The organism is Ensifer sp. Root278 (assembly GCF_001429285.1).
In the GTDB taxonomy this organism is placed as follows: Bacteria; Pseudomonadota; Alphaproteobacteria; order Rhizobiales; family Rhizobiaceae; genus Ensifer.
Window position 1 is genome coordinate 171,105 of the sequence record NZ_LMJJ01000002.1, and the last position, 54,621, is coordinate 225,725.

A 54,621-nucleotide genomic window follows, 5' to 3' on the forward strand; every position below is an offset into this window, starting at 1 on the left:
GCAACTCGTCCGACACTGCCTCCACTGCGCGCCTCAGCGCCTGGTGTATCCGCGCGACGCAGATACCCAGTGCGTGGCACTTGCCGGTGGTGATCTCACTTGGCCGCGCCCCGGGCACAAAACCAACAACCGCGACGAGCTTGCCCGACACGGTGATCGTTGCCGCACCCGCATCCGTGCGGAAGGTCGCGGGACAGGGAACGCCAGCGGCAGCAAGCGTCTCCATCGTACGGAACGCGCGCTCAAGATCAAACGGGTCGGCGAAGCTCTCGAACAGGGTAATGATGAACTCACCGCGCTCGGAACGGAAAAGGAAGGTGGTCTCCGCGTCGCCATCGGCAATACCGATCACCGAGGTCAGGCGCCCAAGGCGATAGGCCATCGCGATCTGATTGCATTCGGCCTCCGATAGATCTGTAAAAACAGCCATTGTCCGTCCCTTCAGCTTTTGACGACACCAGCGCCGAAAATCGCGTCGATCTGGGCAGCACTCAGCCCGCTGTCGCGTTCGACCGCCTCGCGCAGCGGGATGCCTTCTGCGAGCGCCCGGCCGGCAAAGGCAGTGGCCTTTGCGTATCCGACGAAGGGATTGAGAGCGGCAGCAAGGACGAGGGACCCGTCGTAAAGCGCCTGACAACGTTTGGCATCCGCCTCTATCCCGTCGATGCACCGGGTACGAAGCGCGTCAAGGCCTCTCACCAAAAGCCGCAGCGACTGCAGGATGTTGAGCACGATGACCGGTTCCATTGCGTTAAGCTGAAGCTGGCCGGCGCTGGCAGCAAGTGTGACCGTCAGGTCGTTGCCGATCACCTGAAAACCAATCTGGTTTACCATTTCGGGGATCACCGGATTGACCTTGCCCGGCATGATTGAGGAGCCGGCCTGGAGGGCCGGGAGCCGAATCTCACCGAAACCGGCGCGCGGACCGCTCGACAGCAGGCGAAGGTCATTGCAGATCTTGGAGAGCTTCACCGCTGTGCGCTTCAGCGCCCCCGAAAGCGTCACGAACGCGCCCGTGTCGGATGTCGCCTCGACCAGATTTCGCGCTGGCCTCACCGCAATCCCGGACATCATGGAAAGGTGCGCGCAGATCGCCGCCGAGAACCCAGGCGGCGCGTTGACGCCGGTGCCAATCGCCGTGCCACCGAGATTGACCTCGCGCATCAATTCAGCCGTGCCCAGAAAATGCGCGACGTCCTCCTCCAGCGTCTCGGCAAAAGCTTCGAACTCCTGGCCGAGGAGCATCGGGACAGCATCCTGAAGCTGCGTCCTGCCCACCTTGACGATGCCTGCGAAGGTGTCGCCCTTCGACCGCAAGGCAGTGACCAAGGCCTGCAACGCCGCGACCAGCACTTCGCCTTCCCGCAACACGGTCAGCCGGATGGCGGTCGGGTAGACGTCGTTGGTCGATTGGCTCAGGTTCACGTGATCGTTCGGATTGACCACCTCGTAGCTGCCGACCGGCCGCCCCAGCGCCTCAAGCGCCAGATTGGCGATGACCTCGTTGACGTTCATGTTAGTCGAGGTCCCCGCCCCGCCCTGGATCATGTCGATGGGAAAATGCGGCGCAAGGATTTCCCCGGTGATCAGCCTGTCGCACGCCCGATCGATGGCCTGCGCGATCGCAGGATCGATAAGACCCAGCTCCCGATTGGTCGCCGCAGCGGCCTTCTTGACCATCGCCAGCGAGCGGATGAACTCGGGGAAATCCTGGAGCCGGATGCCGGAAACGTCGAAGTTCTCCGTTGCTCGGCGCGTATGGATGCCGATCATGGCATCAGCCGGCAGTTCCCGTCGGCCAAGATGATCGGTTTCGATGCGCATTTTTGTCATGGTCAGCCCTGCCTCACTCGGAAATGGCCTGATCAAGGTCATCGATTAGGTCGTCTGTCGCTTCGAGACCGACCGACAGGCGGAACACGCCGTCGCCAGCAAAGCGGCAATAGTCCTCGAGCTGTTCACCGGTAAGCTGGTAGGTGGACTTCATCATTTCATCCGTTTCGAGCAGCACGACGATCGAGCGCTGGTGGCCGAGCGAAAAGGCATAGTGGGCAATCTTGAGGCGCCCGGCGAGTTGCTGGGCCATCCTCCCCGGATCCTTCACTTGAAAGGTCACGATGCCGCCGAACACGTCCATCTGGCGCTTCGCCAGCTCATGTTGCGGATGGGAGGCAAGCCCCGGATAAGTCACGGCCACGACCGAAGGATGGTCTTGGAGAAAGGCCGCGATCTTTGAAGCGGACTCGGAGATCGTCCGAATGCGGGGAAACAGTGTGTCGATGCCGCGCAAAATGAGCCAGGCGTTCATCGCAGGCATCGATGCGCCAAGGTAAACGCCGGCGCGCGAGCGAATTTTCTCCACCAGTTCCTTACGGCCGCAGACAACGCCCCCCAGGGCATCGCCATGGCCGTTGATGAATTTCGTGAGAGAATGGATGACCAGGTCAACCCCCAGCAGCAGCGGCTGCGTGGCGACGGGGGTCGCAAGCGTTGAATCGACCGACATCAGTGCGCCATGCTTTCTGGCGAGTGCGGCAATAGCCCCGAGATCGGTCAGGCGCAGGATCGGATTGCACGGACTTTCGCAATGGACGAGCTTCGTGTTGGGGCGGAAGGCGGCCGCCACATCTTGAGGACGTGCCATGTTCACCGGCGTGACCTCGATGCCGTAATCCGGCAGGATGCGCCGTGCAAGTTCGTTGGCGCCTGCATAGCAGACGTCGCTGAGGATCAAGTGGTCACCCTTTTTCAGGAAACTGAGAAACGTGGCGCCGATGGCTGCCACGCCCGTTGCCGTCGCAACCGCGTCGTCGGCCCCTTCCAAAGCGGCGAGCCGGTTTTCAAGCTGGCGAACCGTCGGGTTGGTCCAGCGCGCGTAAAGAAATGGCAGAGCCGTCAGATCATCGACGCCATCTGCGGAAAAGGCTCCGTTGCCCGGTTCAAGCAGGTTGTTGACAGACATGGAGATGTTTGGGGCGATCGCCTTGGTCGACGGATCGATGACAAGCCCGGCGCTCAGCGCCAGCGTGTCGCGGCTGAGATCTGCCCTTGCGCCAGGCGCCCTCATGCTGGGCCCGTGCGTTGGCAGGTCTGAAAGTTTCGAGATAGTCATCGCGTCCTCCTGCGATTTGGGTCCCGGAGGTTTCCAGGAAATGGCCTTACGGGCGGCGCCATCGATCCTTTGAACATCGGATTTGGAGTGCGCTCCGAGCTTCAACGCCGTATCGGCACCTGCATCTCGACGACCCGAAAGGCGCGCGTGATGAGGATGGTGAGGCAGACGTAGAAGAGCGTGACGACGACAAGCGGCTCGTAGACCAGGAGCGTGTCCTGCCTGATCTTGTAGGCGACGGCGTAGAGATCCATCACCGTGACGGTGAAGGCGAGCGGCGTCGCCTTGAGTTGCAGAACCACCTCACCAGTGATTGTTGGGAGCGCGATACGGATCGCCCTCGGCAGCCATATGCGTCGCAACAATGTCCATCGGCCCATGCCAAAGGCCTGTCCGGCTTCCAGCTCGCCCTTCGGGACTGCGAGCAGCGCACCACGCAGCACCTCAGCCTCGTAAGCTGCATAGTTCAGCGTGAAGCTCACCGCCGCGAAGAAGAACCCCTCGCGCACGATCGGCCAAAGGAAGCTCGAGCGCAGCCCCGGGATCATCGGGAGCAGCGACCCGATACCGTAGTAGAGCAGCCACAATTGAATGAGCAGTGGCGTGCCTCGTAAACACGTGCAGTAGCTTTTGGCTACCCAGCGCAGCCAGTGCGGACCGCTCACCTGCGCGAGCGCAAGGCCGATAGCCAAGACGAAGCCGAAGCCGACGGAGATCACGAGCAGCAACACGGTCTGTGTGGCGCCGGCTACGATCAGCGGCCAGTAGTTGGAAACCCATGAGAAATCCATAGTCCGTCCCTTCAGGCTGCTTTTGGCTGACCGCGCCGGAAATAGCTTTCCAGACTGCTGAACATGACGTTGGAGACGAGCGTGATTGTCAGGTAGATCAAGGCTGCGGCGAAGAAGAACAGGAAGTAATGTTTGGTGTTGCCTGCGGCCAGGCGCGTGGCAAGCGCCAGCTCCTGATAACCGACCACGGCGATCAGGGCGCTATCTTTGGTGACCGACATCCATAGATTGGCCAGTCCCGGTAGAGCGTTCGGCATCAACGCCGGCAGAACTATCCTGCGGAACCGCAGCCAAGGTCGCATGCCGAAGGCATTGGCAGCTTCGATCTGGCCGGTCGGCACAGCGAGGATCGCGCCGCGCAATACCTCGGTCATATACGCGCCCTGAACGATCCCGAGCACGACAACGGCGGCGAAGAAGCCGTTGATCTCGATCGGCGGCAAAGCGAATGAGGATAGCAGTCTGTTGATGCCGTCGGTTCCGGCGTAGTAGAGGCCAATGATGAGGATCAGTTCCGGAATGGCACGAACGGCCGTCGTATAGAAATCAAGCACGGCGGACACCGGGCGGCTGCCCTTGAGTTTTCCTGCCGCACCCACAAACCCGATCACGATGCCGAGCAGGTACGCGCCAAGCGAAATCAGGATAGTCGAGGCCGCGCCTTGAAGCAGCACCCCGCCCCATCCTGGCGGATAGGGAGAAAGCAGTTCCAGAATGGATGGACTTGTCGGCATAGGAAATGGTTCCTCGGCGTCCGAGTCGCTGCGGCTCGCACACTGTTCTTTTTGAGGGAGTATTGTCCGGAGTGAGCTGAAGGGGCGCCACGTCGACGCCCCTCCGCTTCAATCATTCGCCGTAGGGATCGAAGTCGAAATACTTCTTGGAGATTGCGGCATATGTACCGTTGGCTCGAACGGCGGCGATTGCAGCGTTCAGCTTCGCGAGCAGCTCGGCATCGTCCTTTCGCAAGCCACCACCAATACCCTGCCCAAGGACCTGCGGATCGTCCTTCACGTTGCCCTTGTCCTCGCAGCAATCCTTGCCGAAGTCCGACTGCAGGAAGGTCATCAGCGGAATGGAATCGCCGAAGACGTAGTCCACACGACCGACAGCGAGATCCTGGAACGCCTCGTCGAGCGTGGCATAGGTCTTCTCGGACGCCACGCTCGCATAGTGCTTCTTGTAGTATTCCGTCTGGATCGTGGACACCTGGATGCCGACGGTCTTGCCGGCGATGTCGTCGACGCTGGTGCCGCCCCTGCCGTCCTGCGCGCCGATCAATTTGCTCGGTGTATTATAATACTTGTTGGTGAAGGCGATCGTCTTGCTGCGTTCATCGGTAATCGACATGGACGACCAGATGACGTCGAACTTTCGCGACTGAAGACCGGGGATCAGTCCGTCCCACGACATGTCCACGACCGAGCACGTTTCCTTCATTTCGGCGCAGACGGCATCCATCAGTTCGATTTCCCAGCCCACCCATTTGCCGGTCGCGTCCTTTGTAAAGAACGGCGGGTAAGCTTCGTTCATGATGCCAAATCGCACGTCGGCGGCTGCGCTGCCGGCAGAGGCGATAAGGATCGTGCCGGCGACAAGGAAGGATGCGGTCTTCATGTAGGTTCCCTTTCTCTCTTATGATTGGCGGTCGCGCACGTTCAGTGGCGGGACGAGCTTGTGAACTCGCGGCATCGGGCGCTGGCCGGAGCGCCGAAAATCTGTTCCGGTCGGCCCTCTTCCTCGACGCGGCCCTGGTGCAGAAACATCACGTGGCTGGAGACGTCTCGGGCAAACTTCATCTCGTGGGTTACGAGCAGCATCGTCCGGCCTTCTTCGGCGAGGCCGCGAATGACCTTCAGCACTTCGCCGACGAGTTCCGGATCGAGCGCGGATGTCGGCTCGTCAAACAGCATCACCGACGGATCGACACACAGCGCCCTTGCAATCGAGGCGCGTTGCTGCTGGCCACCCGACATGAAAGCCGGATAGACATTGCGCTTCTCGTAGAGGCCGACCTTCTGCAGGAGTGCTTCAGCCTTCTCGACTGCCTCCTTGCGCCCCATGCCGAGGACATGAACGGGCGCTTCGATGACATTTTCCAGCACTGTCATGTGCGCCCAGAGATTGAAGCTCTGGAAAACCATGCCGAGGCCGGTGCGTAGACGCTCCACCTGACGCCGGTTGGCGGGATGGGCGCGACCGTCCGATCCCGTCTTCATGAGAACCTCTTCGCCGTTGATAACGAAGCGGCCCCGATCGGGGATCTCAAGAAAGTTTATGCAGCGCAGGAACGTGCTCTTGCCGGATCCAGACGAGCCGATCAGGGAAATAACATCGCCCTTCCTTGCAGCAAGCGAGATGCCCTTGAGCACCTCGTGCGTGCCATAGCTCTTGTATACGTCGTCGACGCGCAGCGCGCAGGAGATGTCCGTTTTCATGCGTTCCCCCACTTTTCGTGGCTTGTTGCGGTGCAGTTTAGCGATCGCGCGCGCGGCTTTGCCGCGCAGTTAGCTGTGTATGAAGCGCATTTCCGCAGATTTTGGCGATGGCTAGCGTTTTCTCCGCATCAATTCCGATTGATGCAGATCACCTTCGGCTGAGTCATGTCTTCGTATGCGAAGCGCACGCCTTCGCGCCCCATGCTGCCATGCTTGAAGCCGCCAAACGGCATGGCGTCGAAGCGATAGTCCGAGGAATCGTTGATCATGACGCCGCCGGCCTCGATGCCGGCGGCGGCCTCTAGTGCATCTGCCAGGCTGCTGGTAAAGATGCCGGCGTGCAGGCTATAGTCTGGTTCATTCGCCATGCTGATTGCCTCCGCCAGCGTATCAAAGCGCTCGAGTATCACCACCGGTGCGAATGCCTCTTCCCGCCAAAGGGGGTTGTCGTGCGCCACGGCTTCAAGCACCGTCGGATGGTAAAGCGCACCCTCGCGCCGGTGGCCGCACAGGAGCGTCGCGCCAGCATCGAGCGCATGCTGGACCGCCGCTTCCGCCCGTTCGGCCGCAGCCGCCGAAATCATTGGGCCGACATCCGTCTCCTCACGGTCCGGGTCCCCGCAGCGAAGCCCGGCCACACCCACTACGAAGGCCTCGCGGAAACGATCATAACAGGCGGTCTGTACGAGGATGCGTTGCGTGCCGATACAGTTCTGGCCGGCCGCCCAGAAAGCGCCCGAGATGCAGCCCTCCACCGCCTTGTCGAGCGTGCTGTCTGCCATGACGATGACCGGAGCGTTGCCACCGAGATCCATTGCGAGCTTCTTCAGTCCGGCGGAGCGAGTGATCGCCTCGCCGGTCGCAAAACCGCCGGTAAAGGAAACCATCCGCACCTCCCTTGCCGACACGATGGCGCGCCCGAGATCCGCACCGCCAATGGCAACAGTGACGATCCCGGCCGGCAAGCCTGCTTCAGCCAGCGCATCGACCAGCTTGAGCGCCGAAAACGGTGTCAGCTCCGAGGGCTTCAACACGACGGCATTGCCACCGGCGATAGCCGGACCAAGCTTGTGGGCGACCAAGTTCAGCGGATCATTGTAGGGTGTGATGGCTGCGATGACACCGAGCGGTTCGCGCGTGAACCATCCCTGGCGCGCCTCAGAACCGGCATAGGCGTCGAAAGGAACGATCTCGCCGGCGTTTCGCCTCGCCTCTTCTGCAGAGAGCTTCAACGTGTTCACGCAGCGCAACGTCTCCTTGCGCGCCTGAACGATGGTTTTGCCGGCTTCGCAAACGATAGTGCGTGCGAAATCCTCACGCCGCCCCTCAATGAGCCGTGCCGCCTTTTCCAGAATGGCGGCGCGGTGGTGCCGGGGCAGCGCCCGCGCTTGCGCGGCCCCGCGTCTCGCGCGGGCCAGGAGCGAACCGACATCGTCCGGGCTGCTGGCCACAACGGTTCCGACAATCGCGCCGTCAAAAGGATTGAGAACGGTGATCTCCTCCGCACTCGATGCGATCTGAAGCTTCGGGCTGACCATCAAGCGGCCTCCTTCGCCAGGCTGCCGCGTGACCCGCGGTGGATGGCAATGATGTCGGAGAGGAGGGCATAGGCGGTTTCGACGCGGCCAGCGCCCGGTCCGGTAACCGTCACGGCGCCGAGGAGGTCCGTAGTGAAGGAAACGGCGTTGGTGGCGCCGTTCACCGCGCAGAGCGGATGGTCGAGGTCCAGTCGGCGCGGTGCCACGGACGCCTCGATTTCCCCATCCTTTCGGCGAGCCGCCGAGCCGATCAGTTTCCAGCGGCATCCGTCCTTGGCTGCAGCCTGGATGTCGGCCGCGGTGAGCGATGAAATCCCCCGGCACGAGACGTCGGAAGGCTTGAGCGCGGCGCCCAGCAGTTCATTTGCCAAGATGACCACCTTTAGTCGGACGTCGTATCCTTCGACATCTGCGGTCGGGTCTGCCTCGGCGTATCCGAGCGCCTGCGCCTCTTGCACTGCCTGCGCGAAGCCGAGCCCGGCCTCCATGCGACCGAGGACGAAGTTCGACGTACCGTTCAGAACGCCTTGAAAAGCGCTCAGTCCGGCGCCGGAAAGCGTATTCTTGGCTAGGCGGATGACGGGCGTGCCGCTCATCACCGCCCCTTCGTATTCAAAGTGAACGTTGTTGCGGCGGGCAAGGGCCACAAGCTCGCGAGCGGCGAGCGCGACCGGGCCTTTATTAGTGGTCACGACATGTTTGCCGCTCTCGAGCGCCCAGCGGCAGTGGGAAACGGCCGGTTCGCCATTTTGAGGATTGGTGAAGGTGGCTTCAGCGACGATTCCGGCGGGGGCCTGCCGGATGACCTTCTCATTGTCAGCCTCGGCCGATCCGCCGGAAAGGCGGGCAAAGCCCCCCTTTTCGAATTTTGTTTCGACGAGCATGCGCGGATCGATGCCGTTTTGCGAAATGACCGAACCGAGGTTGAGGTCTGTAACCGCAACGATGTTCAGTCGAAAACCGAGCTCCGACTGCCAGAGGTCGTTTCGCTCGGCCACAAGCTGGGCAAGGGCGCGATTGACCCCGCCGAATCCAATAAGAACTATGTTGTACTGTACCATGTCGGTTCCTCATCATGGGCGATGGGGGAGAGCATGACGACCGGGACCGGCAGAAGGAAGATTGCGAAACGGCCAAACAATAGGCCGCAATGCAACGCAGCAGTGACAAATGCGCAGAATCCACGCAAACCGAGCGACAAAGGAGAAGGCCTCAAAGCCGGCAGAAATCGGCACCTTCGTCGCACGCCCCCGTGCATAATGTCCGCCAGGCACTTGAGCAGAGATGACACCATGGATTTGATCGACGACTTTGACCGCAAGATCTTGAGCATCATTCAAGTCGATTGTCAGATGAAAGCCGAAGCAATCGGCGACATCGTCGGCCTTTCGGCCTCCGCCGTGCAGCGTCGCCTGAAGCGGATGCGCGACACCGGCATCATTACCGCAGAGATTGCGATCGTCGATCGCAAGGTGGTCGGGAACCCAATGACGTTCATTGCCGGAATGGAAATCGAACGCGAAAACTACGACGCCCTATCAAAATTTCGAGTGTGGTTGGCGAAGCAAGAGCACATTCAGCAGGTCTATTATGTGACCGGCGCAGTCGACCTTATCGCCATAATCACTGCGCGCGACGTAGGCCAGTACGACGAGATTACGGCCAACCTGATGTCCGAAAACCCTCAGATCAAGCGCATTCACACCAATGTCGTCTTGAAGGATATCAAGACCGGCATGTACGTCCCGATTGCGGATTAACTCGGGGCGCGAGCATGGCCTGAAGCGTTCTCACATTGGGCCGCTTTCAGCACGCTGGGTATTTGCCTGTCGCCTCTTTTCTACCAGGAAAGCGACGAACGCACGGACCTTAGCAGCGTAACGGGTGCGCAGGTAGAGGTCGAACCCATCGAACTGCGGACACGAAGGCCCCAACACGCGGACCAATGCGCCGCGGGGTCAGGTCGCATCAGCATCGGAAATAACGCTTGCAGAAATAGCAAGCACCACTATATTTGCTAGCATGAACAGCAAGCAGAAAAAGACCCTCGCGGCGGTATTCAGAGATCCGGTCTCGGGAACCATTGAGTGGGCCGCTATAGAAAACCTGCTTGTGGCTGCCGGCGCGAACGTCATCGAAGGAAACGGCTCTCGCGTTAAGTTCGAAAAGGACGGCATAATCGCGAGCTTCCATCGTCCTCATCCCGACAAGGAGGCAAAGCGTTATCAGGTTCGCGATGCTCGCGAGTTCCTGACGCAAATTGGAGTAGAACCATGAACACTATGACTTACAATGGTTATCACGCTCGCATAGAATTCGACGCGGAGGACGAACTGTTCTTCGGTAAGATTGCAGGCATTTCTGACGTAGTCGGGTTTCACGGGGACAGCGTTGGTGAACTGAAGAAGGCGTTCCATGAGGCTGTCGATGATTACCTCGAGGCCTGCAAGAGCATCGGCAAAGAGCCTCAGAGGCCCTATTCAGGCAAGATGATGTTTCGTGTTGCTCCTGAAGTGCACCGCCGAGCTGCCCTGGCTGCAGAACTTTCGGGAAAGAGTCTCAATCAGTGGGCCGAGGAGGCATTGGAAGAAGCCGCGGCGCACTTCGCTGAGGCTCGTCTTTCGGCGTAGCGCCCCATTGGACGCAGATGGCCACAGACTCATTTCCGGCCATTCGCTTCCTCGCAGGGCTGGCATTCCAGTCGATACATTATGCGATCCTGGACGCACAACCGGAAACAAACTCGGCACATGAACCCGATGACGTTGCGCAGCTTGTTTCTTGACAGCGTTGGCGCGGCAAGCGGCCGTTCAAGGTCACGTGGCTTCGTCAGTATTCCTTCCAGATTTGCTCGACTTTATGTTGTGGCGGCCGTCACCGTAACTCGGCATGGTTGCGCCTTCGTTCTGGTCTCTGACTATCTTTGTCCCCATAATTTTAGGGTTCCTCATTGACTGACGTTGAAAAGCAACCAGCGTCCATGGAATTCGCGGCCCATTTGCGTGGACAAGCGACCAATGCTTTTCGCGGAGTGATTGAACCTGCACTACATCTGTTCGCCTTTAACGACTTCTTAGCTCGGACAATATTATCTATCCCTAATGTAGAAATGAAGGGATCGGGGAAGATGCTGAGCAATCTGAAGACCGGGTTTGTTCGCTTCCTGAAGGACGAAAACGGCAATTTCGCCGTCATGACAGCTCTGGCGCTTATACCGCTGCTTACCGGCGCTTCCATCGCCATCAATCTCGCCCGGATCAATCTCGAGGCCGCCAAGATGCAGGACGGACTCGATGCGGCCGCCATTTCCGCGCTGAAGGTCCATGGCGACGACGGTGATGAAGCCACGGCGAAGGACCTGGCGAACAAGACCTTCTTCGCCAATTTCGGCACGCCTGAAATCGTCGACGAGCTCGGTTCGGAGAGTTCGGCGCCTGTGGCCTCCAACGCAGTCAACCTTGCGTTCGGCTCCCTCGGTGTAGAGACGACGGCGACAGCGACCTATCAGCACAAATACCCGCCGCTTTTCTTCGGTCTTCGACCCTATACGATTGATCGCGTCAGCGTCGCCGCCCGCATGCCGGGGCGCGAAGCCTGCATGCTGGCACTGAGTTCGACCGCAACCCGAGCTTTCGAGGTTAGCGGCAGCGCCACGGTCGATACGTCCGGCTGTACCATCACCTCGAATTCGACCGATCCGCAGTCGATTTATCTCAGCGGTTCGGCCACGCTCAAGACCGAGTGTCTTTATACGGCCGGCAAGGTCTCGGCGACGCTTGCCCATCTCACGCTTGCCTGTCCCAAGGCGGTGGAAGAGGTAGCCCCGATCCGAGACCCGTTCCTGTCGAAGAAAATGCCGACGACAGGGAGCTGGGTGAGCCTCGCGGGATGCGGCCAGAACTTCGTCGGCGGCGGTAGCGGCAATGGCGACTGCAACGGTACGAGCAAGACGCCGAACAACCCGCCCGCCGGCTATACCGTCGAACTGAAGCCCGGTACCTATGGTGGCCTGGAAATCAAGGGCAAGGTTCTTTTGCGGCCGGGTTCCTACATCATCGATGGCAACCCGCTCAAGTTCGCCAGCCAGTCGGTGATCACCGCTGAGGGCGTCACCTTCTTCTTGATGAATGGCGCCCAACTCGACATTCACGGCGGTTCGACCTTCAAGGTGACACCTTCGCTTACGGGCGACTGGGCGGGTTTCTCGATCGTGGCCGCCAGGAACAATACGGCGACGGCGACGATCAACGGCAACAGCGCCTCATCGCTTGCGGGCATCATCTACATGCCGGCATCGAAAGAGATCCAGTATGCCGGCAGCGGCTCTGCGAGCGGCGAATGCGTGCGCATCGTCGCGCAGGAGATCACCATGATCGGCAACAGCAGCTTCAAGCTGGATTGCAAGGCGACGCTTGCCGACAACACCATCAACAATCCGGGGGCAATCCGTCTGCTCAGATAACAAGAACCTGATAGATGGGCGATACGGGAGACACTCTCCGAAATTTATGTCGCGCCTGGTCCCGACTTTCGTGATGCCGGAAGTTCGCAAAGATTGTGCTGTTTCCGGGCCGCACCTTCTTACTGGAATGCGCTCCTGCGTAACAGCACGCACGCTCGGGGGCGGGTTGGAAAGACGTGGCTGCCCCCGTCGCCCGGATATCTTGTAGTGCGGTGCCGGCGGCAATGTTGACGACAACAACGGTCGGCCATTGTCTTACCGGGTCGACGGATGCCCGTCATGGAAGCCCCAGGGTCAGTCAAAAGGTTCAGCTCACATCCTGCTCATGGTGATAGTTCCTGAGCAGCCGCTGCCCGCCCCGGTTCCCTTAAACCTGCCCTTGCCTTTGTCCCCCTTTATCATCCCGGTGAGAATGTTGCCGCCTTTCCTGCCCTTATGAACGAATGTGTGGCTAATACTGACAGATCCGTTGCTGGCGATTTTTCCCGAGAAACCAGAGGCGGACGAAACTGCACCGTTTCTTACGAGAACGGACGTCGAGAGTTCGCGCCAATCGCCGCAGTCCGTCGTTGCATGCCTTGTTATCTTCCACATGCCATCGAACACACTTAAGCCCGCTGCCACGCAACGGTTGTCGCGGACCTCCATTCCGCTGCCACAGACAAGCGGGCAGACACGACCACCCGCCGCTTTCAGACCGTTCAAAAGCTCCTCGGTCGGTGTGAGCGATGCAAGCTTGAGCCCGCTCCGTTCTGCATAGGCTTGCAGCGCCTTCCGACTGCCGTTACCCCATTTGCCGTCGACCTGCTCCAGGCATCCAACACGCACCAGTTCCCGTTGGGTGGCCAGCCTGAGTTCGCCGGCATCCATTTGGCCGGTCGCAGCACCTGCTTCCGGTGAGCCTGATGTGGTTTGCTCGATTGTCGCAAGTTCAGGTGGTATGCCCGTGACTTGAGGTAGGGCGGCACGGTTGCGGTCAGTCTGTCCCAATCCGGCTGTCTGCCCTTCCGTTTCGCGCGCTTCGATCGCTGCGATCTTCAACTTCGCAAGCGTGACGAAGGCGCCGCTTGGGTATTGCTGAAGGTACGCTTCGAAAAAGTTCTTTTGGGTCGCATCCTTGATGGAATTCCAATACGCGAGCTCCACGCTTCTGTCCGTGTCCGATGTGACCGCCGGGCTTGTTGCCACCTCGGGAACTTTCGACGGATTGAGAACAACCGGGCCTGTCAGCGAGGAGCTGTCCCAGGGAATCTGCTTGCCCTCGGTGACCTGCAACACGGCGCGACGCACCGCAATCAGGTCATCCGTGATGCTCTGCCCGGGAGTGCCGAGGTGTTCCAGTAAAGCCGTCGTGAACGGGGAGTTCCGCCCAACGCCGTCAAGGGCAACATTTCCAGGCTGTGTAGCGAACGCAATGAGGGATCCCACCCCAGTGTCGAGTTTCGCCAAACCTCTCCCGACCACCATAGATCGCGTTCCGAGAGACCGGGCCAACGTGGCGGCGAGCGGATTGTCGCGGCAAGCGTCGAGGAACACCAGATTGACCCTGGCATTGCGCTCCATCGCGGAAAGCACGAGCTCGATCGGCAGCGCCTCAAAATCCAGATCATTGTTTGATTTAAGCTGCGCGTCGATCGGGATGATGTAGTTGCCGCCGTTTACCTGAAGCCCGTGACCGGCATAGAAAAAAAGCGCTACGTCTGCGCCTTCGACCTTGCCCACGAAATCTCGGATCGCCCGCCGCATGCCCGTCAGCTCGAGGTCCCGGCCGGTCACCACCACGAAGCCCAGTCCTGTCAATTTCGACGCCATGTCGCTGGCATCATTCTGCGGGTTTGCGAGTTGTGGCGCGTGTTGATAGGCCGAGTTCCCAATGACCAGCGCGACACGCTTTTCGGCCCACGCGTGAGAGCTTAGAAAAAGGAGCAAGAGCACGACAGCGGCACGAATGTAATGCATGAAAGCCAGCCCCACCAACTATGCTTCCAGGCCGAACCGAGCGTTTGACAGGCACACAACGGAACTGTCGCTGTCACTTCATCGAAGCAGCCCCAAGGACCGTGACGAAAAGATCAAGAATGATCCTGCCCGTGCATGTAGTCAATCGGGGTCGAAGAGCATCTGAAGCATTGGGAACGACAGTATTGCTGGCGCTTAAGTGAGCCAATTCTTGTCGGACTGGTGGGGCCTGCAGCTCAATGGTTAGAGCCGTCTGCTTATAACCGACTGGTTGCAGGTTCGAGTCCTGCCGGGCCCACCACACCATACTGGTCGTTAAATGGCACGAGGCAAACCAGCAGGAGCGGTCGACGGCTTGGCCATGTGGCCGCGTGTGCCTGCCCTTTGTTGCCGCGCTTCGATTACACTTCATCCGCACCACGACTGCTTAAAGCCTACCCAACGGTGCGCCAGCCCTTCGTCGACCAGCTGGGCGCCAAGCGACTGCCCGCCGCGGTAGACTTCGCGCAGTTTTCGGCCGTACTTGTCCTCGTCGCGCAGACCCGCTTTCAGGCAGAAGGCACCGGCATTCAAAAGAGATTGCAGGCGGTTCTTCGCTTGCTCGCCGAGCTCCTTCTCCCCCGCGCAACGCGGCTCGCCGATCTCGGGCGTGTCGATGTCTGCGATGCGGTACTTGATGCCGTCAAGCCAGAATGTATCACCATCCACGACGCACGTTGTCCGAGCGCCCGATCCGCATATGGGGAAGGATGCGGAAATGATGTCTTCTGGCGGCACGGTTGCCCATCCGTAGGCGACACCTATCACGATGCCAGCGAGAGGCATGACCGGCGGCATGTCTTTTGGGAGGGAGCTCCTTGCTTAACCGCTGCGCTGAACGGCGGTTCAAGTCGCATCAAGAGCGAGTTAGTGTCGGCTGGCCTAAGGCCGCATTCGCGCGCGGATGGTGGTTTCTGAAGGCTTGATGTTTCTTATGGAAGTTCGATCTCGCCAGTCACCTCGTGGCTGAGGTCGGTACCTTCCGCCGTCAGCGTCATGCGGACCTTCAGCTTTTGGCCGCCGGCCTGCCCTTCGCGCACCGTCTCCTCGATCTTGCGCTGCGAGGTGATGCCGACTTCCTTCAGGAACTTGCGGATTGACATGTTGAAGGCGTCTTCGCTCATGGCAGAACTCCAATGTGTCCAGAAGGGATTGTAAGGGAAGGCGGGTGGTCAAGGAAGCAGGACGGTGAGGCGTAAGCGTTGGGGATGGCCGTTCATCGGCGCGGCGCCGCTTCCCGCTCCGCCCAGCAGAGTTGCGCCGGGAGGACCGTTGCGGCTGGGTGCCACTTTGACGAAATAGGCCCGGAATTGCTTCCTGCGGACGGCGATCAGATCAGAGCCGACCAATGTCAGCAAATGTTCGCGACGTCCGCGTCATTGTCGCCGAGCAGCAGGTTGCGCTGATCGATCCCGTCCGACGGCCGGTCGTCCGGCACGTTGCCGCCCGCGAGCTTCGCGAATGTCGGGAAGACGTCCATGATCGAGAACATCGCGTGGGAGAGTTGTGGCTTAATCCGTTGCGGCCGGCGGATCACGGCGGCCCATTGACGTAGAGAAAATACGTGTCTTTGGGCGCGCCCGGTGGACGCGGTAGCGAACGGGTCCCCGCAAGTTCGAGCGGCAAATCGGACAGGATGATGGCATGTGGCGAAAGGACCGCCGGGAGGCATCGGCTCAGCTTGGCGCTTGTCGCAATATTGTTCGCTTCGACATACGAACCCATATCCGCATGTGCCAGGATGACCTGTCCGCCAAAGCGGGTGGCTCCGGAAGCAAGCGTGTCCTCANTTTGGCGCTTGTCGCAATATTGTTCGCTTCGACATACGAACCCATATCCGCATGTGCCAGGATGACCTGTCCGCCAAAGCGGGTGGCTCCGGAAGCAAGCGTGTCCTCGATGTCGCCGAGCAGCAAATAATTCTGTGGCGGCGTGCAGTCGGCGAAACAGTCGATCTCGCGATCCAGCACATAGATCTCGCGCTCCGGGAGGTGGATGCGCAGGTGGTCGTAGGTGCGACCGTGACCCAGGCCCATCTCGAACACAATGCCCGGCCGGCCGGCTATTTCTCGGAAGGCCCATTCGAGGCAGATGCGCTGGGCCTCGAGGCGGAAGAGCAATTTTTCGAGCCGGGAGTCTTTACGTCTCCGTTCAGCACGCGGTTCGTTCAATCTGGTGTCCGTCGGCATAATTTTCGTCCTTGGCGCGGTTGCTATTATTCGTCAGGTGGCAGGTCGGTTGGCATCGGCTACGACAGATCAAACCCGGTACTCCGACGGCCAGTTCTTCCGCGCCAGCGACCGGGCCGCTAGATCTAGGCGGAGCGACATCAACCCGCATTATGGCAGGGAGCAGGGATCGAAATTCTACTTCGCGAACATTGGGAAAGACTGATACGACCCTTGGCATCGCAGGCACCTATTTCAATTCCGCAGCCTCTCCGGCCCTTGCTCTGATCAATTCCGCCCAACCATCTCGCCGCCGCGAGAAACAGGTCTGGATCGGGCTTGGCATATTTCACCATGTCCCGCGTGATGACAGGGAATGAGGAGGCATCTACTGGAGCGTCGCAATGCTCATCGACGCCGTCCATATTTTTCGCGGCGTGGTCGTCGCGCTGTTCCCCTTTCAGTTTGAACCGTGGACATTCCACGAGATGAATGCCATTTCCAACATGTGACCGCAGGCGGAATTTCGAGGGCGTCGGCCTCATGACTCCGCCTTGTCCTCGTCTGTACGCTCCTGCCTTGCCTGCAGTCGGTCGAACCTCCCGAAGTCGGTCATGATGCTGACCAGCACGCTCCCCGTCCAACCAAAGGTGAACAGGCCGGACATTGCTATAATCGGGCCGAGCAGCCGCCATCTGTCTGGAAGAGTGACGCTGCCCTCGCCGAGCGTGGTGTAGCTCTCCAGGACGTAGTAGTAGCTGTCCCGCATCGAAGGGATGATCTCCTTCACATAGAGGGGAACCGCCCATATCAGTGTCTCTGCAAAATGCAGGAGCGCTAGAGCGGCGATTGTCGCCGCCAGCATGATGTTGAGCCGCCAATGCGGCGTGGCGCTGGTTACGTGCACCCAAGATTCGTTGAACTGCCGACTGATAGACCGGATCCCGGCGCCGTGCACGAAGATGACGACGATCAAAAACAAGGTGCCGACGAATATTTCCAGAACGGGCTTTGGCGTAGAGATGACTTCCACTCGTTGCATCCTTGATGTTTGCCATCCGTAGGCGCGGCAGTCTGCAGGGGTGTCGCTGATCAGGGTAGTGGCGACCATCACAGAACTCGATCGTTCGAAGACAACTACGTCTGGACGAGCAACAGTCCCAACACCGCGTGTAATACGACCGCGCGCAGCAGCAGTTCGCCGACCAGGCCGCCTTTGACGAAGAGGATCGCCAGAAGGCTGGGCCAGCACATTGTACGTCACCATCGCAGTGAGCGCCGGGTGTGGAGCGAGGGCTAAACTGCTTCCCGAATGCTGTTACTCTGAACAGCAACGTCAACGGCATGGCTGGGTCTCCATCGGCTGTCAGGATCTGCGGCCAGCGCCCGCCGATGTTTGCCTAGTTTTGCGTCCCTCCCCCTGAGAGTTCAGTAGCAGGGCGGATAGGGGTAGTACCCGCATGTCGGCGGGCGATAGTACGGGTGATATTCGGACGCCACAGCAGCCGCTCCCAGCACGGCCCCCGCTGCGACGGCTCCCCCATAGGCCGGGTGCGCATAGTAGGCGCCACGCCAGACAGGAGCACGAAAACCAGCGCCTCCAACCGCAACGCCGCCATAAGGACCGCGTGCCGCAAACCAGTCGATGAATAGCGACGCGGGGCCATCTGCTCCGGCGAGATCGCCTTCGAGGACCGCGACCTCAAAGGTCAGGTTTGCGCCTTCGAGTTTCGGCGTCTTCAGGACGACCACCGCATCGGCAACGGAATCTCCCTTGGCACTCAAGACCGATATCGTCGCATTGGGCGGGTCCTTGGCGAAGCTGTCCCCTCCCTCGCCCCATTGATTGATGAATTCGGAGGTCAGGACATGACCTGCAGAGCGCACCGGGCGGTCGGCGAAGACGATTGAAACCGCGGAAATACCGCTCATCGTCAGCTTGCCGTTCTCAAGCTTTGCGCCTGCGGAATTGAGGACAGCCAGCGACGGCACCATTTTAGATTTCGTCGCCCCGATCGTCTTCTGGGCGGGAGCCGAGATGGCGTCCTGCCCGAGGGCCGGCGACGTGGAAACGAAGGCCGCCGCGAAAGCGGCCATGCAGATATGTGAGATCCTAGGCAATGTTCGTCCTCCGGTTGGGCCACGAGCCCGCTACTTCAAAAGTCCCAGGTTGATCAACTGGACGCGCCGGTTGTCGGCCGACCCCGGATGATCCGGATCGATCGGCCATTCCTCTCCGGCACCCACTGAAAAAAGGCGGTCGGGGGAAACCGCAAAAGTGGTCGAGAGCGCCTCATTGATAGCGTCGGCGCGTTTCTGGCTGAAGTAGGCGTGGCGTTCCTGGGCAGATGCCTCAACCACAGCAACTGCGAGGATGGTTGAGGAAAGCAACAATATGACCCGGTTGGACCTGCGCATGTCTCGCCCTCGATTAAGGTTTGACTTGGAGATGGAAGGTTTCCCATCAACCTGTGAACTGCGAAGTCGAAAGTGCAAGGTATCTAACAGTAACCTACAATCCGGCAGGACGTAGTTTCGGTAGATCGTGTGCCGGCCATTTCGACAGGAGCACGTTGCTTCGGATCAGGAGAACTGGACGCAGCCAGTATGTTCACGGGCCTCTCTGGACGAAGACCAGTTTCAGCAGTAGGTTGCATTCGAAAGTGAATATAATCTGTAGTAAAGTGGCTGAGGTGCAAGCCATGCAGAACGAATTGTCAGCCTGGGACGAGGCTGCGTCGCCCCCATCTCGCCCTGCTCCGAGCCCGGATGACATCCGCGCTCAACTCGACCGCATCATTACCAGCCCCGAATTCCCGCATGTTGGTCGTAGTGCCGCGTTCCTGACCTATGTCACGGAAGAAGCTCTCGCGGGTCGTGCGGGGCGGCTCAAGGGCTACTCCATTGCGGTCGAGGTGTTCAAGCGGAGCGAAGGGTTCACGCAGGACGATCCCGTTGTCCGGATCGAGGCGGGACGCCTCCGTCGCATGCTGGAGCGCTATTACTTGGTCGCGGGCCAGTGTGATCCGATAAGGATCGACATCCCCAAAGGTGGATACGCGCCGTCTTTCGAGTGGAACGGCGCATTCGAAGCTAGTTCTGCGGAGGAAGCCAAGACACTTGCAGTGCGCGGCTTTCGCGTCCAGTTGCGCCGTATGACGGCAGTAGGGATCGGGGCTGGCGCAATGCTCGGCATTAGCATTGCCGCTTTCGCCTTGTCCTCTCTCCTGTTGCCCGGCCGGTCGAACGCCCTCCTCTCCGAGGGAGGTCCGACGCTGCTCGTCGCCCCGTTCACCGATCTTGGCGATGGGCCACAAGCGGAGCTTTACTCGGCTGGCCTGACCGAGGAATTGCTGACAGTCCTCCCTCGCTTCAAGGAAATCCACGTGTTCGGGCGTGAGACGTCCAAATCGCTGTTGCCGGGAGTGGCCGCCTCTCAGGTGCGCGGCGAGCTTGGTGCGCGGTTCCTACTCGCCGGGGGCGTGCGTGTTGCAGGCCAGCGGGTGCGCGTGACAGCACGTCTGGTTGATACCGAGACAGACAAGATTCTCTGGTCCGAGACCTACGACGACGACATTCACAGCCGCGATCTGTTCAGTATTCAATCCGACGTTGCCAACAAGGTTGCGACCACGGTCGCTCAGCCATATGGAATCATGGCCCAAGCGGATGCCGTCAACCCTCCCCCTGACGATGTTGGCCTATACACCTGCACGCTTGGTTTCTACGCCTATCGCGCCGAGTTGACGGTGAAGCAGCATGCGAACGTGCGGAGTTGCCTCGAGAACGCCATCGAACGCTACCCAACCTTCGCTACGGGCTGGGCCATGCTCTCGATCATCTATCTCGACGAGGAACGTTTTCGGTTCAACACAAGGTCCGGCACGCCGACGCCGGTCGAGCGCAGCCTAGGCGCCGCTCGGCGCGCAGTTCAACTGGATGCGGGCAACACCCGTGCCCTGCAGGCTTTAATGACTGCGCTGTTTTTCAACCAGCAGGTTCCGGAGGCGTTCAAAGTCGGCGAACAAGCGTTGGAGACCAACCCTAACGATACCGAGCTTCTGGGCGAGTTCGGGACTCGCGTTGCCCAAAGTGGGCAATGGGAGCGTGGGGCAGCTTTACTGGATCGCGCAATCGAGCTCAACCCCAGCGGCGGTGGCTACTATCACGGGACACGTGCGCTCGCCGCCTATATGTTGCGTGACAACCGAACTGCAGTGATCGAAATCCGCCAGGCGGATCTGCAGACGTTTCCGCTCTATCACGCGGTTGCAGCAGTCATTTACGTGAACGCGAACATGATGGACGACGCCCGCCGGGAGGCCAAGCAATTGGACGAGATGCGCCCCGATTTCATTCCGAACATCGTGGCTGAACTGAAATCGCGCAACTTCCAGCCCGCTGATCGGGCGAGAATGGTCGCCGACATCAGGAAGGCCGGGCTGCCAGCGGTGGACGAAGTTCAGGCATCGATGCTGCTTCCGAAGGGGGCCCCGGTCTCTCGGCCCTAGGGGCTGATCCACACAAAGACGGCCGTCACCACACAGGAACATACCATAATTACGGGCGCTATACGCCTTTGAGAGATAGGTTTTTTCGCCGAAGTAAGCTTCGGATGTGTTGGGTTTCAATCGAGAGCGAACCGTGGGCAGCATTGGTGGTTTGGTGTCAGCTCCAGGGAGCTGGTTTCGCTGTGTCGACATGCTGATCGCGACGACCCGCGCTGGGACGTGATCGGTGAACCGAGAAGCTCGCGAGCTTTTGCTCACCGCCGCCGGCTGCAACCGAAACCCCATTCCAGTCAATACACGGCCTTTATCAACGAAAGACAGCAATATCCTTGTTATCCAAGGGTTGTCATGTGATTCTTCGGGCATGGTCCGAAGGAGATGAGAATGTCGGAAACGATGCTTGCAGCGCTTACCAACATTCGGACCGCGGAAGATATGATCGTGGCCTTTCGCGATGAGGAGCAGTGTCGGAGGTTGCTGGAAAGCATGGTGTGGCCGGGTGGGAGAGTTTGCCCTGCCTGTGGTTACAAACGCTCGATTGCGATAGCCGGGCGCGATGCTGGCAAGCGGCGTGCGCGTCCGGGTCTCTATCAATGCTCCAACGGCGATTGCCGGTTCCAGTTCACGGTGACGACACACACGCCTCTGCATTCCACAAAGCTTCCTTTGAGTGTCTGGCTGAAGGGCATGTGGCTTATGCTGCAGTCGGATAAGGGTTTGTCCTCGGTGCGCCTGGCCGAGGCTCTGGGGGTGAGCCAACCCACGGCCTGGCGGATGGGACACGCGCTGCGTCTCATGGCGGCGCGCGAGCACATGCTCGATGGCACGGTGGAGATCGATCATTTTCATCTCGGTGGGCGAGCAAGAATAAATCCGGACGATCCACCGCCTGGACGGGGCCGAAAAGGTCTGCCAAATACGCAGAAGACACCGGTCATGGTGATGGTGCAGCGACCAGATGACGTCACACCCGGCACTCCGGCCGGTGACGCCCGTGCTGCGGTGGTGACTGGTCTTTCGCTACGCGCAGCGGCGCGCGCCGCTGGAACGCAGATCGAGCCTCATGCCTGCTTGATGAGTGATGAGGCGACAGCGTTCATAGCCCTTGGCGAGAACTATGCCAAGCATGATGAGCCCTTCGATCTCCAGAAGCGTATCATCCTTTTCTATGGCCCGAGTGGCACCGGCAAGACCAGTTTTTCTCGGCCGTGGGTGGAGCCTTTTCGTGCCTCGGCTTTCCCACCTCCACGAGTCGATTGGGGTCCACTCAAAGGCGTAGTCAAGGTTTTTTACGAAGAGATATTAAAAAAGTTTTAGTTAGACAAATAAAAATGTGTTGTGTGTAAAGTAATATCCGCATAACTCCCAGAATTACCCCGCGCCGTCTTGGCCAGGATTATCGTCTTATATTTTACAATATTATTCCTTGTGTAAAATAATATTTCTTGACACTCCTATCAATCGAGTGCCAATCGTGCTATGTAAGGATTGCAGTCGCCCTATGCGCCGACCGCAGAAAGAATCTCCATGAAATTCCGTCCACTCCATGACCGCGTCGTCATCCGGCGCTCGGAAGGCGATCTCAAATCCAAGGTCGGGATCATCATTACCGACATTGCCCAGGAAAAGCCGCAGAAAGGCGAGGTGATCGCCGTTGATCTAGGCACGCGTAATGAAGGCGGCAAGCTGATTCCGCTCCACGTTAAGGCCGGTGATACGATCCTGTTCGGCAAATGGTCCGGCACCGATGTCAAGATCGACGGCGAGGATTTGATCATGAACGAGGCCGACATCATGGGCATCGTCGAAAAGACCGTCGCGGCCAACAAAGCTGCCTGACGGTCGATTTCCGACCCCACAACCTCACGACCGAACTGGACGAACATAATGTCTGCCAAGGAAATCAAATTCTCCACGGATGCGCGCGATCGCATGCTGCGCGGTGTCGAGTTGCTCAACAACGCCGTCAAGGTGACGCTGGGTCCCAAGGGCCGCAATGTTGTCATCGAGAAGGCCTATGGCGCGCCGCGCATCACCAAGGACGGCGTCGCCGTTGCCAAGGAAATCGAGCTGGCCGACAAGTTCGAGAACATGGGCGCGCAGATGGTGCGCGAGGTGGCCTCTAAGACCAACGACCTCGCCGGTGACGGCACCACGACGGCGACTGTGCTCGCTGCCTCCATCCTGCGCGAAGGTGTCAAGCTCGTCGCCGCCGGCATGAACCCCATGGATCTCAAGCGTGGCATCGACCTTGGTGTCGCTGCTGTCGTCAAGGAAATCCAAGCGCGGGCCAGGAAGGTCAAGTCCTCGGGCGAGATTGCGCAAGTCGGCACCATCGCCGCCAATGGCGACGCGACAGTCGGCGAGATGATCGCCAAGGCGATGGACAAGGTCGGCAATGAAGGCGCCATCACCGTCGAGGAAGCCAAGACTGCCGAGACCGAACTCGACGTTGTCGAGGGCATGCAGTTCGACCGCGGTTATCTCTCGCCCTATTTCGTCACCAATGCCGAGAAGATGCGCGTGGAGTTGGAGGACCCCTACATCCTCATCCACGAAAAGAAGCTTGGCAATTTGCAAGCGGTGCTGCCGATACTCGAGGCGATCGTGCAGAGCGGCAAACCGTTGCTGATCCTCTCCGAGGATGTCGAGGGCGAGGTTCTGGCGACGCTGGTCGTAAACAAGCTGCGCGGTGGCCTGAAGGTCGCTGCCGTCAAGGCGCCGGGCTTCGGCGACCGCCGCAGGGCCATACTGGAAGACATTGCCGTCCTCACGGCCGGCCAGATGATCTCCGAGGATCTCGGCATCAAACTCGAGAACGTTACGCTCGACATGCTCGGCCGCGCCAAGCGCGTGCTGATCGAGAAGGACACCACCACGATCATCGACGGCTCCGGCGATAAAGCGACCATCCAGGCGCGCATCCAGCAGATCAAGGCACAGATCGAGGAGACGACCTCCGACTATGACAAAGAAAAACTGCAGGAACGCCTGGCGAAGATCGCCGGCGGCGTCGCGGTAATCCGCGTCGGCGGCGCGACCGAAATCGAGGTCAAGGAAAAGAAGGACCGCATCGACGATGCCCTAAACGCCACGCGCGCCGCGGCTGAGGAAGGCATTGTTCCTGGCGGTGGTGTTGCCCTGTTGCGCGCCAGGTCGGTCCTGGTCGGACTGACGGGAGCGAATGCGGACGTCACAGCGGGCATCTCGATCGTGCTCAGGGCGCTTGAAACCCCGATCCGGCAGATCGCCGAGAACGCCGGTGTCGAAGGCTCGATCGTCGTGGGAAAACTCACCGACAGCAGGGATCACGATCAGGGCTTTGACGCGCAGACGGAGACCTATGTCGATATGATCAAAGCGGGCATCGTCGACCCGGCGAAGGTCGTGCGGACCGCTTTGCAGGACGCCGGCTCAATCGCGGCACTTCTGATCACTGCCGAAGCGATGATCGCCGACATTCCCTCAAGAGAATCCGCCCGGCCGGCCGGTAACGGCGGCATGGGTGGGATGGGATACTGAGAACAGTGCCTGGATCGTTCGGTCAGCACGGCTGGGCGGCGGAGCCCAAACAGAACCGTCTCGATCGCCCAGCGTTTCGAGAGCTACCAGCAATCCAAGAGTTTCTTGTATGGGCCTGCGTCGCCACGGCGGTCGCCACAATGATCATCGGATTCAGCTGGGGCGGCTGGGTGACGGGCGGCACGTCACGCGCAGCGGCGCGGCGAGGGGAATTCTCGCTCGGCCCAATGCTGATGGCACTGATGCGGGCGAACAAGAGTGCTGGCTGGAAAGCCGGATAGTGCGATGGCGAAGCGGCTGCTAAGCTTAGACGATTGGACGAGAGGAGCAAAGCATGCCGTCTGAGCCTCGATCACCACGCCTTGCGGTCCTTATCGACGCCGACAACACCTCGGCAAAGATCGCCGACGGGTTGTTCGAAGAGGTGGCAAAGATCGGGGAGGCCAGCGTCCGCCGCATTTACGGCGATTTCTCGGGCACGCGTTCCAAGGCATGGGCGGATGTGCTTGCGAAACACGCGATCATTCCGCAGCAGCAATTCGCCTACACGACCGGCAAGAACGCTTCAGATATCACGCTCGTGATCGACGCCATGGATCTGCTGCATAGTGGTCGTTTTGATGGCTTCTGCCTCGTTTCGTCCGACAGCGATTTCACGCGTCTGGCCGCCCGTATTCGCGAGCAGGGCATCGACGTTTTTGGCTTTGGCGAACAAAAGACTCCGGAGAGCTTCCGGCAGGCCTGCCGCCGATTCATCTACACTGAGAACCTGCTCCCAGGCGCGGTGAAAGACGAACAGAATGCCGGATCAGCCGCAAAGTCTTTGCAACCGGTGAGCGCCGCCGTGCCGTTGATAAAAAAAATTCTTGCCCAAGAAGAAACCGAGGAAGGGTGGGTAAACCTCGGTACCGTTGGCAAGCAACTGCTCAACTTGGCACCAGACTTTGATCCGCGTACCTTCGGGTTTCGAAAGCTCAGCGACCTCATCCGAAAAACAAACAAGTTCGAGGTCCAGCAGGCGGAGGGTAGACCCGTCAGCATTCGCCTGAAGCAAGGAACCAAGGCCCAGTAGCGATTGCAGGCATACGCCCTCCAACCTAAATTCGCACCAGACGCCAAAATCAGCCGTTGCGGTCGCCGGGTTCAGAGATCAAGTATTCCTGAGAATGCACATATCGATTCTTCCGCTAACGCCTGGGAGTGCAAACGGCCGTATCAGCTCCGTAGCGGGCTCTGCAGCATGGAGTAGCGATCTCCGACATAATTGGGCTTCAGCCGACGGTATGTTAAGGACGCGCCGTACCGCGGGGCCTCCCGTCAAAAAAAGCGCTACGGGTGTTTGTTCACAGGTGGAGGCGATCGCCGGCCAGCTTGGGGGTATTGAGAATACGCAGCGCCCGCACCGCATTTTTAGGGCTGAGCCCCTCCATCTTCCAAGGGCCTATTTCTGCGGTCTCTCCCGTGAAGACGTGATAGATCGAATAGGTTCCGTCTCCGTCGAAACGGCGACCATACTGATCGAGCTGTCCGGATCTGTTCGGCGCGCCCCCTTCGGATTCCCATGCGCTGATGACGAGCGCGTGTTCTTCGTGTTTGCTTTTCATCTGCGGCCCTCCTTGCGGCGGTCGCCTGTGCCACGACTGGCGACGCTGCTCAGTTATCGGGCGTCATGCCCCGTTCAATCGGCCGCAGATTATCTTCGTTGCTCACCCGCTCTTGGCCGAGTTCATCATTGCGGATGCGATACCGAGGCGAGTTGTCCGTGAAGGGGAGTTTGGCGATGATGTGATCGTTTCCGCCGGACGGGGTGAAATATTTGCGCGATCTTTAAGGCGCGCCAACAGACCGATCGGGAATCAATGCTGACGCATTAACGTTGCGGTCACGGTTAGGGTGACGGCGAGATTGCGGCTTCGTGGCGATCGACGGCTATGAGGCGTTCAAGTTCCTCGGGATCAATCGCTACCAGACGCATTCGGTACTTGTTCGCGGCCGTGGCTGGTATCGTGATAAAGGTCGCCACACGGCGATAGGCGAGCCACGAGATGCCTTCGATCAACTCCTCGTCCTCATCGACTTGGTAGTCGCCAGGAGCCACTATCTCACCGAGCTTTGGCATCCAGAATGGTTGGTCGAAATGGACTGTTCGATGTTTCGTCCGGGCAAACATGCTGCCCTCCTTTTCTGTGGCATACGTCGGCGAGATTCAGCCAGGATCGGCCGTTTGCCGCCAATAGCAGCGCGAACAGCTACCGTCGCTACAGCCTCATCGGACGACGCTCGTAACGACGGCCCCCGCACCTGAACATGCGGAATCGAGATTGGTGAGTTTGGCGGGCCTACTGCCTCTGATGAAGCAAAAAGCCAAGCTGGCCTCAAAACCATCATAAATCTGTATGCCTTGAAAACGGCTTTACTATGTTTATTGATTGAAAATCTGTTTTAGCGAAAAAAATGTTCGGAATTTATAAATATAGTAGCGCTGATAAAATCGAAATTTGTCGTTTTCGGCCCAAGATCACGCACGATAATTAGTTGAAATATATTCTTGAATGAGGATTTTAATTGGTTGTTTACATTAATTCTTTTAAAGCGCACTGTAAAAAATCTGGGTTACCATTGGCTCCTGGTCGGAGCGCGGGCCTGCAACGATCCCGATAATCACCTGATTAGAGGGAATGCAATCATGACACTCGATCAAATTCTTGAACGGACAACGCCCTACGCGATTGGTTTAGTTGTCGGGCTTATCGCCGCGCCGATCATCGGCTTCAATGCAGGATGGATTACCACCACGACTGCCAGCACTCAGGCGTCCGACGAGGCCAGAGTGGCTGCGCTTGCGGGCATCTGTTCAAGTGCGGCAGGGCGAATGGCAACTGCCAGCAGCACGGACCTCGCAGCACTTAAAGGCTACGACAATCGTGCGAAGCGCGACGAACTGGTAGCAACCATTATGACCGATATCCAAGTTCCAGCGGACATCCTCGGCAAGGTCAGCACGAGCTGCCGTCGCTCACTATCCTGAAGCGCAGCAGACGCCGCGTAATAGGTAGACCAACCAGAACGGAAAATAGGAGATCACAATGAAAAACTTCATCCCCGCCCGCTTCAGTACCTACGATTTCACGCGCCTGTCCGTATCGCTTGCGTTTACGCTGGCGATTGCTGTGATTGTCTATTCGGTCCTGTTCGGAAGCATCCTGTAGTCGTCTATACGTGCATCCGCTCTACGAAGCTGGAAAACATCCTGGACGGACTTTCGAGGTGCCGCGCTGTTGAATGAGGCTGGTAAGTTATCCCGACATTAGCTCTTCCAGGCGAGTAAAATGGACCTGGCATTGGGAAGAGTAGGTCGGGACTTTATCCATGACACAGGCTCAGGCGTTCGCATTCGCCATTCTGATCAGCCTGATGGTCGCTTTCATATGGGGACGGCTCCGCTACGACCTCATTGCAGTTCTCGCGCTGCTTGCCGCAGTTTTCACCGGTATCGTGCCGCACAAGGCAGCGTTCTCCGGCTTCGGGGACGATATTGTCATCATTGTAGCCAGCGCGCTTGTCGTCAGCGCCGCGATTGAGCGCAGTGGCGTCTTAGAGGCATTGCTCCATCGGGTGGCGCCCAGCGTGACCTCTGTGCAGGGTCAGGTTGTCATTCTCGTGACGACTGTCTCGGTTCTCTCCATCTTCATTAAGAACATCGGCGCACTGGCGATGATGATCCCAGTCGCATTCCAGATGGCGCGCCGGTCGAAAGCTTCCCCCTCGTCTTTTCTCATGCCGATGGCGTTTGGTTCCTTGCTTGGCGGGCTCATGACCCTCGTCGGCACATCGCCGAACATCGTCGTCTCCCGAATGCGCGAGGAACTGACGGGCCGCCCATTCAACATGTTCGATTTCACCCCCGTCGGCATAGGGCTTGCCGCAGCGGGAGCAGTCTTTCTGGCGTTTGGCTACCGGCTGCTTCCCAAGGAACGCAAGGCGGTCGCGACAATGGAGAAGGCGCTGAACATCAAGGACTACATGACAGAGGCGCGTGTTACTGCCACTTCGTCCGTCATCGGCAAGTCGATCAGCCACCTGTCGATCTTGTTGGACGAGGAGGTCCTTGTCACTGGCCTCATTCGCAATCGGGTCGAGCGCGTGACTCCACTGCCGGACGTCGAACTCCGCCAAGGGGATATCGTTCTGTTGGAGGGAGACCCTCAGGCGCTCGAGCGAGGCATCAGTCGTGCACGTCTGGAACTGGAGGGGCACGACCGCCCCACGGAAGCGAAGGGAACCGACGAGGAAATTGCAGGAATTGAGGCGGTGATCGGCCCGAAATCAGTCTTGATCGGGCAAACCGCCAAGCGTTTGGCGCTGCATGATCGCTTCAACATCAATCTGCTCGCAGTAAGCCGAAGCAGCGAGCGCTTCACTGATCGATTGCGCGACATCGTGTTAAGATCAGGCGACGTTCTCGTTTTGAAGGGCGATCTCGTGCTTCTCCCGAACAGGTTGATGGAACTCGGTCTTCTTCCGTTGGCCGGGCGCGAAATCCGCTTGGGGAATCCCCGAAAAGGTCTGATTCCGGTGGTGGTCCTGGCTGGTGCCATGGTGCTAACGGCATTCGGCCTGTTGCCCGTCGCCACGGCCTTCTTTACGGCTGCTGTGCTGACGGTACTGCTCGGCTCACTTTCGCTTCGGGAAGCTTACGAGGCTGTCGATTGGCCCATCCTGATAATGCTGGGCGCTCTCATTCCTGTCAGCGAGTCGATCCGTGCGACCGGTGGTGCCGACCTTATCGCCGGAGGCCTTGCTCAACTTGCTACCACCTTGCCCCCCTATGGGGCCCTTGCAATGATCATGGTGGTCGCAATGGCAGCAACCCCGTTTCTGAACAATGCAGCCACCGTTCTCGTAGTCGCCCCGATCGCGGTCACCCTTGCTCAGTGCCTTGGCTACAATCCGGATGCATTTCTGATGGCAGTCGCGGTGGGGGCGGCTTGTGACTTTCTCACGCCTGTTGGACACCAGTGCAACACCCTGGTGCTGGGCCCCGGCGGCTATCGCTTCGGCGACTATTGGAAGTTGGGGCTGCCGCTCTCGCTCATTGTGGTCTTAATCGGCGTGCCACTGATCCTGTGGTTTTGGCCGCCCGTTTAGTGCAAGCGTCGTTTCAATTCCGATTTCAGGTTCACCGTGGCGTCAGCCTAAAGTCTGCCCGTCGGGACCAGAATGAGCAGATCGATCGCCACGACGCCGAGGCGCCAATGCCGCCGTGTCCGCCCAATAGAAATACGATAAGACCGAGAGCGCCGAATTTTCAGCTTTCCGACGCCGGGAAGCAAGATTGAATTCATGCGGAGTACGGCACCGATGGATTGGTGGGAACCCGGTGCCCTTAATTGGGGCGCGGAGGAGAAGCCACCGGGATAGCTTCCCATTTTCTCGCCATGACCATGGACAAGTGACGGGCCGTGAAGCGCTTGTGAGTTCGTTCTTTGCAGGCTAGCGAATGTCTCAAACCATGGGCCTTGCTGATTGCGGTCCACCTGTTCGACCCAAGGTAGCCAAGGGAATTGTCATTTGTCCGAATGACTATCTGAGTGACATGCGCCAACGACCTATTTGCTGCGATTGATGAGAAGTCCTGCCAGCAGCTCGATTTGTTGCTGCTGCTTGTCAATCAGGGATTTCAGTTCAATGTCGCGCATCTGATCCACCTTGTCATGCAGCGCCATGATCTCAATTTCCGCCTTCAGGTTAACCTCATAGTCGTGTGTCGCATCGACCCTATCTTTGATTGAGTGCCTGTTCTGGCTCATCATGATCACGGGTGCTTGAACGGCTGCCAGCATCGATAGAATGAGATTGAGAAAGATGAAGGGATAAGGATCGAAGGCGCGGGTAGTTGCAAGTACATTCGCTCCGACCCACAGCGCGAGTACTAGCGCGAAAGTCATGATGAAGGTCCACGAGCCACCGAACTCGGCCACTTTGTCTGCCAAACGTTGCCCGGACGTCAGCTTTTCGTCAAAAGAGCGATTCGGGTCCCGCGTTATTGCGCGTCGGGCGAGATGGCGTCGAAAAACCGCGCGTTCCCGATCCGTAAGCAACGCGGCCGGCCTTCCCAAATAGCGGCTCGCACGGTCGGCAATCTCTTGCCGTTCGTCGATGTTCTCTTCTGTTTCCCTGGACATACCTTCCTCCACGATTCCGGCGCCCACCAGTTGCAGCCTTCACCAAATCGCTGGTTCCGCAACGGAGCAACAGTCGCATGCACAACGGTCACTCCAAAGCTTGAACCATTACTCCACCCAGCTCTTGCGTCAGGTTGGCGACGATCCACGCAAGGAGGAAGGATCCCGAGCCTGGTTCGGAAGGTGGCGCGCAGACCAGCACGTCACAATCGGAATATTACTACGCTTTTCAATCAGGTAATCCGGACTCTGTGAGGTTTAGCCGAATGAACTGCCCTCATGCTCCCGCGATCGAGGGGCAGTGGCTGTTCGAACATCGCGAAGACGGGCTGCTACTATGCCGCCGCGTCTATCGCGAGTTGAGGGCAGGCAATCGCCGATCCAGACAATAGAACGCGGATCGGCATCCTGCTGCGGCGTGGGGGTCCTGACCATAACGGCCGTGGGGCCGGCCGGAACGCAGATCGGCAAGGGGCCCGCCGACGGAGCGAACTGGGACTACCGTCTGCCAGGAGACGTCAGCAAGGTCAATGCCAGGAGACCCAGGGCTGCCGAGATGACGGAAGCGCCGAGAACGCCGAGCTTGACGGAGTTCAGAAGCTCGGGCTCGAAAGCAAGGTCGGCAATGAACAGAGCCATGGTGAAGCCGATCCCGGCCAGCAGGCTTCCGGCTGCCAACAGACTCCACGATAGCTCGTCTGGACGAGTTCCAAAGCGCAGTTTCACAGCGAGGAAACTGAAGAGCACAATGCCAACAGGCTTGCCAACCACGAAGGCGGCAAAGATTGCGATCGTGAGGGGAATGTCGAAGTTTGCGTCTCCTATCGGAACGCCCGCGTTTGAGAGGGCAAAAAACGGCATGATCACGAATGCGACCCAGGGATGGAGAGCAATCTCGAGGCGCTCGATCGGCGACAGTGCCTCGCGGGTCGCGACGTCTGCCCGATGGAGGTCGCTGCGTGCCGCGGTGTCGCGGCTCCAATGGTCGCCGGGCGGATGAGCGATCACCCGGTCGAGTATCGCATGGAGGCGGGTGTCGCTTACCCACCTCCGCGCCGGCGTCATTAAGCCAAGAATCACTCCGGCGAGCGTCGCGTGGACGCCCGATGCGTCGAATGCCAGCCAGATGCCGCCACCTATCGCGAAATAGACCGGAATGCTGCGGATGCCCAGACGCGCGATTCCAGCTACGACGGCAAGGCCGAGACCGGCGGTTCCGAGTGCGACCCAATTCAAGGCTTCGCCATAGCCGATCGCCACGATCAGGATGGCGCCGACGTCATCGAAGATCGCAAGTGAGAGCAGGAACAGCCGCAAGCTCCCTGGCACGCGCGAACCGAGCACCGCAAGGCACCCGATGACGAAGGCCGTATCCGTGGACATCACAGTGCCCCAGCCGCTCGCACCCGGCCCGCCGCCGACAAGCAGCGAAAACAGTCCGGCCGGCACAGCCATTCCCCCGAGAGCGGCGGCGATGGGTAGAGCGGCTATTCGCGGATTGCGTAGCTCCCCCAGCACCAGCTCGCGCTTTAGCTCAAGGGCGATGACGAAGAAAAAGAGCGTCATCAGCCCGTCGTTGATCCAGTGCTTCAGAGAACGATAGGTCTCGATGTCGCCAACTCTGACGCCCGCGGACATCTCCCATAAGGCGAGGAACGACGACGACCAAGCTGTGTTTGCGAGGCCCAGCGCCAAGAGCGTGCTGAGCAGCAGGATAAGGCCCGCCGTAGCCTCAATGCGGAGGAATCGCATGAATGGCTTAGTAAGCCGATCTGCGGGTTCCCTGGGAAGCTGTGAGAGGCTGTCCTTCATGCCGTGAACCGCTCCTGCGTTTTGATCGCGACTGGCAATGTTCCCAGCGGGCTATTGCAAGGCCGGCACCTCATAAGTCCACACCCGGAACGACTTGAGGACGTGTGGCCCGAACGAGTTGATGAGGGGGACATCGGCCGCGTCACGGCCGCGCGCAACCACGATCCTGCCGACACGCGGCGTATTGTTGCGCGGATCGAACGTGTGCCATCCATCGTCCAGGAAGACCTCGAACCAGGCACTGAAATCCATCGGGTCGAAGACCGGGACGCCGATGTCGCCGAGATGACCGTTGATATAGCGCGCGGGAATGTTGAGACAGCGGCAAAGCGTGACCGCAAGATGTGCGAAGTCGCGGCAGACACCAATGCGCTCATGAAAGACTTCGAAGGCCGTCCGCGTCGACCGGGCTTGCATGTAGTCGAAGCGGATATGGTGGTGGACGAAATCGCAGATCGCTTGCACACGACCCCAACCGGGCGCGACCGTGCCGAACATGTCCCAAGCGCTCTGACTGAGACGGTCGGTTTCGCAATAGCGGCTGCCCATGAGGTAGGTGAGGCAATCGTCCGGCAACTCCGGCACTGGGAGCTCCTGGGCGGCTGGCAGCACTTTGTCCGGTTTGCCGTCGTCCTCGATTGTGGCATCGCCCCATATCGTCAGGTCGCCCGCCGGCGCGACAAGCCGCCGGCATCGGTTGCCGAAGAGATCGCGATAGGTCGATGTCGGCACATCGGGGGCGGTGAATATCGTTTCAGGAACCCGGATATCGGCCGCGCGATCCTCGTGGACCGACAGCAGGCATACCAACGCGGTCGGTTGTTGGAAGTTCAGCGTGATCTCATAGCCGTAGCGGATCAGCATCTGAATCCATCCTGGCGGAAATCGGCGGCGGTCAGTGTGTAGGAATCGCGGCCACTGGAATAGGCCTTGCGTACGACTTTGTAGATGGAAAGGCGCAACGCGTCGAAAGCAGTAAGGAGCTTCGATTCCGAGATTTCCGACCTGCCCAATTCGGCATCCGCCATCACGAGCGCCTCGGCCTCGACGAAGAACCGCACCTCGAACATACCGTCATGGCCGATGAAGCGGACGGCGTTTCGCTTTTCATCGACGCTGCGGCTCGGATACGGAAGTAACAGCGTCATCATTAGCGAACCTCTGTTTCGCGCGACGCGGGCCGCGTTGGTGCCGATACGCTGATCCGCTTTATCCGCCGCTCTATATAGCGAAGGTTGTCGTCGACAGGCGCCGGTGCGCCTATGGAGACGTGATAGATCCTCCAGGGGCGATCCGTTTCAATGTGGCGGCCGTATTGATGATCCATTAGCTCGGGTGCTGACGTCCCACCTTCATTTTCCCAAATGCTGATCGCAAGTGCATGTCGCCCGGCTTCAATTTCATTGCGGCGAGCGTTCATGATGGTGGCCTTTCATCAAGATTTTCGATGGAGCCGAGCCTGCTTGAATGGATCGTGCTTCCATCACCGTCGGCGATGGTCATGGCTGTGGCATGTCGAGCGTCCTCGAAAGCTCCAGCGCAAACTCTATCGCCTCGTCGAGATCGGCAGCTTCCACGCTCTCGCGGTCGAGGACCGCATGCGCGTCGTCCACATTTCGGATCCGGTAGAACTCAATCACGATCTTCATCGCCATGCTCTCCGTTCTGCAGAAGCGTCGTATTGTCAGTGCTTGCCCTTGCCGAACGATGCTTTGGCGGTCGCGGCGGCCCTGACCTGGTTGCCGAACTGGCTTTCAAGATTGGGCGAAGCCTTTTTCTGCTTCGGCTTTCTGATTTCGCGATTGCTGCGTTTCTGTCCGTTGGCCATGACCGAACATCCTTTCGGTGAGAGTTGCGCCGTCATCGGCCGACGCCATGCACACCGGTTCGAGCCTGCCCTTCGTCGTCGCCCGATCATGACGTTCGTCGTCGTTTCGAATGCGGTATTGCGTCGAACCGTCGCTCGGCGGGCGCATGAAGGTGAAGTGGTAGATGTCCGCTGGCAGAGCCGATCCACGATGCTCGCCCTTCAGCCGAACGGCTTGACCGACGGTAAAGAGATGTGTTGCTGCGTCGCGGCGGGTCGGGTTGCCATTGCGCTGCAGAATATCTGTAGCTTTCATCATTGGCCTCAAATGGGCTTTAAACAAGGTCCTCGGCGTCTTTGTTTTCGGCCGACAGTAAGGAGAGGTCTCAACTGGATACAATTCACTCCCTTAATCCGCACGGTTTGCTGCTTGAAGGCCTCCCATCCGTCTGCGCCGGCGGTAGCAGTTCGCCAGGAACCAGGAACTATGAGACGCAGGCGGCGTTTAGATTCAGAGGCCTCATGCACTGGGAGGTGATGATGAGAAAGCACTCCCGAACGATATCGCCTGAGGTGCGCGCGGCGATCGGCGCCTTTCTGAGCGCGTGTCAGAAAGAAGCCCGGCCTTTTGCGACGTCTGAAGCCCTAGGTGCAGTGCGGCGCGTATTCCCTGATCTGGATATTTCAGACACGGATCTCATGGATGCAATCACCAGCGAAGCATCCGTGGCGGGTTTTGACGTCGACACTCCGGATCCTGCTTCCGCGGCGCGGAGGAGGGGTTCGCTTGAAGAATGGGATAATGAAGGCGGCGCGCCGCGCAGCGAAACTCAAGGCAGGAGTGGTGATGACACGCAGGGCAGAAGGCGGCGGGCAAGAGCGACCAAGGACCGGAATGAGTTGCTCTAGCTGTGAGCTTTCAGGAGGCTGTCCGTTCGGAGCGGACCGTGGAGACTGGAGTTACCAGGCTTCAGCACGCACCGGAGGGTCGGAATGAACATCCACAAGAACGCCCGTTCGGCGCCATTGCGTCGAGAGGAGATGGCACGATCGGTCAGCGAAGGCCGTCTTTCCAAGGCCGAGGCGGCGCAGGTCTACGGCGTGTCGGCGAAGATTGTGGCGCGGTGGATCGAGCGCTACCAGTGCGATGGACGCGCCGGCATGGCGGACCGCTCGTCGCGGCCGGGCCGCATGCCGCGCCAGACCGGAAGGATTGTCGTCGAGCGCACCGTTGTCTCAGCGGCGTCCACTCGCTCCTTCCGTAGGTGCTATGGCTCCTGCTACAGATCGAAAGCCTTCGCCAGGGCTTGCCGTCACCTCGGTCTCAAGCACCGGCTCAGCAGTTCGACAATTGAGCCTTTTGCGATTTGCAACCCCGGCTGGCGCGCAGGTTTGTTGACGCCTTCGCCAATCCGCACCGCAAAGGCGGGAAAGCGGGCTGAGAGCAACTCCCGGCCGGTGGCGTCGGCTGAGTCGAGTAGTGGCAAGCCCCGTGCACTGATCAGAATACGTCCAGCGAGCTGAGCAACAAGACTATGCCGACGACTACAACGACGATCTGAGCCATCTGCTTCATCGTCGAGTCAATCGGAAGTTTTTGCACGAGGTACAGCACCAAGGCGATGACAAGGGCCGTGATCAGGATGCTGATTATGATGGACATGCCCCAGGTCCCTTTGAAGGAACTGCCTTCCGGCAGTGAAGGTGTAAATATGGCTGAGTTCTATAAAGGGAAGAGCGGCATGGACGCGGCGGCATCGAGGCCACGTCGACAAAGGTTCGTTCAGCTCCAGGTTGGTGCCGTACCCTTCGCCGTCCCCGGAGGTCTAATTATCTATCAGAAACCAGGCGGCAAACAGACTTGCGATGGCGGGAACGGAAAACGCGAGAGCGAAGATCGGAAGTTCCTCTGCGATCGAATAGCCGGCACGGTAGACACCGATCCAAAGATTGACGACAGAAATGATCAACCAGATGGCCAGGAAGACGCTTAATGCTGCACCCGTCAAAGGTTTTGTTGTCGTCCACAGTTTGGAAAGCAGCATTATGCCGGCGCAAACAAAGAGCCCCGCCGCAATGACTTTGATGGTATGCATTTCACGACATCCTCTATTTTGATGAGAGACCTCGCCTCCAATCAGCCGGCGACCGGACGCGAGGAATGTTCCTTTACGCCACCTGCCGCTGAAGGCGGGATGCCCACCAGGCCGCAACGGAACCGAGACCACTGACGGATAGGAGTTCGGCGACTGCGAGGAGACCTGGTTCGAGATGCGCTGCAAAGAAGGTGATCAAGCCGAGGAAGTAGGCTGGAATGTTGTTGAGTGGAGCGGCCACTCGCAGCGATACAACAATCATCGCAACGACGAACACGACAATCCCGAAAGCCAATGGCCCAGTCGCGGGGACTAACATTCCTACTGCCAGCACGGCTGCCACTCCCATGGCTATTCCGGCCGCCAGGCAAAGATAGCTGCAGAAGGCGTCCTTTGCAGAGTGCCCACGCGTGTAGAACGCGACCCATCCCATAAACATTGCCCAAACCGGCCACCCAAGGCTTGCTGAAGACGTGGCCACGAACGCGGCAACTACGGCGGCGATTAGCGTAATGGCATGGAATCTCAGGGTCGTCAGGATGGGTTTGTTTTTCGATTTGTCAGTCATCTCGTTTTCCAGTTTTCATCGGTGGTGGGAAACCCGCAATCGGGAGGTGATAGTGCGCGATCTGGAGGAGCAGCCCCACCGTAACGATTGGGACTGCTTCAATGTTTGCGATGTTTACAGATTGGCCGGCTTCAACAGGTCCTGCAGGCCGATGTTGCGGAACATTTCCGCCCGCACGCGATCGGCAACGCCATTGACGATCTCAGCACCATCCTGTGAGGGATCGACGTGAACACGGAAGGGCCGCTTGCCGAATGGCATGTCGATCACGTCGACGATTGCGACAGCCACCGATCCGGCATCCGCATCGGCGGGCTCAAGCGCTGCAAGACCTTGCAAAGCCTGTTCCGGAACGCCTTTGTAAGGGCCTTCGTTGTATTCAGCTGCACGCACTGTGTCGGCCGGCGAGCCGGAATGAGCAAAGTGATTGGTGCCCTTGGTAAACGCACCCGGAACGATGATGGATGTCTCAATCCCCCAACGGGTCAACTCGGCTGCGTAAGATACAGCAAGCGAATCCATAGCCGCCTTCGCTGCAAAATAGGGAGACAAATACGGTGGAGTGCCGCCGCGAGTGCTCGAAGAGGAGACCCAAACGACCAGACCCTTGCCTTGGCGGCGCATGTGAGGAAGTGCGGCGCGGTTCACGCGCTGTGTGGACAGAACGTTGATGTCGAAGAGTTCGGCGAACTGCTCCGGCGTGAACGCTTCTGCCGGCCCGAAGGACATATGACCGGCGTTATGCATAACGACATCGAGGCGACCGGCATCTGCGATGATCGTGGCAATTCCTGCTTCTACCGATGCGTCGGAGCCGACGTCCAGTTCCACGGAGCGAAGGTCGACGCCGTTGTCTTTGGCGAAGGCCGCCGCGTCGGCAACGGCCTTGGCGTTTCGTCCGGTGGTAGCGCGCATCCCGGCGTAGACAGTGTGGCCGGCCTTGGCGAGCGCGCGGGCCGTGAGGGCACCGAAACCGCTGGAGGCACCGGTGATGACGATAACTTGCTTAGTCATGGGAACTATCCTTCGTATCTGTCAGATTGGGGGAATGTTGGGCGGTAAGGAGGGGCGAGTGTTCAAACCCGCCCGGCTCACTGATTGAAATCTGGGGAACCGACCGAGGTCACGCTACGCCGCCATTGGCGCGAACGATCTGGCCGTTAACCCAGCCAGCGTCAGGGCCGGCGAGGAAAGATACGACGTTGGCAATGTCGTCCGGTTGGCCGAGGCGTTCGAGCGGCGGCATTTTCGCGAACTGGGCGACCAGCTCATCGGACTTGCCGTTCAGGAACAGCTCGGTCGCGATGGGGCCGGGAGCCACAGCATTGACCGTGATGTTGCGGCCACGCAGTTCTTTGGCGAAGACGTGGGTGAAGGCCTCAACGGCGGCCTTGGTGCCGTTGTAAACCGCGTAGCCCGGCATGTTCAGAGCCAGCGTCGTCGAAGAGAAGTTGACAATGCGGCCGCCGCTCTGGAGGCGCTTTGCAGCCTCCCGCATCGTGTTGAAGGTGCCCTTGGCGTTGATGGCGAAGTGGCGGTCGAAATCTTCGTCGCTGGTTTCAGCAAGGGGCAGTGTCTTCAGGATCCCGGCGTTGTTGACGAGTACATCGATGTGGCCGAACGCGGCTTCCGCCGAGTCGAACATGCGAGCCACTGCAATCGCGTCGGACACATCAGCCTGGGCGCTGATTGCCTTGCCGCCCTTAGCTTCAATCTTGCGGACGAGATCCTCAGCAGGCGCTGCACTGCCCGAATAGTTGATGACAACCGTGAATCCGTCGGCTGCAAGGCGCTCAGCAATTGCTGCGCCGATTCCGCGGGATGCGCCGGTAACGATGGCGACCTGGTTCGTGGTGATGGACATTTTGTTCTCCTTTGCGCTCAGCGCTTGTTGACAAGGAGGAAGATGTCACTATCCGTTCTGCGGATAATCATGCATTATCCGCCAATACTATGCGGGGACAGCGAACAATGGACAGGCTGGATGCGATGCGAATTTTCAGCCGTGTGGTGGAGCGCAAAAGCTTTACTGCGGCCTCAGAGGATCTTGGGCTTCCACGCTCCACCGTCACGGATGCCGTCAAACAATTGGAGGCGCGCCTTGGGGTGCGCCTTCTGCAACGAACAACCCGGCATGTCAGCTCAACGCTCGACGGTGAAGCCTATTACCAGCGCTGCATCTTAATCCTTGATGACATCGAGGATGCGGAAGGAGCATTTGCAGGAGCGGTCCCGAAAGGACTTCTCCGCGTTGATGTACATGGGACGCTTGCGCGGCACTTCGTCATGCCGAACCTTCCCTCTTTCTTTAAGTCATATCCGGATATCGAACTTTACATGACTGAAGGCGATCGGTTTGTGGATCTCGTTCGCGAAGGCATCGACTGTGTTCTGCGTGTTGGTGAGCCACAGGGCGGAGATATGATCGGACGACGTGTCGCCGTGCTGGAAGAGGTAACATGCGCCTCGCCCGACTATCTGAAGCGATATGGTACGCCGCAAAGCGCCGATGCGCTTGATGGGCATGTCATGGTTGGGTTTCGGTCATCAGCGACCGGCACACTGATCCCTTTGGAGTTTTCAGTGAACGGCAAAGTCATCTATCGTCAGCTTCCGACGATCGTTTCGGTCAATGCCGCGGAGAGCTTCATTGCCGCAGCCAGACAGGGTCTCGGACTGATACAAATTCCGCGCTATCACGCCCAGATGGAACTCGACGCTGGCTCGTTGGTCCACGTCCTACCGAACATTCCACCCACACCTACGCCAGTGTCACTTTACTACCCCCGCAACAGGCAATTGTCTCCGCGGGTCCGAGTGTTTATTGACTGGTTAGCCGGCGTCTTCCGTGAAGCACGGCTCCAGGAATAGTCGGCCCCGCACGCCCTGTCAGGTTGAAGGATCGAGTGTAATCGGACCACTCCAACGTTGCGGGACCGGTGTCTCTCACAAAACCCGGCTCACCGCCCTTGAATGAACAACTGACGGCATCATCGGTCGCGGTCGCGAGGGAGAAGAATGGAGCCGCCTGGATCTCGGCAATTTTATCCTCCGAAAACTCATGATGAACCCGGACCTTCTAAAGCCTGTCCACTAACTACCATCAGAAAGGCGCCATGGCGCCGTGCGATCATCGAAGGCAGGACGGCACGCGTGACATGCAGCGTCGCGGACAGGTTGTATGAGTTCATCCGCCGCTTCCTGCTCGATGTCCTGCCGCGCGGCTTCCACCGCATCCGGCATTACGGTCTGCTCGCCGGCAGTTCCCGAAAAATCAGCATCGCGCTCGCTCGCGAACTCCTGCACGTCGCCGCACCAGCCGACAACGGCACACCAGGCGAACCGGATGACTTCCGCCCGCCATGCCCCTGCTGCGGCGGACGCATGATCGTCATCGAGGTATTCAAACGCTGGCGGCAACCACGTGGACCGCCAGACAAGGCAACAACGAACCGGGAGAGTGCGTCATGACCCGGCATGGCAGATCCATTCATATGGTCTACTCAACGCAGAGCTGGCCAACGGGAAGGCCTGCGCAACTGCCTATGGCGATGGAGTTCAGCCGGGCAAATGCGCTCCAAGTCACCACGAAAATCTCGGCAACAACCCTGGCAAATACCACTCTGGACCCGCCGGGACTGACAACTGTCGCTGCGATCTCCCGTCCGCTGGAAGCGCCGATCCACAAAAAGCCCATAGCTCAGAGAATGCCGACCGCGGGTTCCTGCATGAGAGGCTTTCGTACGCCTGACGGCACCCGAAACCCTTCACCATTTGAGCCGTTGAACTAATCATGGCGGCCGCCCGAAAGCGGACACCCTGCAATTGGACCACGTGGCACACTGCGCCCAAAAGCGGAACAAAGGGCTTTGCCTGGGAAGGCGCTTCCGAAGCTAGACTTTCTGCGCAAGGGCACGCGCCTTACGGCCCGCCTGGCTTCAGACCCTGCGCGCGTGAGAAGCGGCGACCGGATCGCCGACGAGACAGACCTTCGGGATTGGCTCGGTGGCTTCACCAAGGTGGCTGTGTCGGAGGAGTCGGTGGGTCTTGGTGGGTATCGAAAGGTACTCATAATTCTCGTGTCTTCTACGGGCAAGATGACGAACCTAACGAAGATGGCGACGAAGACGAGCTGATTGAAAGCTGGACTCCTCGCTTTCGTCGGTAATGGCGAATTACGGCACATACATCCCCGCTTCCGTAAGGTGGTGCCTCCAGAGTTCGCCCAGGCGAATAGGAAGAGCGCTGATGGCCCGTGGGCCGTAGCCGCGCAGGTCACTCTTCTCGTGTACCTACTGCCACTTATCGCACGGACGTGTTCGCGCTGAAAGGTGGAACCGCTATGAAGCTGTTCCACTGGGACAGGCCGCGCTGTCGGCTGACATCGACCTCACCCATCTCCCGATTCGCGGCGGCAGTGCCCGGTCTTTTAAGGGAGTGGCGCACCCGACAGGATGAAACTGGGCACCGCTATGTAATCGCTGCCCCTATCGATTTTTGAGCTCACCTCTCGTTCAATCTGGCAGACCTGCTTTGCGATATCCGTCGACGAAATGGTCACACGTGACCTGATCTCGAAAGGGCTGTGAAGCGACCCAATGGCTGATTGTGAAATGTGGATTGCTCGCCATGAACAGCTCGCCTTCCTGATGGGCCTCGTCCGTTCGTCCCAGTTGTGCAAGGCTCGCTGCAAGCACGCGCCGCGAAATTGTTTGGTAGGTAGCCTCATTGCGTAGCGTGACGACTGCCGCCTTATACTGGCAAGCGGCGTACTGCGCGAACCCCAGATTCCAATAGTACCATTTGGGGGGATGTGGGTTCAGGCGGAGCGCCTTTTGGACCTGTTCAACCGCGGTGGCCGGCTTACCGCTCAACACCGAAAAGTCCGACATGTCCGCCCAGGCATCGGCGTAATTCGGGTCAATCTCGAGCGCGGTCGCGAACTCGGCATCCGACTCGGGCCAGCGCCGTTCATATGCCAGCAAGTGGCCAAGGACGAAGCGGCAGCCGGCCTCGTTCGGGTCGAGCTTCACCGCTTTTTCAGCTATGGCAACGGCCACAAGCCGGTTGGGTACTTCTGGCTCGCCCCACTGCGCCCAAGCCTGCCAGAGATCAAATGCCAGGAGCCGATGCGCCTCCGCATAATCCGGGTCGAGAGTGATCGCCCGCTGCAACAGAACGCGCGATTCGCGCGCCGCCGCCGGCGAAATCCCAATCAGCCCACGCCCGCGCACGCAAAGATCATAGGCTTCCATGCTGTTTGGCCGGCTACGGGGCGGCTGTGTCACCAGGCGGCCGATCAGAGCCTCGACGATCCTGGCCGTCACCTCGTCCTGCACAGCGAAAATATCTTCAAGATCGCGGTCAAAGCGGTCCGCCCAAAGATGATTTCCGCTGATGGCATCGATCAACTGAACGTTGATGCGCACACGACCGGCAGCGCGGCGGGCGCTGCCTTCCAGCAAATAGCGGACGCCAAGATCACGGGCAATCAGCCGGATATCGATCGACTTTCCCTTGTAGGCAAAGGTCGAATGGCGGGCGATCACGAACAGGCTGGCGTTCCGCGACAGATCGGTGATGAGATCTTCAGTCAACCCGTCTGTGAACACATCCTGTTCGGCGTCGCCGCTCATGTTGGTGAAAGGTAGTACGGCGATCGATGGTTCTGACGGCAGAGGCAACGGCTCAGGTTCGCCTTTCCGGTCGGCAATTGCCGAATGCCGCACCCTGTAGACGCGCACTGGCTCAGCTATGTTCTTCAACGACTTCTGGCCTAGGTCGTCAAAATCGGTCTCCACCTTCCGCTTGACTTGATCGTAAACGCTGCCCGATACGCAGATGTCTCCAGGTTCGCCCAATGCCTCCAGCCGAGCGGCAACGTTGACGCCGTCGCCATAGAGATCGCTACCATCTACGATGATATCACCGAGATTGATGCCGATGCGCAGGATTACCCGCCGGGAGTCCGGCAAACTATCGTTGGCCTCGGCCGTGCCATACTGGAGATCGACTGCGCACTGGACGGCATCGACCGCACTGGCGAACTCGACTAAAACGCCGTCACCCATGACCTTGACCAAGCGACCTCTATATCGCGCGATCAGGGGAGCCAGAATATCGCGCCGTCGGGCCTTCAGGACCTTGAGGGTTCCTTGCTCGTCCGCTTCCATGAGACGGCTGTAGCCGACCACGTCCGCGGCCAGAATGGCGGCAAGACGGCGCTGCACGCGTTCTTCGACCATTGAGGTAGGTGCCTCAGGAAATTCACTCGTACATATGGTATTGGGATCATCCGGAGATGTCCATCGCAGTGTCCCGGATCCCAGGTTTTGTAGTGGACCGTTGGAGATTGGCGCACCGGACCAGATTCCAACCGCACGTGATAGGTCGAAACGTGTTCAGCATGTTCGTTTTCCCTGCGTCGCTATCCAGAACCAGACGGTCTGCTGTGTGCCCCAACCCGGACCCTGGCGGTAAGAACGCTGATGTCCGCTTTTCGTGGTGGTGGCCTGGCAGCGGACGGTCCGCTCACGGCTCCAATTGAGACGCTCGGATCATACTGGCCAGCATCCGCTCCTACAACGCGAAGCCGGCAACATGCCGCCCGGTCCGGATGTCTCTATCCTACGCCTTGAAAGGATATGAACCGTCGACCTGTTCACTGCGCGTGAATAAAGCGGGAATGGGGAGCGTTTGCGAGCCGAAACTATAGGCTGATACTGTGAAACTCGGCGATCCGCGTAGCGAAGCGCCGAGCTCCTCTTTATTGAAATCAGACGGACTGAGCGACGGGTTTGCTGTGAATGGTCAAACCATGTGCCGCCCGGATTAAATCCGCCGCGCGCTCTCCGATGACAACGCACGGCGCCATCGTGTTGCCGGTAGTGATCCGCGGCATGATCGATGAGTCCGCGATGCGCAGGCCATCGATACCATAGACCTTGAGCTCATTATCGACCACCGACATGGTGTCGCGTCCCATCTTGGCGGTGCAAGATTGATGCCAATAGGTAACGGCCGAGCGCCGGATAAAATCGATCATGCCTGATCTGTCGCGCGGACCTGGAGCGGTTTCGCGACTCACCAACGGTTGGAAGCCATCGCTATTTCCGAGTTCGCGGCATAATTCCACTGCGGCCAACGCGGCTACCATGTCTTCCGGCTCACTAAGTGAGTTCGGTTCGATCAGGACGGGATCGTTTACATCGGGACCAGAGAGCCGCAGCCGACCGCGGCTTTTAGGCTGTGCAAGACCGTTGAACATCGTCCAGCCGTGCTCTGGGGTTTCGAGGCCTGTGTCTGGCGGCGAAGGAACCGCAAACTCTAATTGGCACTGGAGGATGTCTGGCTGGGACAGACGCGCGTCGCTTTTCCAGTAGATGTTCGCCTCGCAGCCACTACCGCCGATTGCTTCCGGTTTCCGGTAGGCCCAGGTGCAGCCGAATGCCAGATGATCCTGATGATTGCGACCAACGCCTGGCAAGTGTTGCACGACGGGGATCCCATGAGATTGCAGCTCGTCTTCCGGGCCGATACCGGACTGCATAAGGACCTTTGGTGTGTTGATCGCCCCCAGTGACAGCACCGTTTCGCAATGCGCCATGAACTTACGCGGCCGACCATCGACCAGAGCTTCCACCCCTCTTACCCGCTGACCATCGAAGACAAGACGCGTAACAAGCGCTTCGGTTATCACCGTCAGGTTCGGGCGCGACAGCAGCGGACGAACATAGGATTCAAACACGGTTTCCCGCTTGCCATCCCGGATGCGGAGTTCAGCGATCGATGCGCCTCCGGGGGCTTCCATCATCTCGCCGTTCGTTGAATCGAAGACCGGAACGCCCATGGCTGACGCCGCGTTTAATAGGGCCTCCGCCACTGGCTGTGGAGACCGAGGCTGCGACACATATGCTGGCCCACCTGCTCCGCGACGCGTCGGGTCGGGAGTGCCTTGCCAGTTTTCTATCCGACGATAGTAGCGGAGGATCGACTCATACCCCCACGCATCATCACTTGCCTCTGCGGCGAAGTGATTCCAATCTTCCTTATGTCCCCTCGCCCACACCATGACGTTGATGCTCGAACCGCCGCCAAGTCCTTTGCCCATGCTGAGAGGAAGTCGTCGGCCATCGAGACCAGGTGCCGGTTGTCCGACAAAGCCCCAGTCCCGGCTTGATCCGAGGTTGAGCGGCCACTGCGCAGGGTTCGTAACGGTCTCGGGTACATCATTTCCGCCGGCCTCTAGCAGCAGAACGCTCGCGTTTCCATCCTCTGCCAGTCGCGCTGCGACAACCGAGCCGCTGGACCCAGCACCACAGACGATGAAGTCGAAGACGTCACCGGCCGGCTTCTGTGGAAAGGACGGATTTGCCGGTAAGGGCATGTCATGGGGGTGCAGTTTCACGTGGTTATCTCCGTGAATGGATTTAATTAGAATTTACGAAGTGCTGAGACGCCGGCCGAGGAGGGATGCTTTAAATCTCGGTCAAGATCTGGCGTCCTACTAGGTTTCTCGCTTTGTCGCTGGGACGCGTGTTCGGTAGGCCCTGCTTAGCGTCATCGGGACCGTACGGACTGTCCCGATGACGCAAAGGCGATCATTGCTTTTTTGCCGACGCGGTCTTGGCGGCCTGATCGATGGTATCGGCGATGACCGCCGGCTGCGTCATGAACAGCGCGTGGCTTGCCGACACCTTGGTGATTTTGGCATTGATGCGCTCAGCCATGTGGATCAGCATGGCCTGATCGAAGGCCTTGTCCTCGGTGGCAATAACAGCCCAGCTGGGCTTAGTGCGCCAAGCTGCATTCTCGAGCTTCGTGGCGAACGCCGACATGTTGATCGGGACCTGTGCGTCCCTCATGAACGCAACATCGGCATCGCTTACATCATGAGCGAACCCAGCCTTAAACTTTGCCGGGCTGACATAGCCGAAACCATCCTTTGTCGTCTCGATGACGAACTCCGCTGCTGGAGCGAATCCTTCGTATTGCTGAGCCGATGTCTCGCCGACATCTGGGGAGAGAGCGGAGACATAGACGAGGCCCGCAACCTTCGGATAGATGCCAGCTTCCGTGATGACGGTTCCGCCCCAGGAATGTCCGACGAGAATGACAGGACCATCTTGCCGCTCAAGCGCACGTCTGGTGGCGGCAACATCGTCTGCAAGCGACGTCAGAGGGTTTTGCACGATGGTGACGCGATAACCGCGTTTCGTCAGATTGTCGTAAACGCCCTTCCAGCCGGAACCGTCCGCAAACGCGCCGTGAACCAGAACGACGTTTCTTACGGATTGATCTTTGGGAATGGTGTCGGCGGCATTCGCCGCTGGTAGCGCAACCGACATTGAGGCTGCAGCTGCGATTGCGGAAACGGTGGTGATGGACTTGCGTGTCATTGATCTCTCCTTTGGCTGTATGCGATAATTGTTATCGCGATATCTCTCAGCTTTCATATCTTGAGATGCGCGTCAACATGATTCTTATCGCGATATTGGTTTTCGTGATATTTTCGATTATATGAATGAGTACAGGAGTTCAAAATGACCCAACGCTATAACGATCCCCCGCCTCTGCCCGACCAACTTTGCTATGCGATCTACACCGCCGGCATTGCTATTCAGCGCGCATACAAGCCCTTTCTCGACGAACTTGGGCTGACATATCCCCAATATCTCGTCCTGAACGTCCTCTGGGCTCAAGACGAGCAGACCGTAGTTTCAATTGCCGACCGACTTGCTCTGGAATCCAGCACGCTCACCCCGCTTTTAAAGCGTCTTGAAACAGCCGGACACTTAAGTCGGACACGCAACCTGAACAACGAACGGCAGGTACTGGTTGGGCTGACAGACCAGGGTCGTGCCTTGCAGCACAGGGCAGGCTGCCTCAGCGATACCCTGCTTGCAGCCTCGACCCAAACACCACCGCAACTCGCTGCCTTGAACCGCGACGTGCGGTATCTTCGTGACGCGATTTACTCCCAGATCGGCGGGTGGGACGCACCCGCCTGACCTGCAATGGCGGTAGAGGGCCTAGATGCTCAAGCGGTCGGAACAGTCCCACCGTCGATCACATGCTCTGTTCCCGTAATCGACGTTGCTCGATCCGAGGCAAGGAACGCGATCAGATCAGCGACCTCCTCCGGCGCGGCCGGTCGTCCCAGCGGTATGCCGCCGAGCGAGTTCATGATGACCTGCACCGCGTCATCGTAGCTGATACCGGCTTGCTCAGCTATGCGCAGGGCCAGACCATTGGACCCCGGGCTTGCGATCCAGCCGGGAGAAACCCGCACCACCCGTACTCCCTTCGGAGAGACCTCTTTGGAGATGCTCTTGCTGTAGGTGTTGAGGGCCGCCTTGGCTGAAGCGTAGCCGGTCGTCGCCTCCGGTAGCGGAAGATTTCTCTGGATCGAGGTGACGTGGATGACGACACCACTTCCCTGAGCGACCATGCCAGGGATCAGAGCACGATCGAGCCTGACCGCCGGAAAGAAGTTGAGGTTGAACTCCTTGTCCCATTCCTCGTCGATGAGCGCAGCAAAGCCGCCTGATGGAGCTGACGAGCCGCCCAGTACGTTCACAAGAATATCGAGGCCGCCGAGCTCCCGATGCACCGCGTCAACGACGGTTTGTACCCCCGTCGTGGTGGTCAGGTCGGCTTCAACGAATGCCGCACCGGAGAAATCTGCCGGCTTGGTGCGTGCGGTGGTCAGCACACGGGCGCCAAGCTCCTTGAAGAGGGCCACGGTTGCGGCTCCGGCGCCCGAAGTGCCGCCGGTGATCAGGGCGCGACGCCCCTGCAAGGTGAGGAACGGGGTCATACGGTGATCTCCAGTTCGGCGACCTTGTAGCCCACGAGGACGAAGAAGAAGCGCAGATCGATCGGGCTGCCTGGGAACGTGCCGACCGCATGGGCCGTCACCTGGGTTTTCCCGTTTTCAGTGGCGATGAAGAAGGGCGCTACCGTGTAGCTGTATTCCTGCGAAGCCTCTGCCATCCACTTGCGAATGGCATCACGGCCCCTGTGGGTCTTGCCCTTATCCTTCACGATGCCGTTTTCGGTGAAGGTGGCAGCAATAGCGTCGGGGCTGCCGTCCCGGTCGGCGTCGAAATAGGCTTCGATGCCCTTGGGTAGTTTGATTGTCATTTTGGTCCTCCATCAATTTCCAGCCTTGCCGGCTAGGGGCCTCGCCCCCTTTGGAGGTCGACAAGGACAACCTAGGGCAAGATGGTTGACACGATAACTAGGATAAAGAAGGATGAGGAATTACGAAAAGAGGGATAATGACGCGATCTGTACTCGCCGACCTGGACGCCGTTTTAAGCATTGCTCGCCTCGGGTCGTTTCGGGCAGCCGCGCTCGAGCTTGGCATGTCCACGACAGCACTTAGCAATGCCATCGCAAAGCTTGAGCAGCGCCTGGGCGTTCGCCTGTTCAACCGTACGACGCGAAGTGTTTCGCTCACCGATGCGGGGAGGACCTTTGTCGAGCGGGTTGGGCCGGCGATCACGGACATCCACGATGCTATGCTTACGGTCCAATCGCTTCAGGAAACTCCGACAGGCACATTGCGCATCAATGCCTTCGCGACAGCAGCCCGGGAGGTGATCGAACCGCTCATCTTGTCGTTCATGCAGCGCTATCCTCAGGTGCATATCGATCTGGTCACGGAGGGACGGATCGTCGACATCGTTGCGGCGGGCTTCGACCTAGGCCTGAGGCCAGCCGATCTGGTGCCGAGCGACATGATCGCCGTCTCGCTTGGTTTGAAGCGCAGTAATGCCGTTGTCGCATCACCAGACTTCCTGCGCACTCATGGCAGTCCAACCGTACCAACCGACCTATATCGGTTTCGCTGCATCCGTGCGCGTCTGCCCAACAACGCCTTGTTTCGGTGGAAATTTGAAAAGGACGGGAACGCTGTCCAGATCGATGTGCAGGGCTCAATAACCCTCGACGAGTCAAGCCTTGTCAGGATAGCGGCTCAAAATGGAGTTGGGCTCGGATACGTCATGGAGGCGGATGTGCGCGATGACATTGCGGCCGGTCGACTGGTGCGCGTTCTCGAGGATTGGACCCCTTCCTTGGCACCGCTCGCGCTGTATTACCCTGGCAGAAAGAACCCGCCGGCCGCCTTTAGTGCGTTCATTCAGGCTGCGCGCGAATTTGCGAATGGGCAATCGCCCGGTGCATAAATCAACGTCTCGTCGACGACCGCGCACGGACTCCAGGAACTCAGCGTTCGCAAGGTCCTGAACAACCTTCATCATATGGTTTTGCGAGACAGAGAACGTGTCCGATATCTCCCGGATCGAGCTAAGCCCCGATGGCCGTGATCCCAAATAGATCATCAATCGCATTGCGTAGTCGGTATATTTGGTGAGCCTCATCGGGGTGTCGTTCGCAAGACGGACAGGCTAAAGGCATGCCTGAAAATCGCGACGTCCCAGAGCAGTATCACATTGGCGAGACAACAGGTTGGTCTGTGAACCACCGTATCAATTCGTCGCTCCCCGGCTACCTTATGATAAGTTCGAAGACTTTCACCAACGACCTGAGCGACCTCCCCAGCGAAGCGTTATGCTCACTTGGCTTGCTGTTCGCAAAGGTCCAAGATGCATTGAAGCGTGTATTAACGGGTTTACATCGGCCGCTACGGGCATGCGCCGGAGTACCCCATCCATTTCCATGTCATCCCAATATACGGGTGGGTTGAGGAGCTATTCTGGAAGGATGACCGATACCGGCTACTAGAAACTTTCGCGGAAGGGCCGGGAGAGACCCCTACTGACGGCGCGGAACTGACGCTATTCGTCTGGCGCGAGTTCTGCGAACGAGCTGCTCCCCCGCCGATCAAGGGGCCTCTGTTGCCGAAGCTACTGAGCTCTTGCGTCGGACAATCCAATTTTCCTAGCAGTCATCCAACGCTCGACCAATTTCATTTCGCCCCCCTACCGAAACCGACCCCGTGGTGCCTCCGATCGGAGCCACATTGCCATGTGGTCGGATACAAAATCGGCACTGCCGCCAAATGTGGGTTTTACTTCGTCACTTCAAACGGCAAAATGTCATATGCTAGTAAGCTTTAGCCGATAGACGCGACCTAATTTTCCGCTAACGATTTCAGCGAAACGCCTACTTTGCCAAAGCGATTGCACAATCGAACCTCACCGGCTGCTCGAGCGATTTCGGATGAGCAATGGTCGACGGCGCGACGCATGGCGCGCGAGCTAGACAAGATCCTCGACCACTTCGGTCCACGACAGCCTGCCGTTGCTCGAGCGGCGGCCGAGCTGCGCCTGTCCACCCGCCAGGTTTACAATCTGCTCGGCCGGTATCGCGTCGAGCGGACGATCACGACGTTACTGCCCCGCACCACCGAAACCCGGCGCAAGCGGCTTGCGGGCGGGACCGAGGAAATCATCAGCACAACACTGCGCGAGCAATTCCGCCTACCACCTGAGATCACTCACCTCGCTTTTCGGGTGGGCTTAGCTAGTGATTCTTGATTAATTGCAGCCCATCGCGAAACGCTCTATTTTCCTGGCAGGGTGTCCTCGACGAGACGGAACGTCCTCGGCTTCGCAGCGCCGCCGGACCGCTTCGGTTTCCGCACCAATGCCAGGCGCAGTTCGACGACCCGATCCACGAGGAGACGAGCGATGGGCGCAACGACGCCGGACAACATCATGCAGCTCGGTATGGGGTTTTGGGCCTCCAAAGCCTTGCTCAGCGCCGTCGAGCTCGGCGTCTTCACCGAGCTCGCAGCCGGACCGGCCGACCTGCCGGACCTGCAGGCCAGGCTGAAACTGCATCCCCGCTCGGCCCGCGACTTCCTCGACACCCTGGTGGCCCTGAAGCTGCTCGAACGCGAGGATGGCCGCTATCGCAATGCCTCGGATACCGACCTCTTCCTCGACAAGGGGAAGCCGTCCTATATCGGCGGCATCCTCGAAATGGCCAATGCCCGGCTCTACGGTTTCTGGGGCTCGCTGACCGAAGCCCTGCACTCCGGAGAGCCGCAGAACGAAGCCAAGCACAGCGAGGACTTCTTCGCCGCGATCTATGCGGAGCCGGCACGGCTGCGCGGGTTCCTCGAAGCGATGAGCGGGATCAGCGCAGGTGCGGCGCAGGCGATCGCCGCCAGGTTCGACTGGTCGAAATATACGACCTTCGCCGATGTGGGCGCGGCGCAGGGCATGGTGCCGGTGGTGATTGCGCGAGCCCATCCGCATCTCCAGGCTATCGGCTTCGACCTGCCCGCCGTGCAGCCGATATTCGACGAGTTCATCGCCCGGCAGGGCCTCGCTGACCGCGTCCGCTTCCAAAGCGGCAACTTCTTCGACGGCCCGATGCCGAATGCGGATGTGATCGTGATGGGGCATATCCTGCATGACTGGGATCTAGCCGAAAAGAGGATGCTGCTGGAAAAGGCCTTCGCCGCGCTGCCCAAAGGCGGGGCCGTCATCGTCTACGACGCTGTCATCGACGACGAGCGCCGCAGCAACGCCTTCGGCCTGCTGATGAGCCTGAACATGCTGATCGAGACCCGTGGAGGTTTCGACTACACTGGCGCCGACTGCCAGGCCTGGATGCGCGACGCCGGTTTCGTGTCCACACGCGTCGAGCCGTTGCTGGGGCCGGACTCGATGGTGATCGGCTTCAAGCCCGACTGAGCGGAGAACGAGACCCGGGGCGCAAGATCGGTTGCCTTGCGCTGACACCGCAATCGCCACAAGGTCATCGGGCATGTGCGCAAGACCGAGACCGCGTCTCACCGCATCGAGACGCATTGCGATGTTGTTGAACACCATCTTCCCCTCGACCCCATCCTTTTCGAATTCCCACGCCAGGATATTGCCGTAGGTCGGCATGCGGATCTGGATGCAGTTGTGGGCCGTGAGGTTCTCCGGGACTTCCGGCCAAGGGTGCTGGCGGAAAGAGGACGGAGCGTCGACGACAGCCATGCGCATCTCGCGTCCGATCTTGACCGCGATCATGTCCTTGGCGAGTTGCTCGCCGAGTCGGCCCCCGCATCGTAGCGCTCGGCAACGATGCCGGTCAGGCCGTAGTCGACGGTGATCTCGACGTTACATCGGGATTGTCGGGCAGAAACTTCTCGAGAGCAGGTGTAAGGACCGAGATCGCGGCGTGCTCGCCCGTCGTGATCCTGACCGTCCCCGCGGGCTTGTCACGCATCTCGCTGAGCGCCGCAAGCTCCGCCTGGATTTCCTCAAAGCGCGGACCCGCCGTCTGGAGAAGACGTTCGCCCGCAACCGTCGGCGCTACGCGGCGCGTCGTTCGCGTCAGCAGACGCAGGCCAAGCGCGTTCCTCAAGCCCCCGGACTGTCTGGCTGAGCGCGGACTGCGAAACTCCGAGCTTCACTGCCGCCCGCGTAAAGCTTTCCTCGCGCGCGACCGCTACGAAAGCGACCAGATCGTTGAAGTTCTCCTGCGGCACTCCGGAGGGCTGATGGCTGTGCCCGTTCGAAAACCTGCCTTGTTGCCTCCACGATCAAGCCGCCACCTTGTGGCGGCCGAAAATGGTTGCAACATAAAACATCATTGATATGATGTTTTATGTTGCATATGGAGAGGAGACGGACATGCAAGTGGCCCCAAAGCCGGTGCGCGCCCAAGGCAGAACACAGCAAGAGCGGCGCGAGAAAACCAGGGCGGATCTGCTCGAGGGGATGATGTCGGCGCTGATCGAGCTTGGCTATGCACGCACGACAACCGGCGAGATCACACGCAGAGCCGGTCTGACTTCTGGTGCACTACAACATCATTTTCCGTCTCGGGAAGACCTCATTCTTGCACTCGTCGATTATCAGTTCGAGGCAGTCCGCGCGCAGCTCGAGATATTCGCGAATGACAACAACGCCGAGTCTGATTGGAAGACTTTCATTGAGTTGCTGCGCGACATTTATGCCGGTCGTCGCTATATGGCGATATGGGAAATTGTGATGGGAACGCGCGCGGACGTGCATCTCCATGCATTACTCATGCAGCACAGGATCCAGTCGCAGGCGACCCTCGAGAGGCTTTGGAGCACGGTCTTCAAGGCTCTGATTCCAGATAAACGCAGGCGCTCCGACCTCATGCATTTCACGCTTTCCACCCTGCGCGGAAGTGTATTTTACAACGTAATCGCGCCAGATGCTCAGTTCCTAGAACGGCAAAAAGAAATGCTTTTTTCCGTTCTGGAAGCAGAGATGTGTGACCGGGAAGGAACCGTCTCCGTAAGCCCGATCATGATCCATCCATAGCCTCATTCACACCCATGATTTCTGAAAGGAGGGAATTGCGCATGCGTTTAAATAAATCCGGTTTGCGTATCGCCGTCACTTGCTTCGCTTTGGCGATCGGTGGGGTTGGCGCCGTCAACACAGCTCAATCGCAGGCATTGGCTACATCCAAACCGCCATTGGCAACCGGGATAACCGATAGCGGTGCTGCGGAAGCGCAAGTCACCGACGCTATTCGCGACGGTGATATCCTTACGATCAAGATTCGTTTTGCCCCGATCGTGCCGGATAAGATGGAATCTATCTACGCCCAAATTTCCGATCAAGACTATGAGAACAACTTCTATGTCCTTGCGGGTGACAAGAAATATCTCCTACTGAGAGATAGCCAGGATACACCGCTGGCAAGCCCGCAGCTTTCCATTCGAAACACAAAGGATTCCCCGGTGTCCGGGACCTGGTACGGACGGTTTCCTGCGCCGCCGAAAGACATTACGGAAGTATCTTTGACTATTCGCGGTGTAGAGACGATCGATGCAATTCCTATTGCGGACAAACAGCAATGAGCAGGTTTGTGACAATAGTCGGCCTTGCGATCATTGTGTCGGTCGGACACGTGAACGCTCATGCGTCGAATTACCAGCGTGAAGTTAGAGGCCTCAAGGCGACCGTCCTGAGCTTGAAGGGCCTCGGGTCCGAAACAAAGGGCTCGGTTTCAGCACTGTTGGCCAGAGTCGATAGCCTCGTCTCCAACCGCAACGGCCTGACGGCACGACGGGAAGGCAAGGCCATCAGGGTTTCGATGTTGGGTGACGTGCTATTCGATTTTGACGCGACAGATATAAGACCCGCCGCCGAGCCGACATTGCAGGAGATCGCGCGCCTCATCGCTTCCACGCCGGGCGGCAGAACCTTAGTCGAGGGGCATACGGATTCCAAAGGGACAGTCGCCTACAACCAGGTTCTCTCCGAGCGTAGGGCCAAAGCGGTAGCAGCGTGGCTGGAGGCCCACGGTGTCGGCAAGACAAGGCTGGCGGTCGCCGGCGTGGGAGCCGACCATCCCGTTGCACCCAACGAGGATGGAGATGGGCTGGACAATCCGGAAGGACGCGCATTGAACCGACGCGTCGAGTTCGTGTTTCAGGACATCAAATGATGTCATGACGACCATCACTGGCCACGTCGCGGTGAAAACTTGTAGGATCCGCCGCGATCAACGCAACCTCATCCAGCTTGCTCGCCATCTCAACGACCAGCCGAGAAAGTGCCTCAACTACAGAACGCCGGCCGAAGTGTTTCGGGCACATTTGCAAGAGGGAGGCTGAACCCCTACCCTGAAAACCGGCATGTTGCACTTCAGTTAGGA

The 54,621-nt window shown here is 59.0% G+C and carries 54 protein-coding genes, 1 tRNA gene and 10 pseudogenes (2 of these 65 running past the window's edge); 26 read left to right on the plus strand and 39 right to left on the minus strand.

The window, feature by feature from the left end:
* The 9 genes from ASE60_RS03755 to ASE60_RS03795 form a co-directional block, all read right to left on the minus strand.
* Nucleotides 1-382, minus strand: partial view of a phosphotransferase gene (locus ASE60_RS03755; RefSeq protein WP_244495523.1) — the 5' portion only. 365 nt of this gene lie to the left of the window's left edge; the window shows 382 of its 747 coding nt (coding positions 1-382); the start codon lies at nt 380-382; its stop codon lies off the left edge, out of view.
* Nucleotides 383-441: 59 nt separating this feature from the next.
* Nucleotides 442-1,833 carry an aspartate ammonia-lyase gene (locus ASE60_RS03760; RefSeq protein WP_057248396.1) on the minus strand — a complete coding sequence of 464 codons (1,392 nt, stop codon included), beginning with the start codon at nt 1,831-1,833 and terminating at the stop codon, nt 442-444.
* 13 nt (nt 1,834-1,846) lie between these two features.
* Nucleotides 1,847-3,067: an aminotransferase class I/II-fold pyridoxal phosphate-dependent enzyme gene (locus ASE60_RS03765; RefSeq protein WP_244495532.1), complete on the minus strand. Its 1,221-nt coding sequence runs from the start codon at nt 3,065-3,067 to the stop codon at nt 1,847-1,849.
* Nucleotides 3,068-3,213: 146 nt separating this feature from the next.
* Nucleotides 3,214-3,903, minus strand: a complete 690-nt coding sequence (locus ASE60_RS03770) for an ABC transporter permease (protein ID WP_057248398.1) — start codon at nt 3,901-3,903, stop codon at nt 3,214-3,216.
* A gap of 11 nt (nt 3,904-3,914) precedes the next feature.
* Nucleotides 3,915-4,637 carry an ABC transporter permease gene (locus ASE60_RS03775; RefSeq protein WP_057248399.1) on the minus strand — a complete coding sequence of 241 codons (723 nt, stop codon included), beginning with the start codon at nt 4,635-4,637 and terminating at the stop codon, nt 3,915-3,917.
* Between the two features lie 112 nt (nt 4,638-4,749).
* A complete protein-coding gene (locus ASE60_RS03780) occupies nt 4,750-5,520 on the minus strand; it encodes a transporter substrate-binding domain-containing protein (RefSeq protein WP_057248400.1) in 771 nt (256 codons plus the stop codon).
* Between the two features lie 41 nt (nt 5,521-5,561).
* Complete coding sequence (locus ASE60_RS03785; protein ID WP_057248401.1) at nt 5,562-6,341, minus strand: ABC transporter ATP-binding protein; 780 nt, start codon at nt 6,339-6,341, stop codon at nt 5,562-5,564.
* Between the two features lie 128 nt (nt 6,342-6,469).
* Nucleotides 6,470-7,879 carry an aldehyde dehydrogenase family protein gene (locus tag ASE60_RS03790; protein WP_057248402.1) on the minus strand — a complete coding sequence of 470 codons (1,410 nt, stop codon included), beginning with the start codon at nt 7,877-7,879 and terminating at the stop codon, nt 6,470-6,472.
* Nucleotides 7,879-8,940 (minus strand): homoserine dehydrogenase, encoded by a 1,062-nt coding sequence (locus ASE60_RS03795; protein WP_057248403.1) that lies wholly within the window; start codon nt 8,938-8,940, stop codon nt 7,879-7,881. Before ASE60_RS03795 ends, ASE60_RS03790 begins: the two co-directional genes overlap by 1 nt.
* Before the next feature lie 231 nt (nt 8,941-9,171).
* Here ASE60_RS03795 and ASE60_RS03800 point away from each other — a divergent pair, with 231 nt between their 5' ends.
* The 4 genes from ASE60_RS03800 to ASE60_RS03815 all read left to right on the plus strand — a co-directional run bounded on the left by ASE60_RS03800 (nt 9,172) and on the right by ASE60_RS03815 (nt 12,341).
* Nucleotides 9,172-9,639 (plus strand): Lrp/AsnC family transcriptional regulator, encoded by a 468-nt coding sequence (locus ASE60_RS03800; protein WP_057248404.1) that lies wholly within the window; start codon nt 9,172-9,174, stop codon nt 9,637-9,639.
* 262 nt (nt 9,640-9,901) lie between these two features.
* Entirely contained in the window at nt 9,902-10,156 is a 255-nt protein-coding gene (locus tag ASE60_RS03805; RefSeq protein ID WP_057248405.1) for a type II toxin-antitoxin system HicA family toxin, read from the plus strand.
* Nucleotides 10,153-10,509 (plus strand): type II toxin-antitoxin system HicB family antitoxin, encoded by a 357-nt coding sequence (locus tag ASE60_RS03810; RefSeq protein WP_057248406.1) that lies wholly within the window; start codon nt 10,153-10,155, stop codon nt 10,507-10,509. Before ASE60_RS03805 ends, ASE60_RS03810 begins: the two co-directional genes overlap by 4 nt.
* A 497-nt stretch (nt 10,510-11,006) precedes the next feature.
* Entirely contained in the window at nt 11,007-12,341 is a 1,335-nt protein-coding gene (locus ASE60_RS03815) for a TadE/TadG family type IV pilus assembly protein (protein ID WP_057248407.1), read from the plus strand.
* A gap of 312 nt (nt 12,342-12,653) precedes the next feature.
* Here ASE60_RS03815 and ASE60_RS03820 read toward each other — a convergent pair whose 3' ends face one another.
* The gene (locus ASE60_RS03820) at nt 12,654-14,300 is read right to left on the minus strand and encodes a caspase domain-containing protein (protein ID WP_156414567.1); all 1,647 of its coding nucleotides are present in this window, start codon (nt 14,298-14,300) and stop codon (nt 12,654-12,656) included.
* A 225-nt stretch (nt 14,301-14,525) separates the two neighbouring features.
* On the opposite strand from ASE60_RS03820, the gene ASE60_RS03825 reads away from it, so the two are divergent.
* Nucleotides 14,526-14,601, plus strand: a tRNA-Ile gene (locus ASE60_RS03825).
* A gap of 107 nt (nt 14,602-14,708) precedes the next feature.
* On the opposite strand, the gene ASE60_RS03830 is transcribed toward ASE60_RS03825, so the two are convergent.
* The 7 genes and pseudogenes from ASE60_RS03830 to ASE60_RS34385 all read right to left on the minus strand — a co-directional run.
* Complete coding sequence (locus tag ASE60_RS03830) at nt 14,709-15,125, minus strand: thermonuclease family protein (protein ID WP_244495533.1); 417 nt, start codon at nt 15,123-15,125, stop codon at nt 14,709-14,711.
* Nucleotides 15,126-15,271: 146 nt separating this feature from the next.
* Nucleotides 15,272-15,463 carry a DUF6494 family protein gene (locus tag ASE60_RS03835; RefSeq protein ID WP_057248410.1) on the minus strand — a complete coding sequence of 64 codons (192 nt, stop codon included), beginning with the start codon at nt 15,461-15,463 and terminating at the stop codon, nt 15,272-15,274.
* A 227-nt stretch (nt 15,464-15,690) separates the two neighbouring features.
* Nucleotides 15,691-15,819 (minus strand): hypothetical protein, encoded by a 129-nt coding sequence (locus tag ASE60_RS35995; RefSeq protein ID WP_255571387.1) that lies wholly within the window; start codon nt 15,817-15,819, stop codon nt 15,691-15,693.
* A gap of 984 nt (nt 15,820-16,803) precedes the next feature.
* Nucleotides 16,804-16,937 (minus strand): annotated as a pseudogene (locus tag ASE60_RS35445) (HAD family hydrolase); the annotation flags it as partial.
* Nucleotides 16,938-17,048: 111 nt separating this feature from the next.
* Nucleotides 17,049-17,540 (minus strand): ion channel, encoded by a 492-nt coding sequence (locus tag ASE60_RS03845; RefSeq protein ID WP_057248473.1) that lies wholly within the window; start codon nt 17,538-17,540, stop codon nt 17,049-17,051.
* A gap of 395 nt (nt 17,541-17,935) precedes the next feature.
* Nucleotides 17,936-18,628, minus strand: a complete 693-nt coding sequence (locus ASE60_RS03850; protein ID WP_057248412.1) for a hypothetical protein — start codon at nt 18,626-18,628, stop codon at nt 17,936-17,938.
* Between the two features lie 30 nt (nt 18,629-18,658).
* Nucleotides 18,659-18,829 (minus strand): annotated as a pseudogene (locus ASE60_RS34385) (OmpA family protein); the annotation flags it as partial.
* A gap of 380 nt (nt 18,830-19,209) precedes the next feature.
* Here ASE60_RS34385 and ASE60_RS03860 point away from each other — a divergent pair.
* The 6 genes and pseudogenes from ASE60_RS03860 to ASE60_RS03885 all read left to right on the plus strand — a co-directional run bounded on the left by ASE60_RS03860 (nt 19,210) and on the right by ASE60_RS03885 (nt 25,612).
* The gene (locus ASE60_RS03860) at nt 19,210-21,018 is read left to right on the plus strand and encodes a hypothetical protein (protein ID WP_057248414.1); all 1,809 of its coding nucleotides are present in this window, start codon (nt 19,210-19,212) and stop codon (nt 21,016-21,018) included.
* Nucleotides 21,019-21,402: 384 nt separating this feature from the next.
* Nucleotides 21,403-22,149 (plus strand): annotated as a pseudogene (locus ASE60_RS03865) (IS1595 family transposase); the annotation flags it as partial.
* Nucleotides 22,150-22,545: 396 nt separating this feature from the next.
* Nucleotides 22,546-22,857, plus strand: coding sequence for a co-chaperone GroES (locus tag ASE60_RS03870; RefSeq protein WP_057248415.1), 312 nt, complete (start codon nt 22,546-22,548; stop codon nt 22,855-22,857).
* A 48-nt stretch (nt 22,858-22,905) separates the two neighbouring features.
* Nucleotides 22,906-24,540, plus strand: coding sequence for a chaperonin GroEL (gene groL, locus ASE60_RS03875; RefSeq protein WP_057248416.1), 1,635 nt, complete (start codon nt 22,906-22,908; stop codon nt 24,538-24,540).
* A 9-nt stretch (nt 24,541-24,549) separates the two neighbouring features.
* Nucleotides 24,550-24,740: pseudogene (locus ASE60_RS03880) on the plus strand (hypothetical protein); the annotation flags it as partial.
* A gap of 134 nt (nt 24,741-24,874) precedes the next feature.
* The gene (locus ASE60_RS03885) at nt 24,875-25,612 is read left to right on the plus strand and encodes an NYN domain-containing protein (RefSeq protein WP_057248418.1); all 738 of its coding nucleotides are present in this window, start codon (nt 24,875-24,877) and stop codon (nt 25,610-25,612) included.
* 271 nt (nt 25,613-25,883) lie between these two features.
* Here the strand turns inward: ASE60_RS03885 and ASE60_RS03890 are convergent, their stop codons facing one another.
* The 3 genes and pseudogenes from ASE60_RS03890 to ASE60_RS03895 all read right to left on the minus strand — a co-directional run bounded on the left by ASE60_RS03890 (nt 25,884) and on the right by ASE60_RS03895 (nt 26,710).
* Nucleotides 25,884-26,144, minus strand: coding sequence for a hypothetical protein (locus ASE60_RS03890; protein ID WP_057248419.1), 261 nt, complete (start codon nt 26,142-26,144; stop codon nt 25,884-25,886).
* Between the two features lie 49 nt (nt 26,145-26,193).
* Nucleotides 26,194-26,384: pseudogene (locus ASE60_RS35450) on the minus strand (hypothetical protein).
* Nucleotides 26,385-26,428: 44 nt separating this feature from the next.
* Nucleotides 26,429-26,710, minus strand: a complete 282-nt coding sequence (locus ASE60_RS03895; protein WP_057248420.1) for a hypothetical protein — start codon at nt 26,708-26,710, stop codon at nt 26,429-26,431.
* Nucleotides 26,711-27,226: 516 nt separating this feature from the next.
* Between ASE60_RS03895 and ASE60_RS03900 the strand changes: the two genes are divergently transcribed.
* The 3 genes from ASE60_RS03900 (at nt 27,227) to ASE60_RS03905 (ending at nt 29,688) form a co-directional block, all read left to right on the plus strand.
* Entirely contained in the window at nt 27,227-27,568 is a 342-nt protein-coding gene (locus ASE60_RS03900) for a hypothetical protein (RefSeq protein WP_057248474.1), read from the plus strand.
* Between the two features lie 58 nt (nt 27,569-27,626).
* Nucleotides 27,627-27,749 carry a hypothetical protein gene (locus ASE60_RS36000; RefSeq protein ID WP_113737019.1) on the plus strand — a complete coding sequence of 41 codons (123 nt, stop codon included), beginning with the start codon at nt 27,627-27,629 and terminating at the stop codon, nt 27,747-27,749.
* Between the two features lie 160 nt (nt 27,750-27,909).
* A complete protein-coding gene (locus ASE60_RS03905) occupies nt 27,910-29,688 on the plus strand; it encodes an SLC13 family permease (protein ID WP_057248421.1) in 1,779 nt (592 codons plus the stop codon).
* Nucleotides 29,689-30,149: 461 nt separating this feature from the next.
* Here the strand turns inward: ASE60_RS03905 and ASE60_RS03910 are convergent, their stop codons facing one another.
* The 6 genes from ASE60_RS03910 to ASE60_RS03935 all read right to left on the minus strand — a co-directional run bounded on the left by ASE60_RS03910 (nt 30,150) and on the right by ASE60_RS03935 (nt 34,687).
* Nucleotides 30,150-30,725, minus strand: coding sequence for a DUF1003 domain-containing protein (locus tag ASE60_RS03910; RefSeq protein WP_057248422.1), 576 nt, complete (start codon nt 30,723-30,725; stop codon nt 30,150-30,152).
* Nucleotides 30,726-31,223: 498 nt separating this feature from the next.
* Complete coding sequence (gene nhaA, locus ASE60_RS03915; protein ID WP_057248423.1) at nt 31,224-32,537, minus strand: Na+/H+ antiporter NhaA; 1,314 nt, start codon at nt 32,535-32,537, stop codon at nt 31,224-31,226.
* 51 nt (nt 32,538-32,588) lie between these two features.
* Nucleotides 32,589-33,401, minus strand: coding sequence for a transglutaminase family protein (locus ASE60_RS03920; protein ID WP_057248424.1), 813 nt, complete (start codon nt 33,399-33,401; stop codon nt 32,589-32,591).
* On the minus strand, nt 33,395-33,685 hold the full coding sequence (locus tag ASE60_RS03925; protein ID WP_057248475.1) for a DUF1488 domain-containing protein: 291 nt from the start codon (nt 33,683-33,685) through the stop codon (nt 33,395-33,397). Before ASE60_RS03925 ends, ASE60_RS03920 begins: the two co-directional genes overlap by 7 nt.
* A gap of 351 nt (nt 33,686-34,036) precedes the next feature.
* Nucleotides 34,037-34,186 carry a hypothetical protein gene (locus ASE60_RS36165; RefSeq protein ID WP_327078044.1) on the minus strand — a complete coding sequence of 50 codons (150 nt, stop codon included), beginning with the start codon at nt 34,184-34,186 and terminating at the stop codon, nt 34,037-34,039.
* A 105-nt stretch (nt 34,187-34,291) separates the two neighbouring features.
* A complete protein-coding gene (locus tag ASE60_RS03935; RefSeq protein ID WP_244495526.1) occupies nt 34,292-34,687 on the minus strand; it encodes a hypothetical protein in 396 nt (131 codons plus the stop codon).
* 197 nt (nt 34,688-34,884) lie between these two features.
* Here ASE60_RS03935 and ASE60_RS03940 point away from each other — a divergent pair, with 197 nt between their 5' ends.
* Nucleotides 34,885-35,253 (plus strand): hypothetical protein, encoded by a 369-nt coding sequence (locus ASE60_RS03940; protein WP_244495527.1) that lies wholly within the window; start codon nt 34,885-34,887, stop codon nt 35,251-35,253.
* Nucleotides 35,254-35,337: 84 nt separating this feature from the next.
* Nucleotides 35,338-35,577 (plus strand): annotated as a pseudogene (locus tag ASE60_RS33385) (leucine zipper domain-containing protein); the annotation flags it as partial.
* 268 nt (nt 35,578-35,845) lie between these two features.
* Here the strand turns inward: ASE60_RS33385 and ASE60_RS35105 are convergent.
* The 5 genes from ASE60_RS35105 to ASE60_RS03960 all read right to left on the minus strand — a co-directional run bounded on the left by ASE60_RS35105 (nt 35,846) and on the right by ASE60_RS03960 (nt 38,872).
* Nucleotides 35,846-36,007: a Thivi_2564 family membrane protein gene (locus ASE60_RS35105; protein ID WP_176707576.1), complete on the minus strand. Its 162-nt coding sequence runs from the start codon at nt 36,005-36,007 to the stop codon at nt 35,846-35,848.
* Nucleotides 36,008-36,170: 163 nt separating this feature from the next.
* Entirely contained in the window at nt 36,171-36,440 is a 270-nt protein-coding gene (locus tag ASE60_RS03945) for a hypothetical protein (protein ID WP_057248426.1), read from the minus strand.
* A 73-nt stretch (nt 36,441-36,513) separates the two neighbouring features.
* Nucleotides 36,514-37,008, minus strand: coding sequence for a DUF1097 domain-containing protein (locus ASE60_RS03950; protein WP_057248427.1), 495 nt, complete (start codon nt 37,006-37,008; stop codon nt 36,514-36,516).
* A 114-nt stretch (nt 37,009-37,122) separates the two neighbouring features.
* Nucleotides 37,123-38,022, minus strand: coding sequence for an SDR family oxidoreductase (locus tag ASE60_RS03955; RefSeq protein WP_057248428.1), 900 nt, complete (start codon nt 38,020-38,022; stop codon nt 37,123-37,125).
* 109 nt (nt 38,023-38,131) lie between these two features.
* A complete protein-coding gene (locus ASE60_RS03960; RefSeq protein ID WP_057248429.1) occupies nt 38,132-38,872 on the minus strand; it encodes an SDR family oxidoreductase in 741 nt (246 codons plus the stop codon).
* A gap of 107 nt (nt 38,873-38,979) precedes the next feature.
* Between ASE60_RS03960 and ASE60_RS03965 the strand changes: the two genes are divergently transcribed.
* On the plus strand, nt 38,980-39,879 hold the full coding sequence (locus ASE60_RS03965) for a LysR family transcriptional regulator (RefSeq protein ID WP_057248477.1): 900 nt from the start codon (nt 38,980-38,982) through the stop codon (nt 39,877-39,879).
* Between the two features lie 312 nt (nt 39,880-40,191).
* Nucleotides 40,192-40,479, plus strand: a pseudogene (locus ASE60_RS03970) (transposase); the annotation flags it as partial.
* 1,043 nt (nt 40,480-41,522) lie between these two features.
* Here ASE60_RS03970 and ASE60_RS03980 read toward each other — a convergent pair.
* From ASE60_RS03980 to ASE60_RS03990, 3 genes are all read right to left on the minus strand, one after another.
* Nucleotides 41,523-43,253 carry an adenylate/guanylate cyclase domain-containing protein gene (locus tag ASE60_RS03980; protein ID WP_057248431.1) on the minus strand — a complete coding sequence of 577 codons (1,731 nt, stop codon included), beginning with the start codon at nt 43,251-43,253 and terminating at the stop codon, nt 41,523-41,525.
* Between the two features lie 530 nt (nt 43,254-43,783).
* Nucleotides 43,784-45,394, minus strand: a complete 1,611-nt coding sequence (locus ASE60_RS03985; RefSeq protein ID WP_162261274.1) for a GMC family oxidoreductase — start codon at nt 45,392-45,394, stop codon at nt 43,784-43,786.
* 214 nt (nt 45,395-45,608) lie between these two features.
* Nucleotides 45,609-46,406, minus strand: a complete 798-nt coding sequence (locus ASE60_RS03990) for an alpha/beta hydrolase (RefSeq protein ID WP_057248433.1) — start codon at nt 46,404-46,406, stop codon at nt 45,609-45,611.
* 144 nt (nt 46,407-46,550) lie between these two features.
* Between ASE60_RS03990 and ASE60_RS03995 the strand changes: the two genes are divergently transcribed.
* The gene (locus tag ASE60_RS03995; protein ID WP_057248434.1) at nt 46,551-47,018 is read left to right on the plus strand and encodes a MarR family transcriptional regulator; all 468 of its coding nucleotides are present in this window, start codon (nt 46,551-46,553) and stop codon (nt 47,016-47,018) included.
* Nucleotides 47,019-47,047: 29 nt separating this feature from the next.
* Here ASE60_RS03995 and ASE60_RS04000 read toward each other — a convergent pair whose 3' ends face one another.
* Both ASE60_RS04000 and ASE60_RS04005 read right to left on the minus strand, forming a co-directional pair.
* Nucleotides 47,048-47,827, minus strand: coding sequence for an SDR family oxidoreductase (locus tag ASE60_RS04000; protein WP_057248435.1), 780 nt, complete (start codon nt 47,825-47,827; stop codon nt 47,048-47,050).
* The gene (locus tag ASE60_RS04005; RefSeq protein ID WP_057248436.1) at nt 47,824-48,153 is read right to left on the minus strand and encodes a nuclear transport factor 2 family protein; all 330 of its coding nucleotides are present in this window, start codon (nt 48,151-48,153) and stop codon (nt 47,824-47,826) included. Before ASE60_RS04005 ends, ASE60_RS04000 begins: the two co-directional genes overlap by 4 nt.
* Before the next feature lie 137 nt (nt 48,154-48,290).
* Here ASE60_RS04005 and ASE60_RS04010 point away from each other — a divergent pair, with 137 nt between their 5' ends.
* Entirely contained in the window at nt 48,291-49,202 is a 912-nt protein-coding gene (locus ASE60_RS04010; protein WP_057248437.1) for a LysR family transcriptional regulator, read from the plus strand.
* 24 nt (nt 49,203-49,226) lie between these two features.
* On the opposite strand, the pseudogene ASE60_RS36005 reads toward ASE60_RS04010, so the two are convergent.
* Nucleotides 49,227-49,397, minus strand: a pseudogene (locus tag ASE60_RS36005) (Rrf2 family transcriptional regulator); the annotation flags it as partial.
* Nucleotides 49,398-49,432: 35 nt separating this feature from the next.
* Here ASE60_RS36005 and ASE60_RS35460 point away from each other — a divergent pair.
* The 3 genes and pseudogenes from ASE60_RS35460 to ASE60_RS04020 all read left to right on the plus strand — a co-directional run bounded on the left by ASE60_RS35460 (nt 49,433) and on the right by ASE60_RS04020 (nt 51,683).
* Nucleotides 49,433-49,921 (plus strand): annotated as a pseudogene (locus ASE60_RS35460) (HIT family protein).
* 304 nt (nt 49,922-50,225) lie between these two features.
* Entirely contained in the window at nt 50,226-50,516 is a 291-nt protein-coding gene (locus ASE60_RS04015; RefSeq protein ID WP_057248438.1) for a hypothetical protein, read from the plus strand.
* Nucleotides 50,517-50,669: 153 nt separating this feature from the next.
* Entirely contained in the window at nt 50,670-51,683 is a 1,014-nt protein-coding gene (locus tag ASE60_RS04020; protein ID WP_057248439.1) for a methyltransferase, read from the plus strand.
* Nucleotides 51,684-51,737: 54 nt separating this feature from the next.
* On the opposite strand, the pseudogene ASE60_RS36010 reads toward ASE60_RS04020, so the two are convergent.
* A pseudogene (locus ASE60_RS36010) lies at nt 51,738-52,468 on the minus strand (LysR family transcriptional regulator); the annotation flags it as partial.
* A gap of 145 nt (nt 52,469-52,613) precedes the next feature.
* On the opposite strand from ASE60_RS36010, the gene ASE60_RS04030 reads away from it, so the two are divergent.
* From ASE60_RS04030 to ASE60_RS04040, 3 genes are read left to right on the plus strand one after another with little or no spacing between them, the layout of a single operon-like run.
* Nucleotides 52,614-53,276 (plus strand): TetR/AcrR family transcriptional regulator, encoded by a 663-nt coding sequence (locus ASE60_RS04030; RefSeq protein ID WP_162261273.1) that lies wholly within the window; start codon nt 52,614-52,616, stop codon nt 53,274-53,276.
* Between the two features lie 41 nt (nt 53,277-53,317).
* Nucleotides 53,318-53,821 (plus strand): hypothetical protein, encoded by a 504-nt coding sequence (locus ASE60_RS04035; RefSeq protein WP_244495529.1) that lies wholly within the window; start codon nt 53,318-53,320, stop codon nt 53,819-53,821.
* Nucleotides 53,818-54,411: an OmpA family protein gene (locus tag ASE60_RS04040; protein WP_057248441.1), complete on the plus strand. Its 594-nt coding sequence runs from the start codon at nt 53,818-53,820 to the stop codon at nt 54,409-54,411. Before ASE60_RS04035 ends, ASE60_RS04040 begins: the two co-directional genes overlap by 4 nt.
* On the opposite strand, the gene ASE60_RS35000 is transcribed toward ASE60_RS04040, so the two are convergent.
* Nucleotides 54,404-54,621, minus strand: the 3' portion of a protein-coding gene (locus tag ASE60_RS35000; RefSeq protein WP_057248442.1) for a hypothetical protein. Its footprint extends 70 nt past the window's final position; only the last 218 of its 288 coding nucleotides appear in the window; the start codon falls outside the window, past its right edge — the gene reads right to left on this strand; it ends in the stop codon at nt 54,404-54,406. The two genes, ASE60_RS04040 and ASE60_RS35000, sit on opposite strands and share 8 nt — an antisense overlap.

What these genes read in the sequence shown, in the direction of transcription:
- ASE60_RS03955 (WP_057248428.1), bottom strand. Translation starts at nt 38,022, where the DNA reads ATGACTAAGCAAGTTATCGTCATCACCGGTGCCTCCAGCGGTTTCGGT.
- ASE60_RS04040 (WP_057248441.1), top strand. Translation starts at nt 53,818, where the DNA reads ATGAGCAGGTTTGTGACAATAGTCGGCCTTGCGATCATTGTGTCGGTC.
- ASE60_RS03990 (WP_057248433.1), bottom strand. Translation starts at nt 46,406, where the DNA reads ATGACACGCAAGTCCATCACCACCGTTTCCGCAATCGCAGCTGCAGCC.
- ASE60_RS03885 (WP_057248418.1), top strand. Translation starts at nt 24,875, where the DNA reads ATGCCGTCTGAGCCTCGATCACCACGCCTTGCGGTCCTTATCGACGCC.
- nhaA (WP_057248423.1), bottom strand. Translation starts at nt 32,537, where the DNA reads ATGAAGGACAGCCTCTCACAGCTTCCCAGGGAACCCGCAGATCGGCTT.
- ASE60_RS03790 (WP_057248402.1), bottom strand. Translation starts at nt 7,879, where the DNA reads ATGGTCAGCCCGAAGCTTCAGATCGCATCGAGTGCGGAGGAGATCACC.
- ASE60_RS03760 (WP_057248396.1), bottom strand. Translation starts at nt 1,833, where the DNA reads ATGACAAAAATGCGCATCGAAACCGATCATCTTGGCCGACGGGAACTG.
- ASE60_RS03820 (WP_156414567.1), bottom strand. Translation starts at nt 14,300, where the DNA reads ATGCATTACATTCGTGCCGCTGTCGTGCTCTTGCTCCTTTTTCTAAGC.
- ASE60_RS36000 (WP_113737019.1), top strand. Translation starts at nt 27,627, where the DNA reads ATGAAAAACTTCATCCCCGCCCGCTTCAGTACCTACGATTTCACGCGC.
- ASE60_RS03870 (WP_057248415.1), top strand. Translation starts at nt 22,546, where the DNA reads ATGAAATTCCGTCCACTCCATGACCGCGTCGTCATCCGGCGCTCGGAA.
- ASE60_RS03815 (WP_057248407.1), top strand. Translation starts at nt 11,007, where the DNA reads ATGCTGAGCAATCTGAAGACCGGGTTTGTTCGCTTCCTGAAGGACGAA.
- ASE60_RS04005 (WP_057248436.1), bottom strand. Translation starts at nt 48,153, where the DNA reads ATGACAATCAAACTACCCAAGGGCATCGAAGCCTATTTCGACGCCGAC.
- ASE60_RS03860 (WP_057248414.1), top strand. Translation starts at nt 19,210, where the DNA reads ATGCAGAACGAATTGTCAGCCTGGGACGAGGCTGCGTCGCCCCCATCT.
- ASE60_RS03800 (WP_057248404.1), top strand. Translation starts at nt 9,172, where the DNA reads ATGGATTTGATCGACGACTTTGACCGCAAGATCTTGAGCATCATTCAA.
- ASE60_RS35105 (WP_176707576.1), bottom strand. Translation starts at nt 36,007, where the DNA reads ATGTCCATCATAATCAGCATCCTGATCACGGCCCTTGTCATCGCCTTG.
- ASE60_RS03925 (WP_057248475.1), bottom strand. Translation starts at nt 33,685, where the DNA reads ATGACGCTGTTACTTCCGTATCCGAGCCGCAGCGTCGATGAAAAGCGA.
- ASE60_RS36165 (WP_327078044.1), bottom strand. Translation starts at nt 34,186, where the DNA reads ATGAAGATCGTGATTGAGTTCTACCGGATCCGAAATGTGGACGACGCG.
- ASE60_RS03910 (WP_057248422.1), bottom strand. Translation starts at nt 30,725, where the DNA reads ATGTCCAGGGAAACAGAAGAGAACATCGACGAACGGCAAGAGATTGCC.
- ASE60_RS04020 (WP_057248439.1), top strand. Translation starts at nt 50,670, where the DNA reads ATGGGCGCAACGACGCCGGACAACATCATGCAGCTCGGTATGGGGTTT.
- ASE60_RS03770 (WP_057248398.1), bottom strand. Translation starts at nt 3,903, where the DNA reads ATGGATTTCTCATGGGTTTCCAACTACTGGCCGCTGATCGTAGCCGGC.
- ASE60_RS03905 (WP_057248421.1), top strand. Translation starts at nt 27,910, where the DNA reads ATGACACAGGCTCAGGCGTTCGCATTCGCCATTCTGATCAGCCTGATG.
- ASE60_RS04030 (WP_162261273.1), top strand. Translation starts at nt 52,614, where the DNA reads ATGCAAGTGGCCCCAAAGCCGGTGCGCGCCCAAGGCAGAACACAGCAA.
- ASE60_RS03785 (WP_057248401.1), bottom strand. Translation starts at nt 6,341, where the DNA reads ATGAAAACGGACATCTCCTGCGCGCTGCGCGTCGACGACGTATACAAG.
- ASE60_RS03980 (WP_057248431.1), bottom strand. Translation starts at nt 43,253, where the DNA reads ATGGTCGAAGAACGCGTGCAGCGCCGTCTTGCCGCCATTCTGGCCGCG.
- ASE60_RS03900 (WP_057248474.1), top strand. Translation starts at nt 27,227, where the DNA reads ATGACACTCGATCAAATTCTTGAACGGACAACGCCCTACGCGATTGGT.
- ASE60_RS04035 (WP_244495529.1), top strand. Translation starts at nt 53,318, where the DNA reads ATGCGTTTAAATAAATCCGGTTTGCGTATCGCCGTCACTTGCTTCGCT.
- ASE60_RS03780 (WP_057248400.1), bottom strand. Translation starts at nt 5,520, where the DNA reads ATGAAGACCGCATCCTTCCTTGTCGCCGGCACGATCCTTATCGCCTCT.
- ASE60_RS03765 (WP_244495532.1), bottom strand. Translation starts at nt 3,067, where the DNA reads ATGAGGGCGCCTGGCGCAAGGGCAGATCTCAGCCGCGACACGCTGGCG.
- ASE60_RS03795 (WP_057248403.1), bottom strand. Translation starts at nt 8,940, where the DNA reads ATGGTACAGTACAACATAGTTCTTATTGGATTCGGCGGGGTCAATCGC.
- ASE60_RS03775 (WP_057248399.1), bottom strand. Translation starts at nt 4,637, where the DNA reads ATGCCGACAAGTCCATCCATTCTGGAACTGCTTTCTCCCTATCCGCCA.
- ASE60_RS03895 (WP_057248420.1), bottom strand. Translation starts at nt 26,710, where the DNA reads ATGTTTGCCCGGACGAAACATCGAACAGTCCATTTCGACCAACCATTC.
- ASE60_RS03835 (WP_057248410.1), bottom strand. Translation starts at nt 15,463, where the DNA reads ATGAGCGAAGACGCCTTCAACATGTCAATCCGCAAGTTCCTGAAGGAA.
- ASE60_RS04000 (WP_057248435.1), bottom strand. Translation starts at nt 47,827, where the DNA reads ATGACCCCGTTCCTCACCTTGCAGGGGCGTCGCGCCCTGATCACCGGC.
- ASE60_RS03805 (WP_057248405.1), top strand. Translation starts at nt 9,902, where the DNA reads ATGAACAGCAAGCAGAAAAAGACCCTCGCGGCGGTATTCAGAGATCCG.
- ASE60_RS03920 (WP_057248424.1), bottom strand. Translation starts at nt 33,401, where the DNA reads ATGCTGATCCGCTACGGCTATGAGATCACGCTGAACTTCCAACAACCG.
- ASE60_RS04010 (WP_057248437.1), top strand. Translation starts at nt 48,291, where the DNA reads ATGACGCGATCTGTACTCGCCGACCTGGACGCCGTTTTAAGCATTGCT.
- ASE60_RS04015 (WP_057248438.1), top strand. Translation starts at nt 50,226, where the DNA reads ATGGCGCGCGAGCTAGACAAGATCCTCGACCACTTCGGTCCACGACAG.
- ASE60_RS03945 (WP_057248426.1), bottom strand. Translation starts at nt 36,440, where the DNA reads ATGCATACCATCAAAGTCATTGCGGCGGGGCTCTTTGTTTGCGCCGGC.
- ASE60_RS35995 (WP_255571387.1), bottom strand. Translation starts at nt 15,819, where the DNA reads ATGGACGTCTTCCCGACATTCGCGAAGCTCGCGGGCGGCAACGTGCCG.
- ASE60_RS03965 (WP_057248477.1), top strand. Translation starts at nt 38,980, where the DNA reads ATGGACAGGCTGGATGCGATGCGAATTTTCAGCCGTGTGGTGGAGCGC.
- ASE60_RS03950 (WP_057248427.1), bottom strand. Translation starts at nt 37,008, where the DNA reads ATGACTGACAAATCGAAAAACAAACCCATCCTGACGACCCTGAGATTC.
- ASE60_RS03960 (WP_057248429.1), bottom strand. Translation starts at nt 38,872, where the DNA reads ATGTCCATCACCACGAACCAGGTCGCCATCGTTACCGGCGCATCCCGC.
- ASE60_RS03995 (WP_057248434.1), top strand. Translation starts at nt 46,551, where the DNA reads ATGACCCAACGCTATAACGATCCCCCGCCTCTGCCCGACCAACTTTGC.
- ASE60_RS03985 (WP_162261274.1), bottom strand. Translation starts at nt 45,394, where the DNA reads ATGCCCTTACCGGCAAATCCGTCCTTTCCACAGAAGCCGGCCGGTGAC.
- groL (WP_057248416.1), top strand. Translation starts at nt 22,906, where the DNA reads ATGTCTGCCAAGGAAATCAAATTCTCCACGGATGCGCGCGATCGCATG.
- ASE60_RS03810 (WP_057248406.1), top strand. Translation starts at nt 10,153, where the DNA reads ATGAACACTATGACTTACAATGGTTATCACGCTCGCATAGAATTCGAC.
- ASE60_RS03890 (WP_057248419.1), bottom strand. Translation starts at nt 26,144, where the DNA reads ATGAAAAGCAAACACGAAGAACACGCGCTCGTCATCAGCGCATGGGAA.
- ASE60_RS03830 (WP_244495533.1), bottom strand. Translation starts at nt 15,125, where the DNA reads ATGCCTCTCGCTGGCATCGTGATAGGTGTCGCCTACGGATGGGCAACC.
- ASE60_RS03940 (WP_244495527.1), top strand. Translation starts at nt 34,885, where the DNA reads ATGAGAAAGCACTCCCGAACGATATCGCCTGAGGTGCGCGCGGCGATC.